We start from the raw sequence: 57,671 nt of genomic DNA on the forward strand, positions 1-57,671 counted from the left end.
GCAACTGCTGCCGCGCCTGGTCGAGCGCGCGCGGGCCGGGCGGCTGCGCTTCGTCGGCGACGGCGGGAACCGCATCGACACGACCTACATCGACAACGCCGCGCAGGCACACTTCGACGCGTTCGAGCATCTGGCGCCGGGAGCGGCCTGCGCGGGACGGGCCTATTTCATCAGCAACGGCGAGCCGATGGCGGTGCGCGAAATCGTCAACGCCTTGCTGGCCGCAGCCGGCGCGCCACAGGTGGAGAAGACGATTCCGTTCGCCGCGGCCTATGCGATCGGCGCGGTCTGCGAAGCCGCATGGCCGTTGCTCGGTCTGAAGGGCGAGCCGCCGATGACGCGCTTTCTCGCCGAGCAGCTGAGCACGACGCACTGGTACGACATGGCGCCGGCGACGCGCGACTTCGGCTACGTGCCGCGCGTGCGCACGGCAGACGGCCTGCGCCGTCTCGAGGCTGCACGCAAGGCAGCACGCGGCTGACGCGACGCGTGGATGCGCACGATCGTCGCAGCCGCTCGTCGGATCGCCCCGCACGTTTCCGCATTGGGTTCGCGTGCAGCGCGCCTAGTGATGCCGCAGGTGCGCGTGTGTACGGTCCATGCGTAGGCAGGTCGGGCGCTCTATTCACATGGAAATCACTCTGCTGAAAAGGGGGCTGACGGGTGATCTCGTCGTCACCTGATCGCGACCTGACTGCGCATACGGTGTGCCCACCGCCGTTCTCGGCCGCTTCCACGGAGACCGCACCATGCTCAGATACGCCGTCATTTTCCTCGTCATCGCGATCATCGCCGCCGTTCTCGGCTTCAGCGGTGTGGCCGGCGCTGCAACCAACATCGCCTGGATCCTGTTCGTGGTGTTCCTGATCCTGGCCGTGATCTCCATGCTGCGTGGCCGCGGACCGTAACGTTCCAGCGTCTGTGGCACGTTCGACGCCCGCCGTTTCGGCGGGCGTTTTTTTTTGCGCGCGGGTGGCTCCGGGCCTCGTGGCCTTCGACCCCACCCGGGATTTCGACATCCGCAGTCGCAATCGACGTGTCCGTTGCAGACCTCCCCGTATCCCGGTCGCGACGGCGACGCTGGTGTTCAACGGAGTGGCAGCGCCGCGACGAACATCGCGTGGATTCCGGTCCCGTGTCTGCTCGGCGGTGGTCGCCCGGCGCGGTGGCACTCGTGCCCTGCCTGTCGATGTGGCGGGCATGCGGGGCCGCTTCCCGGGAGACCTCACAGACCCAACGGTCTACGACCTACAATGCCGCCATGGCCGGATTTCCATCACCCTTCGCAGCGCTCAAGCCGATTGCCGGGCGCGCGCTCGAAACCGCGCTCAATCGCGCGCTGGCGCTCGACGCCGAAACGCGGTTCGCACTGGCCGGACTCGACGGCCAGCGCATCGCGCTGACCCTCGCCTCGCCGCCGCTGGCGCTGGAACTGCGTGTCGAAGGTGAGCGCCTGCGGGTGGGCCCGGTCGACGAGGCCAGCGAACCCGATCTCGCGGTCCGCACGACACTGGCAGGCATGCTGTCGCAGCTGCCGTTCCTGCGCCGCGACGACGCGCCTCCGATCGGCAAGGTGCGGGTGTCGGGTGACGCCGAACTCGCACGCCGCCTGCAGACGCTCGCCGCGCGGTTCGATCCCGACTGGCAGCTGCCGTTCGTGTCGGTCTTCGGCGAGGTCATCGGGGTGCAGGGGGCCAATGCCTTCGCCGCGGCGCTGCGCCAGGCGCAGGGGCTCGGGCGTACGGTCGTGGAGAGCGCGGTCGATTACGTCACCGAGGAGTCGCGCGACGTGGTGCCACGCGCCGAGCTCGACGCCTTCCACGACGACGTCGACACCCTGCGCGACGATGTCGAGCGTCTGTCCGTACGCGTCTCCCGGTTGACCCGCGGTCCGGCCGCATGAGGTCTGCCGGATGAAGGGCGTGGTCCGCGCCTCGCGCATCGGCCGGGTCCTGCTGCGCTATCGACTGGACGATCTGCTCGACGGGACGCCCGCCGAGCGCTGGCTGCGTCTGGCCCGCCCGTTCGTACCGCGCGCCTCGGCCGACATTGCCGCGCAGTCGCGGGGCGCCCGCCTGCGCCTGGCCCTGCAGGAGCTGGGCCCGATCTTCGTGAAGTTCGGGCAGATCCTGTCCACCCGCCGCGACCTGGTGCCACCCGACATCGTCGACGACCTGTCGCTGCTGCAGGACAGCGTGCAGCCCTTCGACGGCGCGGCGGCCCAGGCGATCGTCGAGCGCGAGCTCGGCATGCCGATCGACCAGGCGTTTCTCGCGTTCGATCCGGTCCCCCTGGCCTCGGCCTCGATCGCGCAGGTGCACGCCGCGACGCTCGCCGGCGCCGACGGGCAGCCGGCGCGCGAGGTCGTGGTGAAGGTGCTGCGGCCGACGATCGAGAAGCAGATCGCCGCCGATGTCGCGCTGCTCAACAATCTCGCCGCGCTGGTCGAGCGCACGCATCCGCGCGCCGACAAGATCCGCCCGCGCGAGGTGGTGGCCGAGATCGAGAACACGCTCGCGGCCGAACTCGACCTGCAGCGCGAAGGCGCCAATGCCTCGGTGCTGCGCCGGTTCTGGACCGGCTCGCAGGATCTCTACGTGCCCGCGCCGGTCTGGGAGCGCACCACCCAGCGCGTGCTCACGCTCGAGCGCGTGCACGGCATTCCCAGCGACGACATCTCGGCCCTCGACGCCGCCGGCATCGACCGCAAGGCGCTCGCGGCCAAGGGCGTGCGCGTGTTCTACACGCAGGTGTTCCGCGACAATTTCTTCCACGCCGACGCCCATGCCGGCAACATCTGGGTCGACCCGGACCGCACGACCAATCCGCGCTTCATCGCGCTGGATTTCGGCATCATGGGCCAGCTCTCGCGCGAGGATCAGTACTACCTCGCCGAGAATTTCATGGCGATCTTCCGCCAGGACTACCGGCGCATCGCCGAGCTGCACATCCAGGCGGGCTGGATGCCCGCGCACCTGCGCATCGACGAACTCGAAGCCGCCGTGCGTTCCGTGTGCGAGCCGTACTTCACCCGGCCGCTGTCGGAAATCTCGCTCGGCGAAGTGCTCGGCAAACTGTTCCGCACAGCCCAGCGTTATCAGCTGACGCTGCAGCCGCAGCTGATCCTGCTGCAGAAGACGCTGCTGAGCATCGAGGGCATCGGCCGCCTGCTCGATCCCAAGCTCGACATCTGGGCGGTCGCGCGGCCGGTGCTCGAACGCATCCTGGTCGAGCGCTACAGCCCGCAGCGTCTCGGCCGCGAGTTCCGCGACCGGCTGCCGGAGCTGATCACACAGGCCCCGGACATGCCGCGGCTGCTGCATGGCTGGCTCAGGCAGCAGGTCGAAGGCCGCCACGAACTGCGCATGCGCTCGGACGATCTGGCCGCGCTCACCGCGACGATGCAGGGCATGCAGAAGCGCGTGGTCGCCGCGATCCTGGGCGTCGGCCTGCTGATCGTCGCCGCGGTGCTGTATGCGCTCGAAGCCGGCGGGCCGACGCTGCTCGGGCTGCCGGTGGCGACCTGGGTGGCGGGCGTGGGTGGATTGTGGGCATTGCTGGCGGCGTGGCCGCGGCGCTAGCGGCGTTGTTCGCATAGGTTGGTGTTGAGCATCATTTCCCGGAGCAGCGGGCGAGCCTGCTGTCGCTGTCGCTGTCGCTGTCGCTGTCGCTGTTGTTGCTGTTGTCGTTGCCGTCGCCGAGAAATGACAGGTCTGCGCGCTCACCAGACCCGAAGGGCGGCGGGCATGGATGCCCGCCGTTTTCCGACCGAGGCAGGATGCCGAGTCGGAAAATCCCGGAACGACTGACGCGCCGGGTTCGCTTTGTCGGGGGATCGTTTTTCTTTGGTTCCGTTTCTTTTGTCGATTGACAAAAGAAATGAACTCGGCCGCGTCAGCGGACGAAAGCATTTGATTTCGCTTCGGAAGGCGCTGAAGACCAAATCGCCGGGGGTGCTGGCCTACTCGATACCTAAGAAGGGCCAGTACAGGGCTTCCACTCGCCTGTCGGCGAGCGGGTCACTTTTCTTTGCTGGCCCAAAGAAAAGTAACCAAAAGAAACGGCCTCCCCGACGAAGCTCACCCGGCCATTCGTTCGTTCCGGGATTTTCCGACTCGGCATCCTGCCTCGGTCGAAAAACGCCGCCCATCCATGGGCGGCGCCCTCCGGGTCTTGCCAGTGCGCGGGCACGTCATTTTTTGGCAACGGCAACGGCAACGGCAACGGTAACTGCAACTGCAACTGCCGCAGATAGAACGACTGCGCTCGGCGACGGTGCACAGCAACCGCAGGCCAAGCGACGCACTCCACGTCGCATCCGGCATCAGGCCGTTGGATCGAACGATCACTCCAGCCCGAAGAACGCCGTCGCCGTCGCCGTCGTCGTCGCTGCCGTCTTGGCCACGTCCTCACCACGATCCCGTGCCAGTTCTTCGACGATATGCGGCAGGAACGCCGGTTCGTTGCGCCGGTCCTTCGGGCTGGGCTTGAGCGTGCGCGGCAGCAGATAGGGCGCGTCGGTTTCGATCATCAGCCGGTGCGCGGGGATGTTGGGCACCAGCTCGCGCAGGTGCTGGCCGCGGCGTTCGTCGCACAGCCAGCCGGTGATGCCGATGTGCCAGTCGCGGTCGAGATAGTCGAACAGCTCGCGGCGCTCGCCCGTGAAGCAGTGCACCACGGCGGCGCCGATGCGGCCCTCGAAGTCCTTCATGATCGCGATGAAATCGTCGTGGGCGTCGCGCTGGTGCAGGAACAGTGGCTTGCCGGTGTCGACCGCGATCTGCAGCTGGCGCTCGAAGGCCTTGCGCTGCGCCGGGCGCGGTGAAAAATCGCGGAAATAATCGAGCCCGCATTCGCCGACCGCCACGACCTCCGGCTGCGCGAGTAGCGCGCGCATCTCGGCGTCGCATTCGGCGGTGTATTCGACCGCGTGATGCGGATGCACGCCGGCGGTCGCGTACAGGAAACCGGGATGCTGCTGCGCCAGTGCGAGCGCCTTGGGCGAATGCTCGCGGCTGGCGCCGGTGACGATCAGTTTCGCCACACCCGCGTCCCGTGCGCGCTGCAGCACGGCGTCGCGATCGCGGTCGAAGCTGTCGTGGGTGAGGTTGGCGCCGATGTCGATCAACTGCATGCCGGGAACCGCGTGTGGGGCAGTGCGCATTGTAAGGACGCCCGGCCGGCATCGACGCCTGCGCGGCGCACCGCTAGCCTGTGCGCCGTGAACACCGCCGCGCCCGCATCGCTTCCGTCCACCGCCATGCCGATCGCGGCCCTGCTGCCGGACATCCTCGCCAGCCTCTCCGCACATCCGCGGCTCGTCCTCGAAGCGCCGCCCGGCGCCGGCAAGACGACACAGGTGCCGCTGGCGCTGCTCGACGCCGCCTGGCTCGACGGCCGCCGGATTGTGATGCTGGAGCCGCGCCGCGTCGCAGCGCGTTCGGCCGCGGTGTTCATGGCCCGCCAGCTCGGCGAGGACGTCGGCGGCACGGTCGGCTACCGCATCCGGTTCGAGAGCCGGGTCTCGGCACGCACTCGCATCGAGGTCGTCACCGAGGGCATCCTCACCCGGATGCTGCAGGACGACCCCACGCTCGACGGCGTCGGCGCGCTGCTGTTCGACGAATTCCACGAACGCCATCTGGCCGCCGATCTCGGCCTCGCGCTCGCGCGCGACGTCCAGGCCGGCCTGCGCGAGGATCTGCGCCTGGTGGTGATGTCGGCCACGCTCGACGGCGCGCGCCTCGCCGACTGGCTGGACGCGCCGCGCCTGTCGAGCGCCGGCCGCAGCTTCCCGGTCGCGGTCTCGCATGTGCCGCCGCGGCGTGACGAGGCGCTCGAACACCAGATCCGCCGGGTCGTCGTCGAGGCGCTCGACACGCACGCGGGCGATGCGCTGGTGTTCCTGCCGGGGCAGCGCGAGATCGCGCGCTGCCGGGCGCAGCTCGAGGCCGCGTTGCCGGCGGACGTCGAACTGCTCGCGTTGCACGGCGAACTGCCGGTTGAGGCGCAGTCGCATGTGCTGCAACCGGCCGCCGATGGGCGACGGCGCGTGGTGCTGGCGACCAACGTGGCCGAAAGCAGCGTCACCCTGCCGGGCGTGCGCATCGTGGTCGACAGCGGCCTGGCGCGCGAGCCGCGCTTCGATCCCAACAGCGGCTTTTCGCGCCTGGAGGTGGGGACGATCAGCCAGGCCTCGGCCGACCAGCGTGCGGGCCGCGCCGGGCGGGTCGCGTCGGGCGTGGCCCTGCGGCTGTGGCCGGAATCGCAACGGCTCGAGCCGCAACGGCGACCCGAGATCGCCCAGGTGGACCTGGCGGCGCTCGCGCTGGAACTCGCGGCCTGGGGCGACGCCGCGTTGTCGTTTCCGGATCCGCCGCCGTCGGGCGCCATGGGCGCAGCGCGTGACCTGCTGCGCCGCCTCGGCGCCTTCGACGCGGGGGAGACCGTGACCCCGCTCGGTCGTCGCATGCTCGCACTGGGCACCCACCCGCGGCTCGCGGCGATGCTGCTGGCAGCCGGAACACCGGAAGCCGAGGCCTTGGCCTGCGACCTGTGTGCGCTGGTGGAAGCGCGCGATCCGCTGCGCGGCGGTGCGCGCTCGGATGCGCTCGTGATGCGTTGGCAGGCGCTCGCGGCGTTCCGTCGTGGTCGGGTCCGGACGGATGTCTCGCGCAGTGCGCTCGCCGCCGTCGATACGGCAGCCCGACAGTGGCGTCGGCGCCTGCGCATCGATGCCCAGCCGGCCGATGACGCGCCGGCGCATGCCCTCGGGGATCTGCTCGCGCATGCCTTCCCCGATCGCATCGGTTTTCGTCATTCCCGCGATCCGCAGCGCTACAGCCTAAGCAACGGACGCATGGCGTGCCTGTTCGACGACAGTGCCCTGCTCGGTGAGCCCTGGATCGTCGCGAGCGACCTGCGTTTCGACGCCCGCGACGCGCGCCTGCTGCTCGGCGCGCCGGTCGACGAGGCGTCCCTGCGCCGGACCTGGCCGGACCGCTTCACCGATGCCGACGAGACGCGCTGGGATGCGAGCCGGCGGGCGCTCGTGGGCGAGCGTGTCCGCCGCTTCGACGGCATCGTGCTCGACGCCCGCGCCAACGGCCGTGTGGACGCCGGGCAGGCCGCCCGCGCGCTGTCCGATGCGGTGGGTGAACTCGGCCTCGAGGTGCTGCCGTGGCGCGACGGCCTGCGCCAGTGGCAGGCGCGGGTGCTCGGTCTGCGCGCCTGGATGCCCGAGCTCGATCTGCCGGATGTGTCGGATGCGAGCCTGCTGGCCACGCGCGACAGCTGGCTGCGCCCGGCCTTCGCCGGGCTGACCCGACTCGATGCGCTGGACGCCGGGCGCCTGTCGGCCGCTCTCGAGGCGCAGCTGGACTGGAGCCAGCGATCCATTCTCGATCGGTTCGCACCGACACGCGTCGACGTGCCGTCCGGCATGGCCCGCGCCATCACCTATGCCGTCGAGGCCGACGGGACCCCCGCCGCGCCGGTATTGGCGGTCAAGCTGCAGGAGCTGTTCGGCCTCGCCCGCACGCCGGCCATCGCCGACGGGCGCATGCCGTTGACCTTGCACCTGCTGTCGCCGGCGGGACGGCCCTTGCAGGTCACCCGTGACCTCGAAGGCTTCTGGGCCCGCACCTACCCGGACGTGCGCAAGGAGATGAAGGGTCGATACCCGAAGCATCCCTGGCCGGAAGACCCCTGGAACGCGGTCCCCACTCATCGGGCCAAGCCACGCGGCACCTAGTGGCTCCACACTGTGCCGAGGCACGGGTCGGGCATGGCCACGGCCATGCCGACGGATCCGACGACAACCGCGGTTGAACGGATCCGCGCGCCCTCGACCCGCTCACGCCGGTTCGACAGGGCCACGACCAGACTGCGCCATCCCCCAACGCGCACGAGGAATTCCCATGAGCAAGTTCGAAGCGCTGTCCGACAAGGCACTCGCGTTGGTCGGGCAGGCAGGCGACAGCCTGCGTCACACTCTCCCGAGCACGGCCGAAACCTGGCTCAAGACCGGCGTCGCCGTCGGTGCGGCGCGTACCGGCGCCCGGGTCGCCGGCGGTTTCCTCCGTCGCAATCCTGCCATCGTCGCCGCCAGCGCCATCGGCGTGGGCCTGGCGCTGGTGGCTGCGCGCCAGTACCGCAAGAAGAAGGCCAGCGAAACGATCGACGGCAATTCGCGCCGCATCGAAGCCTCGAACACGGCGGCGCGCAAGCGTGCAGGGCGCAGTGCGCGCGGCACCGCGTCCACCGGCAAGACCGGCGACAACGACTGATCCATCCGGTGCGCCACGGGTCGGCATGACCGACGTTGCGTAGACGCCGCGCCCCGTGCGCGGCGTTCTGCTGTCCGCGTGCCGACTTCAGCTGCCGCCCGGGCAGGTCCCGGTATCCTCGGCGCTCCACCGTCGGTGACGTCCGCATGCCCCCTCCAACACGTTCCACCGCTTCCGCAGACCGCGCTGTCGCTCCGACAGCGCGACCGCGCTGGCGGGTCGCCGCCCTGTCCGCTCTGGTCGTGCTGTTCGCAGGATGCGGTCGCGACACGGTGCGCCCGGAGCCCGTGGCCGCGCCTGCTCCGGCGACGGTCGCGCCGACGCCGACGCCGAGACCGCCGCCGGTGCGTATCGGGCTGGCGCTCGGGGGCGGCGCGGCCAAGGGCTTCGCGCATATCGGTGTGATCAAGATGCTGGAAGCCAATGGCATCAAGGCCGACGTGGTCGCGGGCACCAGTGCCGGCAGCGTGGTCGGCGCGCTCTATGCGAGCGGCATGGATCCGTTCCGGATGCAGGAGCGCGCGGTGGCACTGGACGAGTCGAGCATCCGCGATGTGCGCCTGTTCTCCGGCGGCCTGGTCCAGGGCGTGGCCCTGCAGAATTACGTCAACCAGGAAGTGGGCAACCGCACGATCGACCGGATGCCCATTCCCTTCGCCGCGGTGGCCACGCGCCTGGATACCGGCGACCGCACGGTGTTCGTGCGTGGCAATACCGGCCAGGCCGTGCGCGCCTCGAGCAGCGTGCCGGGCGTCTTCGAACCGGTGCGCATCGGCGAGCGCAGCTATGTGGACGGCGGCGTCGTCAGCCCCGTCCCGGTGGACGCGGCCAGACAGCTCGGCGCCGATTTGGTGATCGCGGTCGACATCTCCAGCAAGGCCAGTGGCGCCACGCCGGGAAGCATGCTCGGCATCGTCAACCAGTCGATCGCGATCATGGGCCAGACCCTGGGCCGCCAGGAACTGGCGCGTGCAGACGTGGTGATCCGGCCACAGGTCAACGATATCGGCCCGGCCAGTTTCGAGCAGCGCAATGCCGCGATCCTGCAGGGCGAGCGGGCCGCGCTGGCCGCATTGCCGCAGATCCGCGCGAAGCTCGCCGAGATCGAACGCGCACGCAGTGCGGCCCGCGTCCCGGCCCGACCGGCGACGCCGGTCGAACCCGCTCCGGTCGACATCGACTGCGGTGACAGCTGGGTGCGCAGACTGAACCCGTTCGCGAAAGACCGCGCCTGCTGAGAACCGGCGCGACGCGCAGGCGCGAGGTCGCGTCGGGTGCAGGCGAGGCGAGGCGCGCGCACGCGCGCGGGTGACAGACGCCACCGCGACATCCGCCGTCCCGCATCGGGGCGGTCGCGCATGCCCGCCAGTACGGCGGTCGTGCCAATCTCCGCCGTTGCAGCGTGCATGCTCGGGACGCCGCGTCGAAGCGGGCCCCGGCGTCGAGGCCCGTGCCACCGGTGGCCCGACGGACGACGTGGACGCCGATCGCGTGTGGGCGCACCGACGACGGCGCGGGTGTCCAGCGCGACAACCCACGGACAACACCACCCTCCGCGCAGATCGCGTCCGCGTATCCGCCTGCAGTACGCAGTGGGTCCGCCGCGAATGCTCGGCGGCTCTCGTGCCAGCGGCTCATGAATGCCCGGATACAGGCGCCGTTGCTCCGATTGCCGGTGCTCAATTACGACACACAGCGCATCGCCAGGAGCGACCGACGGTGCATGTGACTGCGCACGGGCCCGGTAAGTCGCCCCTTGGCAGGACGCGAGGCGAGGCGCGCGCACGCCGGCTTCGTGCACGCGTGCAGGTGGCGTTCACTCCGGGGCGACACCGGGAGGGGCCACACTGCGACGGCACGCCTGATCCGGCTCCGGCCGACCCCGCTCCCGCAGGGCACCCGCCCACTGCATCTATCCATCGCGTGCACTCGCTGCAGCGCCGTGCGCTGTCCATCGTCGACCGGATGCGATGCCGCGTCCCCGCGAGGAGAGTCTCTCCCATGCAAACCAGTCCCCTGGTCCGCCAGCTCGAACTGAGCCTCGGCCACTATCTCCCGAGCGTGCTCGGCGCTGTCCTGATCCTGGTCATCGGAATCGTGGCCGCGCTGTTCGTGCGTGGTCTGATCCGCAGCGGCATGACCCGCATGCGCATCAACGAACGGGTCAATGCCGAGACCGCTTCGCGCATCGACATCGTCCGCGTCGCAGCCGCGGTGGGTTTCTGGTTCGTGATCATCCTGGCGCTGATCGGGGTGTTCAGCGTGCTGCGGGTCGACGGCCTGTACGGCCCGTTCTCCGCGCTGGTGACCGAGATCATGCTGTACCTGCCGCGCATCCTGCTCGCCGCGGCACTCGCGCTGGTGGCCTGGCTCGTGGCGACGGTCTTGCGCGCCGGGGTGAACCGGTTGATGGCGGCCGGGCGATGGGACGAGAAGCTCTCCGCATCGGCCGGGGTCCGCCCCCTGTCGGCGGTGCTCGGCGACGTCGTCTACTGGCTGGTGCTGCTGCTGTTCCTGCCGGCGATCGTCGGGGCGCTGCGGGTCGAGGGCCTGATGCTGCCGCTGTCGGAGATGACCCTGCAGGTCACGACCATGCTGCCCAACATCTTCGCCGCGGTGATCATCGGTGTGGTCGGCTGGCTCGTGGCCAAGGTGTTGCGCGGCCTCGCGACCAATCTGCTCGCGGCCAGCGGCGTCGACCGCTACAGCCAGCGCGACGGCCTCGCCGGAGGCGTGCGGCTCTCGCAGCTCGGGGGCACTGTCGTCTTCATCCTGGTCATCGTGCCGACGCTGATCGCCGCGCTCGACGCGCTGGCCATCCGCGCCATCTCCGATCCGGCCTCCGACATGCTCGGCATGTTCCTGACCGCCATTCCGAACATCCTGGCGGCTGCGCTGATCCTGGCGGTGGCCTGGTATCTGGGCCGCTTCGTCACCGGGCTGCTGACCCGCCTGCTGGAAAGCCTCGGCGTCGACCGGATCCCGGAGCATCTGGGTCTGGGCCATCTGTTCGAACCCACGCCAGCCGCCGCGACGCCTGCACCGGTGGACCAGGCGCTGGCCGCCGCCGATCCGGTGGCCGCCGCGGGCATGCCCGAGCCGGGGCCGCCGCTGGTCGATCCACAGGGCGCGCCCATGCGCACTGCAGGTTCGAGCGGGCTGTCCGCACTGGTCGGCCGGATCGCGCTGTTCTTCATCCTGTTGTTCGCCACGGTCGAGGCCGCGCATCGGCTCGGCTTCATCGGGGTACGCGACCTGCTGGCGACGTTCATCGCCTTCGGCGCCGATGTGCTGCTGGGTGCGGTGATCCTGGTCGTCGGCTACTGGCTGGCGGATCTGGCGGCGCGCGCGATCCAGCGCGCCAATCCCGGGCATGCCATCGGCCTGTCGCGCATCGCGCGGGTCGCGATTCTGGGCCTGGTCATCGCGATGGGCCTGCGCGCGATGGGCATCGCGGACGACATCGTGAATCTCGCCTTCGGCCTGGTGCTGGGCGCGGTGGCGATCGCCGTGGCGCTCGCCTTCGGTCTAGGCGGACGCGAAGCAGCGGGCCGGGTGACCGATCGCTGGGCCCGCGAGTATCTCGAGCGGCGCGAGCGCGGGGATCGGCTGCCCTGATCCGCGCGCATCCCCGTGCCCCGGCGAAGGGGCACGGGCGGGCGCGATGACTGCAGGACGCGAGGCCCGCTCGCCATCGCCGGGGACTCGCTTCGCGACGAATCAGTGCTTGCAGTGGGCACGCATCGCGCCTGCGGCGTCGGGGGGCGCTTCGGGCCAGGCCGCTGCCCGGTGCGCACTGCCGGTGATCGACATCGATGTCGATGTCGATTGAACCGCCCTGTTAAGAGAAGCGGCTCGGTGGAGGCTGGACGCTGCGACTGATCCGGGTCGAAGGGGCACACGTGCGCATGTGCGCTGAGCCATGCCTCGGCCCGTGCTGCGGTCTGCCGCCGGGACCGCTCACTGGTCGATCGTCGATGCGCTCACGCGGCCACGGCCGGCCGCCGTGGGCAGAATGGGGCTCGACGCCCGGCGCGCCGGCCCGGATAGCACGCTTGCGCGCCGCAACAGTGTTGCGCCAGTGGCGCCGGCCGCTTCGCGCGGAGCCTGTACCGGCAAGGCTCCGTGTCGCCGATGCCGAAGAACCCCTTGCGAGCGCGCACCGGCGACGGCCCTGGCGCGGCGCGCCCTTACTCCGGCGGCATCTCGTCGCGCACGCGAAGAAAGCGTGCGAAGCGCGGCAGGCCCGTGGACGTGGTGCCGGTGTAGCGGTAAGTGACCCAGCTCCCACGCGGCGGCGGATCGGCGCGCTGCGCGTCGCTGAACCCCGTCCCGATGCGGAATGTGCGCCCGTCGGAATGCTCCACCACCAGCGCGCCGAGCATGCCGGTGTACTTGCCCTTGCCCGGCGCGTGGTCGACCACCCGGGCCTCGGCATCGTCGTGCGGCTTGAGTTTCAGCAGTGCGTGGCTGCGGCCGGCGACGTAGCGCCCGTCACCGTGATGCAGCATCAGGCCTTCGCCGCCACGCGCGACCACGTCGGCCAGACGCGCATCGAGCGCGACGCGCGTGGCGACGCGGGTCTGCGGCACCATCTGCAGCTGCGCGTGGCCGGTGCGTGCGACCAGCGCGGTCATCGCCGCCACACGCTCGCCGAAGGTGCCCGGGTGCGCGGGTAGGTCGAACACCATGAAACGCACCGGCGCCCAGGCGGCCTCGTCGCGCGCGTGACCGCGCACCACGGCGCTGACCGCATCGAAACGCCCGCGCGCGATCCACAGCTCACCGTCCATCGGGGTCGCCGGCCAGCCGCGGGTGAATGCGGCCGGTGTCTGGATCCGGTTGCCGCCACGGGTCCACAGGGTCCGGCCGTCCCATCGGCCGCGAACGCCATCGAGTTTCTCGCTGACGAAGTACGCCGCCACATCGATGTCGGCGGTGCCCAGGTCGCGTGCCAGCATCAGCGCCGGTGGCGAGACCGCGTGCCCCGCCCGCGGCCACAGGACCAGCAGGCAGGCACACCAGAGCACGGCGAGGAACAGGACGCGGTCGCGGCGGCGGTGTCGGTTCGCCATGGTCGATGCACGGCAGCAGGGGCGACCAGCCTGCACCGACCGCATCCGCCGCGTCAGACGCCGGCGATGTCCGGCGGCGTGGGGGCCGGCCGCGATTCCGTGTCCGGCAACTCCCACACGCCGGAGCGCCGCCGGTCGCGGCGCTCCGTGACGTCAGAAGGGAAGTGCCAGCCCCGGGTCGAGCGCCAGCAGCTGCTCGCGGAACACCTGCTGGATCCGCGCCAGCGCCTCGCGGCTGTCGGCATCGAAGCGCAGCACCAGCACCGGCGTGGTGTTCGACGCGCGGACCAGGCCCCAGCCGTCGGGCCAGTCGGCGCGCACGCCGTCGATCGTCGACAGGCGCGCACCATCGAATGCGGCGGTCGCCTGCACGCGGGCCACGAAGGCATGCGGATCGCCGCCGGGCGCATCGATCTTCAGCTCGGGCGTCGACACGCCGCTCGGCAGCGCCTTCAGTACCGCCGACGGATCGTCGTCGATCGCCAGGATCTCGAGCAGGCGCGCCGCGGCGTAGATGCCGTCGTCGAAGCCGTACCAGCGCTCGGCGAAGAAGAAATGGCCGCTCATCTCGCCGGCCAGCTCGGCGCCCGTCTCGCGCATCTTGGCCTTGATCAGCGAATGCCCGGTCTTCCACATCAGCGGGCTGCCGCCGTGGCGCAGCACGTGGCCGGGCAGGCGGCCGGTGCACTTCACGTCGAACACGATCATCGCGCCGGGATTGCGCTCCAGCACGTCGGCGGCGAACAGCATCAGCAGACGGTCGGGGTAGATCGTCTCGCCGTCGCGGGTGACCACGCCCAGCCGGTCGCCGTCGCCGTCGAAGGCGAAGCCGAGGTCGGCATCGAAGCGCTGCACCGTGCGCACCAGATCTTCGAGATTCTTGGGTTCGCTGGGATCGGGATGATGGTTGGGGAAGGTGCCGTCGATGTCGCAGTACAGCGGCACCACCTCGGCTCCGATCGCCTCGAGCACCCGCGGACCCAGCTCGCCGGCCACGCCGTTGCCGGCGTCGACGACGATCTTCAGCGGCCGCGCGATCTGGATGTCGTCGGCGATGCGGCGGACGTAGTCCTCGCTGATGTCGCGCTCGCTGAGTCCACCGGGCTGCGACGCGGCATGGAGCCGGTCGTCGGCGACCCGCGCGTGCAGATCGGTGATCGCCTCGCCGGACAGGGTTTCGCCGCCGACCACGATCTTGAAGCCGTTGTAGTCGGGCGGATTGTGGCTGCCGGTCACCGAGATGCAGCAGCCCGTGCGCAGATGGAACGCGCCGAAGTACGTGAGCGGAGTCGGCGCCAGTCCGATGTCGATGACGTTTCGGCCGGCCCTGCGCAGGCCTGCGACGAGTCCGGCGACGAGGTCGGGCCCGGACAGGCGGCCGTCGCGGCCGACCACGATGTCGGTCAGGTCCTGCTCGCGCATCAGCGAACCGACCGCCTGGCCGATGAGCTCGGCCACGCCGGCGTCGAGCGTCTGGCCGACCACGCCACGGATGTCGTAGGCGCGGAAGATCGATGGATCCAGCACCACCGAGGGCGCGGCCTTTTTCGGTTCGCTGCGCGCGGGCGGCGGCGGGGGCACCGACGCGCCGTCTTCCGTCGCCGTCGGCTGTTGCAGCGACTCGGCCAGCGTCGGTGTCGCGTCCTCGCGCGCCGTCGCGGGTCGCAGATGGCGCGGCAGGCGCCACGCGGCCACGGCGAGCACCAGCAGCAGCAGCGCCGCGACCAGCAGCGGAATGGCGTCCAGGCCCAGTGGCGTGCGGCCGACATGGGGCACGGCGGCGGACACGCGCAGACCCGTGTCGGGCACCGGCCGGCCGAGCCGTTCGGCCACATTAGCCAGGTCCGTGTCCCCGCGGGCGTGCACGGTATAGCCGCCCTGGCGGATGGCGAGATACGTGGCGCCGTCCATGTCCACCGCGTCCAGCGCCGTGGTGATGCGGCTCAGCGGCAACTGGGCCACCGCCACGCCGACCACACGGTCGCCGGTGCGCGCCGGCGCGGCCACCAGTACCCGCGGACGGTCGTCCACCTGGGCCACGCCGATCACCGGCGCGTCGCCGCTGATCGCCGATTCCAGGATCGCCAGCCTGCCGAAACCGCCGTCGCCCAGCGCGGCGTAATCACTGCCCAGGTCGACCGGCAGCACCTGCGCGGTTTCCAGCTGCGGCCAGTCCGCGCCCATCGCGCGAGCGGCCGCGTCGAGATCGCCCTCGGCCAGCGCCCGCTGCACAGGCGCGGCATCGAGCTGCGCCTGCAGACGCTTGAGGTCGTTGCCAAGCGCCTGGCCCAGGGCCGAGACCGCGGCATCGCGGCCGCGTTCCACGCTGGTGGTGCGGTTGTCGCCCTGCAGCTTCTGCCAGCCACTCCATGCAAACCAGGCGGCCCCCAGTGCCAGCACCAGCGCCAGCAGCGGTGCGGCCGGACGCAGCTGCGCCAGCAGCGCGTGTGCCCGGTGCGGATCCTTCTCGCTCATCGTCTGTCCCCGTCAGCGCACGCCCGAATGCCCGAAGCCCCCGGCCCCGCGTGCGCTATCGACGAAAGTATCCACCACATTCAGCGTCGCCCGCACGATCGGCAGCAGGACCAGTTGCGCGATGCGATCCCCGGGCTCGATCGTGAACGCATCCTTGCCCCGATGCCAGAGGCTGATCAGCAGCGGCCCCTGGTAGTCGGCGTCGATCAGGCCGGTGCCGTTGCCGAGCACGATGCCGTGCGTGTGGCCGAGCCCCGAGCGCGGGAGTACCACCGCGCACAGGCCCGGGTCGCCGATGTGGATGGCCAGGCCCGACGGCACCAGTGCCGCGTCGCCGGGCAACAGGGTCAAGGGCTCGTCGAGCGCGGCGCGCAGGTCGAGACCCGCGCTGCCTTCGGTGGCGTAGGCGGGCAGCGGCCACTGCTGGCCGAAACGCGCGTCCAGCACGCGCACATCGAGGGTGTGGGTCATGGCGCCTCCGAGGCGAGCCGGGCGGTGATCATGGCGACGAGCGTAGTCGCGAGCCGGGTCTTGCTGTCGGGCCCGAGCGCGTGGCTGCCGGCGGCGTCGTGCACGACCAGCTGGTTGTCGTCGCTCTCGAAGCCGCTGCCGGGCACCCCGACCCGGTTGGCGGCGAGAAGGTCGACATCCTTGGCCGCGCGCTTGGCGCGGGCGTGGCTGTCCACGTCGTCGGTCTCGGCGGCGAATCCCATCACCACGCGCGGCCGCGGGCGGTGCGCGGCGACGTCGGCGAGGATGTCGCGCGTGCGGACCAGTTGCAGCTCGAGCCCCGTCTCGCCGCCGCGTTTCTTGATCTTCGAGGGTGCGACCTGCGCAGGCGTGAAATCCGCGACCGCCGCGGCGCCGACGTAAACGTCGGCCGGCAATGCGGCGAAGACGGCCGCATGCATCTGCGCGGCCGAGCGCACGTCGATGCGGTGCACGCCGGCCGGCGTCGGCAGATGCACCGGGCCGGCGATCAGGACGACCTCGGCGCCGGCGTCCGCGGCCGCGGCGGCGACCGCGAATCCCATCTTGCCGCTGCTGCGATTGCCGAGGAACCGCACCGGATCGAGATCCTCGAACGTCGGCCCGGCAGTGACCAGCACGCGGCGCCCGGCGAGCGGTGCACTCATGCCGGCAGCGCGGCCACGATCGCCTGCGGTTCGACGAGCCGCCCCGGCCCCGACTCGCCCTCGGCCAGCGGCCCGTCCTCGGGCCCGATGACCTGCACGCCGCGCTCGCGCAGCCGGGCGATGTTCGCCTGGGTCGCCGGATGCAGCCACATGCGGTGGTTCATCGCGGGGCACACGGTCAGCGGGGCGGTGGTCGCCAGGCACAGCGTGGTCACGAGCGTGTCGGCGAAGCCGCAGGCGAGTTTGGCCAGGGTATTCGCTGTCGCCGGCGCCACCACGACGCGCGTCGCCCAGCGCGCCAGCTCGATGTGGCCCATCGCGGCCTCCGCCCCCGCGTCCCACAGCGTCGTGCGGACCGGGGCGCCGGACACCGCCTGGAAGGTGGTGGCGGAGACGAAGTGCTGGGCGCTGTCGGTCATCGCCACGCGCACCTCGGCGCCCGCGTCGCGCAGGCGCCGGACCAGGTCGGCCGCCTTGTACGCGGCGATGCCTCCACAGACGCAGAGCAGCACGCGCTGGCCGTCCAACCGGGTCGAAACCGCTGCCATGTCCGGCGAAGTCCTACGTAAAAACCGGCGGACAGCTTACCCGAAGCAGTGCGGACGACCGGCTGCCGCGGTGCCTCCGGCGGGATGCAATGGTCCTCCGGTCGGCCCGGCGCGCACTGCCTTCCCCTGTCACTGCGCCCGGCGCCGACCGCTCCTCACACGAGGTCGCCATGCACATCCGCGATTGGCCTGCCGACGAACGCCCGCGCGAGAAACTGCTGGCCCGTGGGCCCGGTGCGCTGTCGGATGCCGAGCTGCTGGCGATCTTCCTCGGCTCGGGCCTGCGCGGCCAGGATGCCGTGGCCACCGCGCGCGGCCTGCTCGCCTCGCACGGCCCCTTGCGGCGTCTGCTCGAGCGCGGGCCCCGCGGCCTGGCCGAGCTCCCCGGCCTCGGCCCCGCGCGCGCCTGCCGGCTCGCCGCGGCTCTGGAGCTCGGCCACCGGGTGCTGGCGGCGGACCTGGAGCGCGGCGAGGCGATGACCGACCCGGCCGCCGCGGGCCGCTACTTCGCCCAGCGCCTGCGCAGCCTTGCCCACGAGGTGTTCGCGGTGCTGTTTCTCGACGTCCGCCATCGCGCCTTGGCGTTCGAAGAGCTCTTCCGGGGCACCATCGATGGCGCCGAGGTCCATCCACGGGAGATCGTGCGGCGCGCGCTGGCCCACAACGCCGCGGCGGTGATCGTGGGCCACAACCATCCCAGCGGAAGCCGCGACCCCAGCGACGCCGACCGCGCGGTGACCGCGCAGATCCGCCAGGCCCTGGCGCTCGTCGATATTCGCCTGCTCGATCACTTCGTCGTCGGCGACGGACCGCCGGTATCGCTGGCCGCACGCGGGTGGGTCTGACCCGACGCGCTGCTGCAGGCGCACGAGGCCGCTGCACGCGGGCGACGCCCGACACCCCGAGGACCCTCGCCCGTCGCGCTGCCGATGGCGAAGTGCATGCGTGCCGCCGCCAGCGACGGCCCGGCCCTGGTCGCGACTGCCTGTGGCGGCATGAGAAGCGTGTGGCAAGCCGCCGGGTGCCGCCATCCGATCCAGATGTCGAAGGCGTTGCAGACGAGGGGGTCATCGCAGGTGCAGGCCTGTGCGGCCTGCGCTTCGAGCGGGCAGGCGTGCGAACGCGGCTTGCAGTCCTTTGCCTCGTGTCGCGCGTTGCAGCCCTGTCCGAGGCTGACGCGCATCGCGCCCCTGAAACTCCGGCATCGGCGCGCCGCAGTGCTGCGCGTCCCACGGGAACGAACTGCGGTGCGGCGGTACTGCGGACCCGGCGCAGCGCAGCGCCACGACGGTCCGGGTCGCGTTGCAGGGACGCGACCGCCGCGCTCGTGTCGTGACCTCGCGCCCTGTGCCGCGTCGGGCATCGCACAGGTCCATCGCTTGGCCTCTACGTGTAGCGCAGCGCAGCGTCACCGGTCCTCATCGCGTTGCAGGATGCGCCCGCGGTCCTCGCATCGTGACGTGGCGCCCTGCGCCACGCCGTCGGGCATTGCACAGGTCCGTCGTCTGGCCTCCACGCGCAGCGCGGCGTCACCGTGGTCCGGCTGGCGTTGCAGAACGCGCCTGCCGCGCTCGTATCGTGACCTCGCGCCCTGTGGCGCGCCGTCGGGTATGGCACAGGTCCATCGCCTGGCCTCCACGCGCAGCGCGGGGCACACTGCGCCGATGTCCAGTACGTTTCGTCCTGCCGACGCCTGCCCCTGCGGGCGCGGGCGTGCCTATGCCGCCTGCTGTGGACCGCTGCACGCAGGCGCGCCGGCGCCGGATGCCGAAGCGCTGATGCGCTCGCGCTACACCGCCTACGTCATGCGTGATGCCGCCTATCTGCGTGCCAGCTGGCATCCGCGCACCTGCCCGCCGACGGTGGACCTGGACGCTCCGGTCTGGATGGGCCTGGAAGTGAAATCCGTGCACGCGCTCGACGACGACCACGCCGAAGTGGAGTTCGTCGCGCGCTATCGCATCGGCGGCGGGCGCGCCGTGCGCATGCGCGAGCGGAGCCGGTTCGAGCGGGAAGGCGGTCGATGGCGCTACGTCGACGGCGACGTGATCTGAGCGGTGCCGGGCGGCCGGGTGGACCGGCCGCACCGCAGCGGGTGGGGGCCTGTTCGATCGGGACGGAATCCTGCGCCGCGGCGGTCGGGCACGCGCGCAGGACCAGGCGCAGGATCGGGATTCGGCCTCCCGGGTTCGCGACCACGCATCACGGTCGATGTCCGTGTCCCGGACACCGCCGGCACGGGTCCGACTGAGCCTCCCATGAAACGCGTCGTCCCACCGCGCGCGCCGGGTGACCGACCTCAGGCACAGTGTCGGGCGAATTCCGCAGGAGACCCGGCATGACCACACGCATGCGCCTCGCCGCACTCGGCGTCCTCGTTGGCATTGCCGGCATCGCCGCGGCACAGACCGCACCGCCGCCTGCCGATCCGGCCGCGTTCGCGCGCTGCCTTTCCGGCATCCGCGCCGATGCAGCGAAGCAGGGGGTGCCGGCGGACGCCTTCCAGCGCCTCACCTCCGACCTGCAGCCCGACATGAGCGTGCTGCCCCTACTCGACGCGCAGCCGGAATTCACCACGCCGCTGTGGGATTACCTCGCCGGACTGGTCGACGACGAGCGGGTGGCCGATGGACGGGCGATGCTGGTGCAGCATCGCGACCTGTTGTCACGCGTCGCTGCGCAGTACGGTGTGGACGCCGAAACGGTGGTGGCGGTGTGGGGCGTCGAAAGCGACTTCGGCCGGATCTCGGGCAAGCGGCCACTGCGCGTGTCGCTGGCGACGCTGGCCTGCAACGGCCGTCGCCAGGCGTTCTTCCGCAGCGAGTTCGTCGCCTTGCTGAAACTGCTGCACGACGGCGACCTGCGCGATCCGGACACCACCGGATCCTGGGCGGGCGCGTTCGGGCATACCCAGTTCATGCCCAGCACCTATGCGCGCATCGCCGTGGACTTCGACGGCGACGGTCGCCGCGATCTGGTGGCCAGCATTCCGGATGCGCTCGCGTCCACGGCGAACTATCTCAAGCGCGCCGGTTGGCAGACCGGGCGGCCTTGGGGCCACGAAGTGACCTTGCCTGCCGGCTTCGACCTCGCCCAGGCCGGACGTGGCAACCGGCGTCCGGTGTCCGAATGGACCGCGCGGGGGATCGTGCGGCGCGACGGCGGCCCGTTGCCGGCGGGTGACACCCGTTCGGCGGTGATCGCGCCGACCGGCGCACGCGGACCGGTCTTCCTCGTGTTCCGCAACTACGACGCCATCTACTCCTACAACGCGGCCGAGAGCTACGCGCTGGCGATCGCCTCGCTGGCCGACCGACTGCGCGGCGGCGGCGGATTCGCCGCGCCCTGGCCCACCGACGATCCGGGCCTGTCACGCGCCCAGCGGCGCGAGCTGCAGACCCTGCTGCTCGCGCGCGGTCACGACATCGGCGAGGTCGACGGCATGGTCGGCACCGCGACGCGGCGCGCCATCCAGGCCGAGCAGCGTCGGCTCGGCCTGACCCCGCAGGACGGTCGCGCGGGCCTGCGCATCCTCACCGCGCTGCGCGGCGCGCGCTGACGTCGCCGCCTGCCGCGTCATCGCGTGGTGGACGGGCGGTGAGTGCCGCCGGGCTGTGGCCGGGCCGCGGGCGCACATGCAGCGTGTCCGGCGCAGCGACGCCCCGGGCCGCGCATCCGGGAGCCGGACGGCAACGGAGGCGAGAAAGGCCCATGCCGTGGCACCGGCACCGGCCGCGCTCGAGGCGCGACCGTAGTCCAGCGTCTGCGTGCGGCTGGAGGCGCGACGGCGATGCGCTTTGCGAGGCGGATGCGACGACCGCGGTGCGACGACGCCCGGCAGGCGCCGCGTGGAACGGCGCGTGCCGCCTCCGGCACTGTTTCCTTGCGCCCCGGGTTCGGGCTCCGACGCAGCCGGGGCGCCCGAGAGGGCGGAACCAGGCCTCCGATGACGCCGGGGCCGGCGCCTCGGCGTCACCGAGCACCTCTCGGCACGGCGCCGCAGTGTCTGACCACACCCGGTGCCGGTGTCGGCGTGAGCCGGCACGACGGAAACGCCCAGCGGACGCGTGCAGGGCGGCCGGCATACGTCGGGCACGAAGCGGGATGCCTGGCCGATCCGGGTCTACCGCCCGGGAGGAGCTCGCGGCGTCATCCGGCGCGAAGGAACAGCGAGCCGGTCGCACCGCCGCCGCGCCAGGCGCCGGGTCCTGCACTCGACGCCTGCGGCGCCCTGGAGGTCCATGACACCGATGCAGCGGTCGATGCCGACCCGCGCTGCGCCAGCCGCCTGGCCTGCCGGGCGAGCCCGCTTCGCGCGACTGCGCGCGCACGGCGGAGACCACGCGGTCTCCGCGTCGCGGGTCGAGCCCGGTGACGTTCGAAAACGCGGCGAGGACTGATCACCCCGCCGCACCGAGGACCCGCCCCGGCGAGCCTCCTCAGCCGCAGCGGAATCCGCTGATCGCACCGCCCGCGTCGAGATCGATGTTCAGGCGATCCTCGCGGAAGTCCATCGTCGCGGCGTCGGTGGGACCGAGCGCGCGGTACTGGCGCGCGCCCGCTTCGCGCATGGCGCGCTCGTAGAGCGCCTCGCTGCCGGCCTGGCCGATCAGCGCCTGCACGGCTTCGGTATCGCAGGGCGTGGCCGCGGCTGCGCCCGGCGTCGCGGGGCCGTCGACCGGATCGGCCGGCGCGGCCTCGGTCTCGATCGGGCTGCCGGCGCCGGTATCGGCATCGGCCACGCCCGCAGCAGGCGGTTCTTCTTCGAAGGCCTCGTCCTGCGCAGGCGCGCACGCCGCGAGGAGCAGGACGGGGACCAGGAACGCGGCGTGCAGGGCGCGCGGCAGCGGCAGGCGGGGACGAGGGGACATCGGACTGCTCCAGGTGACGAACCGCGGCCACTGTAGCGGCGAACCGTGGGGCGGACCAGTTGCGGCATGATGAAGACCCCTGCGCATCCGGAGCCCACCATGCCGTGTCGTTCGATGCCGATGGCTGCATTCGCCCTGCTGCTCGTGGCCTGCGCCTCGTCGCCGGGTGCCGCCGACCCGGTCGGCACCCCGGCGGCGTCGGTCCCCGGTGGCGGCATCGACGCAGACCGCCTCGCCCGCGACATCGCGACGCTCGCCTCCGACGGGTTCGAGGGGCGCGCGCCCGCCACTCCGGGCGAGGCGCGCACCATCGCCTACATCGCGTCGCGCTTCGCCGAAGCCGGTCTGGCGCCCGGCGGTGAGGCGGGCGGGTGGACCCAGGCGGTCACGCTGGAGCGCAGCCGGATCGACGGGCCGGTCGCCGCGCGGGTCCACGCGGGCGGACGCACGCGGGCGCTGGCCAACGGCGAGGACATCGCGGTCGAGTCGCTGCGGCCCGGGTCGGGCGTTGCCCTGGCCGGGGTCCCTCTGGTCTTCGCCGGCTACGGCATCACCGCGCCCGAGCTCGACTGGGACGACTACGCCGGGCTCGACGTCACCGGCAAGGTCGTCGTCGTGCTGATCAACGATCCGGATTTCGAGGCGGATGCCCCCGGCCGGTTCGGCGGCCGCGCCCTCACCTGGTACGGCCGCTGGACCTACAAGTACGAGGAGGCCGCGCGACGCGGCGCGGCCGGTGTGCTGATCGTGCATGAAACCGAGCCAGCGTCGTATCCATGGGCCACCGTGCGCAACGGCCGCGCCGGCCCGCAATACGACATCGTGCGCGAGAACGCCGAACGGCATCACCTGCCGATGCGCGGCTGGATGCAGCGCCCGGTGGCCGAGCGTCTGTTCGCGGATGCGGGGCTCGATTTCGAACGCGAGAAGCGCCGCGCCCAGGCGGCCGGATTCCGCGGCGGCGCCCTGGGCGACGCGACGCTCGACATCGCCTTCCGCCTGTCACGCGACCGCGTGCGCAGCCACAACGTGGTCGGCGTGCTGGAAGGCGCGAGCCGGCCCGACGAAACAGTGGTGCTGTCGGGCCACTGGGACAGCTTCGGAATCGGCCGGCCCGACGCCAGCGGCGACGCGATCATCAACGGCGCGGTCGACAACGCCACCGCGATCGCATCGCTGATCGAGCTCGCGCGCGTGTTCGCCGCCGGCCCGCGGCCCGCGCGCACGCTGCAGTTCATCGCTCTGACCGCCGAAGAAAGCGGCCTGCTCGGCGCGACGTTCTACGCCGCGAATCCGCTGCGCCCGCTGGAGACGACCGCGGCGGTGCTCAACATGGAGATGTGGAGTCCGGATGGCGAGACGCGCGACATCTCGTCGTGGGGGCGCGGCCGGGTCTCGCTCGAGCGCGATCTCGCGACCGCGGCCGCGGTGGATGGCCGGGTCTGGTCGGCCGATCCCAATCTGGAGGCGGGACTGTTCTACCGCGCCGACCATTTCGCGTTCGCACAGGCCGGCGTGCCGGCGATCACCATCGGTCCCGGCATGGACCAGCTCGACGGCGGCGTGGCCGGAGGCATGGCTGCACGGGCCGACTATTTCGCGAACCGCTACCACCAGCCGGGCGACACCTTCGACGCGAGCTGGGACATGGCCGGGCCGGTGGCGGACACGCGCACGGTCTACCGCCTGGCGCAGGCGCTGGCCGACGCCACGGCGTGGCCGGCATGGGACGTCGAGAGCGAGTTCCACCAGCGTCGCGCGGTCAGTGACGGTGCACGGGGGAGCGGCGCGGCCGGAGCGCGCTGAGACGGCACGTCGGCGTGGCGCCGTCGCGGACACGAGCGGCGGGCGATCGGGTCGTATCCGTCAGGCACACGGTTCCGGAGCGTACGGGCCGGAGCTGCATCGCGCGCAGGGTGCAGCCTGGCGGCCCGAGCCGATTCGTGTAACCGCGTTGCCGGAAAACGCATGCGGCAGTGCCTCGATCGATCTGGCGCAAAAAAACCGCCCCGGGCGGGGCGGCAATTGCCGGTCTGGAGAGAGAGAAGATGCCCGACCGGGGGAGCGCGTGCGCGCGGACGTGGATCAGGTGCGGGCCGGCGGCGTCGTCGTCGGATCGGTGGGCGGCTGCGTGGCCGGATCCGTCGGATCGGTGGGCGGCATGGTCGAGTCCACCGGCGGGGTCATCGGATCCGTTGTCGGCGGCGCCATGGGGTCGGTCGTCGGCGGTGCCATCGGATCCGTCATGGGCGGCGCGTTGGGATCGGTCGGCGGCGGCATCATCGGGTCTGCCGGTGGCGGCGTTGTCGCCGGATCGGTCATCGGCGCCGGGTCGGTCACCGAGGTGTCCTGAGGCGGGGTGTTGTTGCTGCAGGCGCTCATGGCCAACGCGGTCGCGGCCAGCAGCGGAAGGGTGATCTGTCGCATGGGTTCACTCCTAGCGGGATTCGGATCCCACCTTGCGGTGCGGCTCGTGGTCCCGGCGTCATGGTGAGCGTGGAGATTTCGTTACGTCGCGACGTCGACCGGGGTCGGACTTCGTGTTCAGGCGACTGTGCCGACGGCGTGCTGCGGGCACCGGCTAACGGGTCCGTCACGTCGTCCGTCTAACCTGTCGCCATGGCGACGCACGCACCCGGCCCGGCCGATTCCAGTTCCGTGGCGGCCCCGGACCGGGTCGCCGCACTCGCTGCGCGCTTCGCTGCGGTGCGTGCCCACAGTGCCCTGCTCTCGGCGCCGCTCAGCGCCGAGGACGCGATGGTCCAGAGCATGGAGGACGCGAGCCCGGCCAAATGGCATCTGGCGCACACGACGTGGTTCTTCGAGCGTTTCGTGCTCGGTCGCGACGCCGGATACCGTCCGGTGGATCCGGCCTGGGATTACCTGTTCAACAGCTACTACCAGAGCGTGGGGCCGATGCACGCCCGACCGCGCCGCGGCCTGATCTCGCGCCCCGACCTCGCCCAGGTGCGCGACTACCGCGCGCAGATCGACGAACGCATGCGGGCGCTGTTGCGGTCCGGTGACCTGGACAGCGCACGGCTCGATATCCTGGAGCTGGGCCTGCACCACGAGCAGCAGCACCAGGAACTGCTGCTCACCGATATCAAGCACGCATTCTGGAGCAATCCACTCGCGCCGGCCTACCACGACGTCGCACCCGATCCGGCGGGTGCATCGGCGCCGTTGCGCTGGGTGACGCGCGACGAGTCGATCTGCACGATCGGACATCCCGCATGGCCGGGGACCGGTGCGTTCGCCTACGACAACGAGTCGCCACCCCACCGGGTGCTGGTTCCAGCGCATGCGCTCGCGAGCCGGCCGGTCACCAACGCCGAATACCGCGCCTTCATCGACGACGGCGGCTACCGGAGCGCCGCGCTGTGGCTCAGCGCGGGCTGGACGCGCGTGCAGGCCGAGGACTGGCGCCACCCGCTGTACTGGGATGACGCATGCGACCGTGAGTTCACGCTCGCCGGCTGGCGCGACATCGATCTGCATGCGCCGGTCTGTCATCTGAGCTACTACGAGGCGGACGCCTGTGCGCGGTGGGCCGGCGCACGCCTGCCCACCGAGTTCGAGTGGGAGCAGGCTGCAGCCGGGCTCGCCGTCGACGGACGTTTCTCCGATGACGGCGCGCTCCATCCGCGCGCCGCGCCGACCGGCGCAGGCCTGCAGCAGATGTTCGGTGATGTCTGGGAATGGACATCGAGCGCGTATACCGCCTATCCGGGGTACCGGCCGCTGGCGGGTGCTCTGGGCGAATACAACGGCAAGTTCATGGATGCGCAATGGGTGCTGCGCGGTGGCAGCTGCGCGACCCCGCGCGGCCACGTGCGCGCGACGTACCGCAATTTCTTTCCCTCCGATGCGCGCTGGCAGTTCGCCGGTCTGCGCCTTGCCAAGGATTCCGCATGAATGCCGTCACCGCCCGCGCCCGTGCGCAGGCCGCCCTCACCGACCTGCGCCCTCGGCCGGACGACGTCGCCGCCGACACCATCGCAGGGCTGGCACGCACGCCCAAACGGCTGCCGTCGAAATATTTTTACGATGCCGAGGGATCACGGCTGTTCGAGGCGATCACCCGGCAGCCGGAGTACTACCTCACGCGGGTGGAACTGGCGCTGATGGAAACCGCTCTGGGTCCGATCGCACAGGCGGCCGGGCCCGATGTGCACGTGGTCGAGTTCGGCAGCGGCAGCGGCCGCAAGACCGAGCTGCTGCTGGCGGGGCTCGACCATCCGGTGGCCTATACCCCGATCGAGATCTCGCGCACCGCACTGATGGACAGCGTCACCCGACTCGGCCAGTCGTTCCCGGACGTGCAGATGCTGCCGGTGTGCGCCGACTTCACCCGCCCGGTGCCGCTGCCGGCGGCGCAGCACCGTTCGCGACGGACGCTCGTGTTCTTTCCCGGCTCCACCCTAGGCAATTTCCGCGAGGCGGAATCGGTGCAGCTGCTGGCCTCGATGCGCGACACCATGGGCGAGGCGGGCTGCGCCCTGGTCGGCATCGACCTCGACAAGGACCCCGCCGTACTGGAGGCGGCGTACAACGATCTCGCCGGGGTCACGGCGGCGTTCACGCTCAATCTGCTCGCGCGCCTCAACCGCGAGATCGGCAGTGATTTCGCCCTCGACGCCTTTCACCACCGCGCGGTCTACGCCCGCGAACGCATGCGGATCGAAACCGCACTGGTCAGCGATCGCGCGCAGACGGTGCACGTCGGCGAGCACGCGTTCGCGTTCGAGGCCGGCGAGGCGATGCAGGTGGAAATCAGCCAGAAGTACACCGATGCCTCGTTCGCCGCGCTCGCCGCGCGCGCCGGCCTGCGGGTGACCCACGGCTGGAACGATCCCACCGGCGCGTTCGGCCTGCGTCTGGTGCAGCCCGCCTGAGTGCGGACGATGCCGACGCGCGCATCGCCCAAGCCATCGTCGAGCTGCTGACGCAGCGCGACCCGGCCGCGTCGATCTGCCCGTCGGAAGCCGCACGGTGCCTGTGGCCGGCTCCTGCGTGGCGCGACCATATGGTCGAGGTGCGCCGGGTGGCGCTGGACCTGGCGGCGCGTCACTTCATCCTCGTGACCCGCGGGACGACGGTGGTGGCGGATGCCGCCGGATTGCGCGGTCCGGTGCGCCTGCGCAGGGGGCCTCGATTTCCAGGCTGAAAGCGGGGTGCGTGTGGCTGCCGTATCGTGTCGTCCGATGACGCCCCAGCCCGCCGAACACAACGCCGATCCCGCGTTTCCAAGCTCGCCCGCGTGCGAGCGCAACCGTGAGCCGATTCTGGCCGTATTGCGCGAGGTGCTTGCGCGGCGTCACAGCGTGCTCGAGATCGGCAGCGGCACTGGCCAGCACGCGGTCCATTTCGCCGGCGCCATGCCCTGGCTGCGCTCGCAGTGCTCGGACCGACCCGAAGCGCTGGGCGGGCTGCTGCCGCGGCTCCATGCGGCGGCGCTGGCGAACACGCCGCCGCCGCTCGCACTGGATGTCGCGGTGGGCCCGTGGCCGACCGGGGGTGGCGCGCGCTTCGATGCCGCGTTCACCGCGAACACGCTGCACATCATGGATTGGCCCGCCGTCGAGGCCTGCTTCGACGGACTCGACCGGACGCTCGCGGACGACGCGACGTTCGTCGTCTACGGCCCCTTCAAGTTCGCCGGCACCTGTACGAACGACAGCAATCGTGCGTTCGACGCGATGCTGCGTGCGCGTGACCCGCGCTCGGGCATTCGCGATTTCGAAGCCGTGGACGCATTGGCGGCTGACATCGGCCTGCGCCTGCAGGACGACATCGCCATGCCGGCCCACAACCGCTGTCTGATCTGGCGACGCGGGCGCGCCGAGGCCGGCGCGGACACGCCGGCCTCCGGTCACCCGGGACCGGCAGATGCCAGCCGCGGCGGATCGCCAGGTAACGCAGCGCGAAACAGCCGGTCGCACCCGTGACCGCGACCGGCGTCGCCGGCCAGCCGAACGCATCGCCCAGCACCACGCATGCCGCACCGAGCAGCGCGGCCACCGCATAGAGTTCGCGGCGCAGCACGTTGGGAATCTCGGTGACCAACAGGTCGCGAGCGATACCACCGCCGATGCCCGACAGCATGCCCAGCAGGACCGCACCCGTGGGTCCCAGGCCCGTCGCGAGCGCCTTGTCCGCGCCGAGCACGGCGAACAGGCCCAGACCGACGGCATCGAACACCTGCACCGGATTGCGCAACCGGTCGACCCGGGCGCCGAAGTAGAAGGTCGACAGACCGGCCAGAATCGTGACCGCAAGATAGCGCCAGTCCGCCAGCGCCGTCGGAACGAGGCCGAGCAGCGCATCACGCGCGATGCCGCCGGCGGTGGCGGCCGCGAACGACAGCACCAGCACGCCGAACAGGTCGAGCCGCTTGCGCACGCCCAGCGTCGCGCCGCTGATCGCGAACGCGAAGGTGCCGACCAGGTCCAGCACCAGCAGCGGCCAGGCGGTCAGCACGGGCCCCGGCCGTCGGCGACGTCTACGCGGCTCAGGCGGCGACCTGGACCACGCGCAGCGGATTCGCCCACTCGCGCAGCAGCTCCGCCTCGCGCGCCTTGGCGGTGTGCAGGTGCGCCTCCTTGACGTGGCCGTAGCCGCGGATGTGTTCCGGCACGCTGGCGATCTCGGCGGCCAGGTCGACATTGCCGCCATCGAGCGTCTCGAGCAGACCACCGACGGTGGCTTCGTACTCCTTGATGAGACGACGCTCCATCTTCCGTTCTTCGGTGTAGCCGAAGACATCGAACGCGCCGCCACGCAGGAAGCGCAGCTTCGCCAGCACGCCGAAGGCCTTGAACATCCACGGGCCGTACTCGCGCTTGATCAGCTCGCCCTTGTCATTTTTCTTGGCGAGCAGCGGCGGAGCGAGGTGGAAGCGCACGGTGTAGTCGCCCTCGAACTGCTGCTCGAGCTTTCGCCTGAAATCACCGCTGGTATAGAGCCGCGCGACCTCGTACTCGTCCTTGTAGGCCATCAGCTTGAACAGGTAACGCGCGGCGGCTTCCGACAGCGCGCTCGAACCCGATGCGCGCGCGTGCTCGGCGTCGCGCACGCGCTGCACGAAATCGGTGTAGCGCTTCGCGTAGGCGGCATCCTGATAGTCGGTGAGGAAGGCCGCGCGACGCGTGACCAGTTCGTCGAGCGAGCGCGACAGGCGTGCATCGTCGAGTGGCAGGAAGGCGACGTTGTCGGCGCCGCCGTGTTCCGGCACGTGGCGCAGGTCGGCTTCGTTGCGGGTCACGCGCGGCGCGGAGGTCGCGCCCCATTCGCTGGTCTCCCACTCGCCCGGCGGCAGCACCGGCAGCTCGTGGACCACGCGCTCGGCAGCGGTCGGCGCATTGCGCACCAGGCCGGCCGCGGCACTGACCGCATCGAAATCGACGACCGCCAGACGCCCCCAGGCGAACGCGGTCTTGTTCATCTCGACCGCCGCGCCGTTGAGCTCGACCGCGCGCATGATCGCGTCGAACGAGATCGGCACCAGGCCGCGCTGCCAGGCATAGCCGAGGATGAAGAGATTCGCCGCGATCGCATCGCCCATCAGTGCGGTCGCGAGCTGGGTCGCGTCGATCTGCAGCGGTGCCTTGCCGCCGAGCGCGTGCTGGATCGCGGCGACGATGTCGGCCGCCGGGAACTGCATGTCCGGGCGCGTGGTGAACGTGCCGGGCATCGCCTCGTAGGTGTTGAGCACGACCTGGGTGCGATCGCCGCGGATCTTCGACAGCGTCCAGTAGTCGTTGACGACGACCATGTCGCAGCCGAGCACCAGGTCCGCTTCGCCGGCGGCGATGCGCACGGCGTGGATGTCGGCCGGCGTCTTCGCGAAGCGGATGTGCGTGGTCACCGCGCCGCCCTTCTGGGCGAGGCCGGTCTGGTCGAGCACGCTGGAGCCACGACCTTCGAGATGCCCGGCCATGCCGAGCAGCGCGCCGATCGTGACCACGCCGGTGCCGCCGACGCCGGTGATGAGGATGTTCCAGGGCTGCGAGAGATCGCTGGCGAACGTGGGCTGCGGCAGGTTGGCGAGCTTCTCGGCCGCCGAGACCTTCTTGCCCTTGCGCGGCGTGCCGCCGTGCACGGTGACGAAGCTCGGGCAGAAGCCCTCGACGCAGGAATAGTCCTTGTTGCAGTTGCTCTGGTCGATCTCGCGCTTGCGTCCGAATTCCGTCTCCTTCGGCAGCACCGACACGCAGAACGACTTCTTGCCGCAATCGCCGCAGCCTTCGCAGACCAGCGAATTGACCACCACGCGCTTCTGCGGATCGGCGATCTTGCCGCGCTTGCGGCGGCGGCGTTTTTCGGTGGCGCAGGTCTGGTCGAAGATCAGCACGCTGGTGCCCTTGACCTCGCGCAGGCGCTTCTGCACCGCGTCGAGATCGCGGCGGTCATGGAACTCGACGCCGGACGGGAAGATCTCCGGCTTGGACCACTTGCCGATGTCGTCGCTGACCAGCGCGATCACATCGACGCCTTCGCTGCGCACCTGGTGCGCGATCTGCGGCACGGTCAACGTGCCGTCGACCGGCTGGCCGCCGGTCATCGCGACCGCGTCGTTGTAGAGGATCTTGTAGGTGATGTTGACGCCGGCGGCGACCGACTGGCGGATCGCCAGCGAGCCGCTGTGGAAGTAGGTGCCGTCGCCGAGGTTCTGGAACACGTGAGGCGTATCGGTGAACGCGGCCTGCCCGCACCAGGTGACGCCTTCGCCGCCCATCTGGGTGAAGGTGTCGGTGTCGCGGTCCATCCACGTGACCATGTAATGGCAGCCGATGCCGGCCAGCGCGCGCGAGCCTTCCGGCACCTTGGTGCTGGTGTTGTGCGGGCAGCCCGAGCAGTAGTGCGGCACGCGCGGGAACTGCGCGCGGGGCAGTGCCAGTTCGCCTTCCTTCGCCTCCATCCACTGCAGCACGTCGTGCATCTTCTGCCGCGCGCTGCCCTCGTCGGGCAGGTAGCGCAGGATGCGGCGCGCGATCACGCCGGCGATCGTCGCGGGCGTGAGTTCGCCGGTGCTCGGCAGGATCCACGCGCCGCTCTCGTCGTACTTGCCGACGATGCTCGGGCGCTCGCCTTCGAAGTTGTAGAACAGCTCCTTCATCTGGCCTTCGATGAAGCCGTGCTTCTCCTCGACGACCAGGATGTCCTGCAGCCCGCGCGCGAAGCTGCGGATGCCGACCGGCTCCAGCGGCCAGGTCATGCCGACCTTGTAGACGCGGATGCCGAGCGCGCGGCACGCGGCTTCGTCGAGGCCGAGATACTCGAGCGCGGTCAGCACGTCGAGATAGCTCTTGCCGGTGGTGACGATGCCGAAGCGCGCATCCGGGGTGTCCAGCACCATGCGGTCGATGCGGTTCGCACGCGCGAACGCCTGCGCGGCCTTGACCGCATAGCGGTGCAGGCGCATTTCCTGGTCCATCGGCGGATCGGGCCAGCGGATGTTGAGACCGCCGGACGGCATCTCGAAATCGTCCGGGGTGACGATCTCCAGCGCGAACGGGTTCACATCGACCGACATCGACGATTCCACCGTCTCGGCGATGGTCTTGAAGCCGACCCAGCGCCCGGTGTAGCGAGACATCGCCCAGCCGACCAGGCCCATGTCGAGGATGTCCTGCACGCCGGCCGGATTGAGGATCGGCATCATCGCGCTGGTGAACTCACCCTCGCTGCCGTGCGGCAGGGTCGAACTGCGGCAGGCATGGTCGTCGGCGGCCAGCGCCAGCACGCCGCCATGCTTGCCGGTGCCCGCGGCGTTGCCGTGCTTGAACACGTCGCCGCACCGGTCCACGCCCGGGCCCTTGCCGTACCACATGGCGTAGACGCCATCGACGTTCGCACCTGGGAACAGGTTGGTCTGCTGGGTCCCCCAGACCATCGTCGCGCCGAGGTCCTCGTTGAGGCCGGGCTGGAACTTCACGTTGGCCTCGGCGAGATACTTCTTCGCGCGCCACAGTTCCAGGTCAAAGCCGCCGAGCGGTGAGCCGCGGTAGCCGGAGATGAAGCCACCCGTATTCAGGCCCGCGGCCGCGTCGCGCAGGCGCTGCATCAGCGGCAACCGCACCAGGGCCTGCACGCCGGACAGGTAGATCCGGCCCTCGGTGCGCGTGTATTTGTGTTCGAGCGTGTAGTCGGTATCAAGCACGCCGTTGGTCAGGCCGATATCGGCGGAGGCGGGCGAGGAGAGTTCGGCGGTGCTGGTCATGACGGAAGCTCTGGCAGGCGCACGGGCGCTGGCGGGCCGCCACGGGCGGGGGCGCGCGGCGGGTGTGGCTGGGGGAAGCGGCGCGGATTGTAACAGCGAGGGTCCGGGGAGGGCCCGATGAACGCGGCGCCGGGGGCGCCGCGCGGCTACAATGCAAGGGGGATACGACGGTGGATTCAGGGGGAAAACGAGTGAACACACATCTGCGACCGGGCCTGTGCCTGCTGTTGCTGCTGGCGGCGTCGGCGGTGCACGCCCAGCGTGCGCCGGCACCGGCGGAGTTCTATTTCGACGACGATGCGCGCGTGGCGGTGCCGCTCGTGGCGATTCCGGGCGAGGGCGACGAAGTCCACGGCCGGTTGCTGCAGCTGATCGACCGCAACGGGCGCAATGTCGATGTGGCCCGTGCCCAGCTGGCCCGGGCGCTGATGCGCAGCGGGCGCGAGGAAACCGGACGGGCGATGTACGCCCAGGTGCTCGCCGCGCTCCCGGCGCGTGCGCCGCTGCGCAGTTCGGTGCACTGGAACTACGGCTGGGATCTGTCTCGCGCCGGCCATGCCGACGAGGCCGTGGCCCAGTGGGTGCTGGCCCTCGAAGGCCGTCTGGTCAAGCCCGCGTGGGCGCCGCCCACGCTGGCCCTGGGCCTGTGGCGGATGGGGCGCCGCGACGAGGCGGTGCAGTGGTACGCAGCCGCCGTGCGCACCGAACCCCAGCGCTGGAGCGATCCCGCGCAATTCCAGGCGCTGCTGCCCGACTGGACCGACGCCGAACGCGCCACGCTGCGCGATGTGCACGCGGCCTGGTTCGCCAACCAGCCCGCCTGGCCCTGAGCGCCCGCGCGGTCAGTCCCTGGCTTCGACCGGGATGCCGCGCGCCACCAGCCACGCGCGCACGGTCTCCCGATCGCGCCGCGCGTCGGCCGACAGCACCTCGTCGCGGGCCCGGAAAAACGAGGGCTGGAACGTGTTTCCGGTCCGGTCCCGCGCGGTCGGATCCGCCCCGCTCTCGAGCAGGCGTACGACCCAGCCTGTGGCATTGATGCGTGCGGCCTTGTGCAACAGGGTCGCGCCGAAGGAATCGGTGGCGTCGACCCGCGCACCGGCGTCGAGCAGCATGCGGATCGTGCGCTCGTTGCGCGCTTCCAGCGCATTGAACAGCGGGGTTTCCCCGTTCCTGCCGTTCGGGGCGTCCGGAGGGGCGCCGCGAGCGAGCAGCGTCTCGAGGTAGGCCGGGTCATCCTGCATCGCCGCGACGTGGACAGCGGTGTTGCCGTTGGATGCACCGGCGGTGGCGTCGGCGCCCGCATCCAGCAGAGTCTGGAACGCGCGGCGGTCGCCACGCAGGATCGCGGCCTGGAGCAGGGGCGAGCCGTTGGCATCGGTCGCATTCGGGTTGGCCCCGTCCGCGACCAGGCGCCGGACATCGGCCGCATCCCCCGCGCTGGCGGCGCGCGACAGGGCCTCGGTGGCCGGATTCGAAGACGCATCGTGATTCATGCTGGTTCCTTGTCTGGCACAGGCCCCGCCGGCGACGAGGGCCAGCGCGATGCAGGCGATCGCTGGCCATCGCACCGCGACAGCGGACGTTCCGGCAACTCCCATCATGGCGAGGGCCCTCAGGCGGTACAAGGCGTCAGGCTAGTCCGCACACTGCTCAGCCCACGTGAGGCCGGGTGAACGTACGGGCCGCTCGCGGCTCAACGGAACCAGTTCACCGGATTGAGATTCTCGCCGGCCCAGCGCGCGCCGTCGGCGATGCGATCCCCGGTCCAGCTCGCCGCCTCGCCGACCGCGCGGGCGCCGTCGGCAATGCGCTCGCCGGTCCAGGTGGCGCCCTCGACGATGCGCTCTCCGGTCCAGTTCGCACCTTCGATGAGACGCTCTCCGGTCCAGGCCGCACCTTCGACCAGGCGATCGCCGGCCCACTGGGCGCCGTCACCCGCGCGGTCGAGCACCCACTCCGCCCCGTCCCCCAGCGTGTCGAGCCCCCATTGCGTGCCGCCGCCGACCGCATCGGCGACATTGTCGACGGCGCGGCCGGTCCACTCGACACCGCTGGCCACCGCGTCGAAGGGTGCATCGAGCCCGGTGCGGTCGCCGAGGTCACGCAGCACGCTGCCGCCCAGGTTGGCCACGTTCTCCACCACGTCGCCGGCGGTATCCAGCGTGTTGGCGACCACGTCGCCGGCGAGGCCGGTCACGCCGTCCACCACGTCACCGGCGATGCCGAAGCTGCCGTCGACATAGCGGCCGTTCGCGAAGTCGCCCTGCACCACGTCGCGGATCCCACTGTAGGCGTCGCCCAGGGTCGCCCGGCCGTCGCTGTAGAGGCCGCCGATGCCGTTGGCGAGCGAACCGAGCTGGTTGAGGTTGTGCTCGCCGATGTTCTCGAGCGTGCCGAGCACGAGGCCGAGATCGGTCCCACCGCGATCGGCAGGCGACCGGGCGGTGTTCTCGCGCAGCGCCTGGACATACGACGTGTCGTCGCCGCCACCACCATGCAGGCCCAGCATGTCGAAGCGGCCCATGCCGGCCGGCGGATCAATCCGCAGCTCATGGCCCACCGCGTTGGGTGGCGACAGCGGCAGCGGCACGTCCTGCTGGGCCAGGGTGAGCGGATCGCCGTCGACCACGTAGCGGCGGATCTGGCCGCTGTCGGCCAGTTCGCCACGTGCGGCGTTGGGATTGAAGCCGAGCGAGGCCAGGGTGTTGTTGCTCAGGCCGCTCGAATTGAAGGTCACGCCCGGCACGTCCGCCGCGAGCATCGAAGCCGATGCAAGGCCGCCGCCCAGGGAGTGGCCGGTGATCGCGACATTGCCCGCGCCGAAGGTGTCGACCGCGAGATTGGCGAGCTCCATCGCCTGCGAATACTGCGCGGTCTCCATTCCGAGACCCTGGCCACCATTGGCGCGCGAATCGCCGCCTGCGCCCAGACCCCAGTTGTCCGTGCCGCGATAGGCCACGACGTACTGGCCCTCCGCGTTCTGGTAGATCGCCGCGTCGAAGCCGGTCTGCGGGTCGCGCAAGGCCCCCGGTGCGATCGGGATCTGGTTGCCCTGCGCGTCGACCAGATGGCTGCCGTCCTCGCTGGGCGTGAGCCGGTTCCAGCCGGCCGCCTGCAGATCCGCCTCCGCCGCGGTGCCGGTGGCGCCGTCGGGTCCGGTCAGCATGTAGCTGTCGTTGGCCATCAGCGCGAAGTGCAGATCGCGCTCGGGCTGCGGATCCAGGCCGCGCACCGCATCGGCGAAGCTGCCGTCGCCGCGCGGGTAGCCGGCGCTGGTATCGACGCGGACGGGCAGCGAGGCCGGCGTGGCCGGGCCCACGTACTGTGCGGGATCCAGCGCGAAGTCGCGGTAGGACTCGATGGAATTGCCGTTGCCGGAGAGCGGGGACAGGCTCATGGCGTGCACCTGGACGGAGACGATGGTCCGACCATAGGACGAACCGCTGCCGGCGACAGCTGGTGCGCACCCTAGGTCCGCAGTGGGCTCGTCGGCAGCCCATGCCTCAGACGGGGCGCCGCGTGCGGACCGCGATGGCGGGCGAATCCCCGGCCTGTCCGTCCACTCGCCTCCGCGAGGTCCTCAGCGTCTTGAATGGCGTCCGGGTCCACATCCGTGCGGACACGCGCCCGTGGCACTGGCCGCTTGCCGGCATCCCCGCTCGTCCCACCGGATGCATGCGACAGGCGGAGGGCCGGCCGGACACGGATCCGGCGCCTGATCGAAGCCGGCCAAGCGTCGGGCGGGCAGCCGGATCGGCCGCGCTCGCGGTCGCAGTTCCGGTTCACGTCCCGCCGACCGGCCTGCCGGACTCCCGCAATCTGTGGTGCACGCGTCCAGCCGACCGGCGCGTCACAACTGCGCGGCGTCCTGCTCGTGCCGTGGTCTGCTCCAGCGGGCTGGGCGCGGCAGCATGGCCGGTGAGCGTCGCGGAAGCCGCAACCGAACGGTGTGTCGGTGAAGTCCTTCAGCGCAACGCGCCACCTCGCCAGCCCGTCGCCTCGGGCGGCGGCGACCTAGGCGATCGAGAGAGGGGGGCCTGGCTGCTTCCGCAGCCACGCCCGGCTGCGCGGGCACACCGGGTGCCACACGCGACGCGGCCATGAGCGCGCCGCGGGTTTCAACCCCGACGATGCCGTCGACGTCGGGTCCGTGGGCCTGCCGGAAACGCAGGGACCGCCTCGTCTGTCGGGCACCCGACACTTCGTCGACCTCCGGGGGTGCAGGTGGAGTTCGGTTCGCGCGGCGTCGGTTGTCAGAGGGCTACCGTGTCCGGCGCTCGGCCATCCGCGACCCTGCGGACCGTGCGTTCGGACCCCCGGCCATGCCGCGCAGGCGGCCGGTCAGCTGACTCGCCGGTCGGTCGCGCGCTACTGTGTGCGGCCCGCAGTCCCGGATCCACGCCATGCCCCGTCTGCTTCCGTCTCTGCTCGCCCTCGCCATGGTCGGCATCACGATGCCGACCACCGTGGCCGCGGCCGACCGCATCACCGGGCAGCCGTTCGCGACCCGCAGCGAGGTCTACGCGCCCCATGCGATGGCCGCGACCTCGCATCCGCTGGCGACCCAGATCGCGCTCGACACGATGAAGGCCGGCGGCAGCGCAGTCGATGCGGCGATCGCCGCCAACGCCGCGCTCGGGCTGATGGAGCCGACTGGCAACGGCATCGGCGGTGATCTGTTCGCGATCGTCTGGGACCCGAAGACGAAGCGTCTCTACGGCTACGACGGCTCCGGGCGTTCGCCGCGCTCGCTCACGCTGGCCGAGTTCCAGCGTCGCGGGCTCACCGATATTCCGTCGCACGGCCCGCTGCCGGTGACCGTGCCGGGCACGGTGGACGGCTGGTTCGCGCTGCACGCGCGCTTCGGCACGCTCACGATGGCCGAGAACCTCGCGCCGACGATCCGCTACGCGCGCGAAGGCCATCCGGTGCACGAGGTCATCGCGTATTACTGGGACCGTTCGGTGCCGCGTCTGGGCAAGTGGCCGGGCTTCACCGAGCAGTTCACGATCGACGGCCGCGCGCCGCGCACCGGCGAAACCTGGCGCAACCCGAATCTCGCCGACACGCTGCAGGCGATCGCCGACGGTGGCCGCGACGCCTTCTACAAGGGCGACATCGCGCGTGTGATCGGCGACTACTTCGCCGCCAACGACGGCTTCCTGTCCTACGACGACATGGCCGCGCACACCGGCAACTGGGTCGAACCGGTGTCGACGAACTACCGCGGTGTCGACGTGTGGGAACTGCCGCCCAGCGGGCAGGGCATCGCCGCACTGCAGATCCTCAATCTGCTCGAGCCCTACGACCTGAAGTCCTACGGCTTCGGCAGCCCCGAGCACGTGCATCTGTTCGTCGAGGCCAAGAAGCTGGCCTTCGCCGATCGCGCGCGCTGGTATGCCGATCCGGAATTCCACCCGGCGCCGGTCGCGCGGCTGATCTCGAAGGAGTACGCCCGCGAGCGCGGCGCGCTGATCTCGATGGACACCGCGCTGCGCGAAGTGCAGCCGGGCACGCCGAAGCAGCTCGACGAGGGCGACACGATCTATCTGACGACCGCCGACGCCGACGGCATGATGGTTTCGCTGATCCAGTCCAACTACCGCGGCATGGGCAGTGGCATGGCGCCGCCGGGCCTGGGCTTCATCCTGCAGGACCGCGGCGAGCAGTTCGTGCTGCGCGAGGATCATCCCAACGCCTACGCACCGGGCAAGCGGCCGTTCCACACCATCATCCCCGGCTTCGCCACCAGGGACGGCGAGCCCTGGCTGAGCTTCGGCGTCATGGGCGGCGCGATGCAGCCGCAGGGGCATGCGCAGATCATCATCAACATGGTCGACTTCGGCATGAACCTGCAGGAAGCCGGCGACGCGCCGCGCATCCAGCACGACGGCTCGACCGATCCCGCCGGCCAGGCCACGCCGATGACCGACGGCGGCGAGGTCGATCTCGAATCCGGATTCGCCTACGGAACCGTGCGCGCGCTGATGATGAAGGGCCATTCGGTGCGCTTCGCGCATGGGCCGTATGGCGGGTACCAGGCGATCATGAAGAACCCGCACGGCGGCTGGATCGGCGCCAGCGAATCGCGCAAGGACGGTCACGCGGCGGGCTACTGACAGAGAGCCGCAGCCGAGGCTAAGCTCGTCCGACACGGATGTGGAGAGGCGGAATGCGCGGTTGGATCCTTTCGGGACTCGCGGTACTGGCCGTCGCCTGCTCGCACCCTGGCGCCGGCGATGCGGATGCGCGTGTCGGCACTGGCAGCAGCCCACCTCCGTCGATCGGCAGGGCGGAATCGGACGGCCCTGCAGATGGCGCCGTCGGCAGGCAGGACTATCTGCTTCGTACCGCGCATGCGCTCGCCCAGCTCGACAGTCCCCGCGAACTGGCGCTGGCGGCGTTGCTCCGGCAGGCGGCCAGCCGTTCCTCGCCGCCGCAGCCGGGCGATGTCATCGACGCGAACCGGACCCGGGTGCAGTTCGATGGTCTTGCGCGCGAATGGCGCCAGCGCGCTGCAACGCGCGCCGGCGACGACGTCATCGCCAACGTTCTCTTGATCATGGGCGCCAGCAAGGGCGATGCCGTCTCGCAAGCCGCAGCCCGGCGCTGGGCCGATGCGCAACCCGACAACAGTGCGCCGCTGCTGCTGAGCACCGATCTGCCGGTCGACGGCATGCTGCAAGCCGCTGCCGCACGGCACTACGACAGCGCCTATCTCCCGACATTGAGATGGATACGCGATGCCTTAAGTGCTTATCCGGCCGAGGCGCAGATCCGTCCATCGGCAGGAGACGCGGAGCCAATGACGGAGCACGTCCACGCCACGATGCTGGCGCTCGAGCTGTCGACCGGCAACGCCATTTCCGCGTATTCGCGCATCGTGGGCAGCTGCCGCGCCGATGCGCCAGAGGTCCAGACAGCCTGCAGATCGGTGGCCACGCAGTTGCTCGACGCCGACACAGTGCTCGCCCGCGACTGGGGGCGAGCACTCATGACGCAGCTCGTCGGTCCTGATGGGGAGGCCGCTCGGAAAAGCGCCTGGACGATCCTTGTGATGCAGCGCGCAACCGCGGAGCACGAGGAGCTCCAGTACACGCGCCTGCTCGATGACGCGTCGATCCGTACCGAGATCGACCTGCAGGCTCGCATACTGTCGGATGCCGGCCTTGCATCCGCGCCGCCTTCCGACTGGATGCCGGCGACGCCGTGAACGGCGTCACGAACCACCATGAGGGCTGTTGTGCTGACTCTGCTCCGATCCGGGACCTTCCAATGATCCGTCCACTGCTCGCGGTCGCGTGTGCGTTCGTATTTGCGGTATCTGCCGCGTATGCGCAATCGGCCTACGATCGCGTCGACGCTGAGGATGAGCAGCAGGAAGATGGGGCGGCGGGGAACGCATGGCGCAGCTGGTCGCAGCGCAGCGCCACTGCGCTCGCCGCAGCCGGCGGGCCGCGCGAGCTCGCATTGGCCGCCGTGCTGCGCCCGCACGATGCGGGGGCGGATGCGCAACGCCTCGCCTGGCAGCGCCGGGCGGCCGGGCGTGCCGGTGCCGACGTCCTGACCAATGCCTGGCTCGCAGCGAGCGGAGAACCGGACATCCGCGTGCGCGCGGCCCAGCGCTGGCTCGGTGAGGAGCCGACGAACCTCGCGCCGTTGCTCGCGCGCGGCGGCAGCGTGGACGCCCTGCTGGCCGACGCACGTGGCGCCGGCCGGTTCGATCTGCACATGCTCGACCAGGTGCGCTGGGCGCAGTCGGCGCTGCTGCGGACGTCGCCCACCGCGGACGAGCGCGCCGCCCTGGCCGGCGCCGGCACATCAGATCCGGTCGAACTGGCCACGCTGTCGGCGTCGTCGCTCTGGGCCGGCACGGCCCTGCCCGATCCCGCGCCGTTGCTGCGGGCCTGCGCGCCGACGGCCGTGCGCGGCGATGCGGTCCGCCTCGGCCGTTGCCGGCATGTCGGCACGGTGATGGCGGATGCGTCCGATACGCAGTTCGGCCGGAGCGTCGGACTGCGGATGCTCGAGCAATTGGCGGCCACGCCCGCAGAACGGGCGGCTGCACAGGCGCGCCGGCGCACGCTCGACTGGCGGATGCTCGAATGGGGCCGGGCGAGCGCCGCATTGCCGCACGGTGGCGCCGGGCAGTTCGTCCGCTTCCTGGCGGATCCGTCGCTGCGGACGGAAGCCGATCTCGTAGACCGCGCGTTGCGGGAAGCCGGCGTCGCGGGCGAGCCCTCGCCCGGCTGGCAGGTGCCGCGCTAGCGCCGCTCAGCGGTCGATCGGGTACACGCTGGCGACGCGGCAGCGCGTCTCGCCACCGGCGGAGATGCGACGCAGGATCTCGCCCTCCAGTCCGCCGGCGGTCGCCGCGCGCGAGAACAGGACGTGATCGCCGGCGTGGCCGCAGACCATCCCCGTCCCTGTCCCCGAGACCAGGGTCAGCACCTCTGCGCCGTCGTCGTCGCACGCCCCGGTGGTCTCGATCCGGTAGCGCCGGTGACCCGACGCCTGGCGCGGAGAGACGTCCACCTCGATGCCCGAGGGGCCCTGGTGCCAGCTGCGCAGCCAGCGGTTGGCGACGCAGTAATCGGGCGTGCCACGGAATCCACGGACACGCTCGCCGCGGACGACCAGGGCGCCGAGCGTCGTGGGCGCCGCCTGTGCCTCGCGCACCAGCGCGGCGTAAGCGCGCGCATCCACTGGCGTGACCAACGCGACCGGGCAGGCATGGCGTGCGGACTGCACCGCCTCGCCGGGCGCGCCGCATATCCATCCGTCCCGGCCGACCAGACGGGCATCCTCGTCGGCGAGCACGCCGGCGCAATCACCGGCCAGTCCCAGCCGGTGCCTGCCGCCGTTATCGTCCCGCAGCACCAGGGTGAACGGATCGGCCTGGTGGATCTCGGCGATCGCGCGCGCATCGACGCAGTGCGGCGCGGGCGGCTCACGCCCTGCAGCGGGCAGGGCCAGCACGGCCAGCAGGCCGAGCATCCAGGTGGGTCGCATCGTGAACCTCCATGTCACGCCCTCGCCGGGCGCGCCGAGACTAGCACCGGCGATCGCACATCGACCACCTCGCCCGCGGCTCTTGGCCTTGAAGCCCTGCCGGCGCACACTTCGCGCCAGCGGCGACAGGGCGTCGGCGCACGGGGAACGGGGACAACTGATGTCAGTAACACGCACCGTCTGCGGCCTGTGCGCCGCACTCGTATTGGTCGGCGGCAGTATGCCGGCCGGGGCCCAGTCGGGCGGGCGCTTCGTGCTGGGCGCGGGCTTCACGCCCGACCCGCAGACCGCGCAGGGCCGCACCGGTGGCGACACCCAGGCGAGTCGCTTCGGACCGCAGTGCACCGGGGTGGTCGCCAGCACGCCGCACCACACCATCAGGGTCACGTCGGCGCTCGACCTGCAGCTCGCGCTGGACAGCACCACCGACTCCACGCTGGTGGTGGTCGGTCCGGCCGGGGTGTTCTGCGACGACGACAGCGGCGGGCAGCTCGATGCCCGTGTCCAGGCCCGCCTGACGCCGGGCGACTACGCGGTCTACGTGGGCCACATCGACACCCCCGGCAGCTACACCCTGAGCCTGACCGAACGCGCCGGCGTCACCGCCGGAACATCGAACCAGTACGCCGACTTCCGGCTCGGCGCCGGCTTCACTCCCGATCCGCAGGTCGGCACCGGCACCACCGGTGGCCCGGTGCAGGCCAGCACCTACGGTGCGCATTGCACCGGCATGGTCGATTCCACGCCCGACCACCGCCTGACCATCACCTCCACGGTGACCCTGCGTCTCGCCGTCACCAGCACCACGGACTCGAGCCTGGTCGTCCGCGGTGCAGGCAAGGTGCTGTGCGACGACGACAGCGGCGGCGCACTCGATGCGGCCATCGTCGACAGCTTCCGTCCCGGCGAGTACGAGATCTACGTCGGCCAGCTCGGCGAGCCCGGCGAATACCGGCTGACGCTCAGCGAAACCCGCTGACGCTCGGCGCAGCCCGGCCGCACGGGTGACCGGTCCGCGGCCGGCGCTCACGGTGGAAGCCGAATCCGTCGCGCCGGCGCACCGGCACCGGATCCACGCCGCGCCGCGGCGCGCCACGGCGGTCCGGATCGGCGTCGATGTCGGCCTCGGCTGCGACGCGCAGGTCGTCGCGGCGAAGTAGCGCCGACGCTGGCCGAGACCGGCGGCACCCGGGCATCCGCGGTCGGCGACGGCCGGTACGCGCACTCGACCCGGGTTCACGCCCGATCCGCGAGACGGTGCGGGCGAGACCGGTGGCACGGTCGAGTCCAGCCGCGACGGCGCGGACTGCACGGCATGACGACACCATCCCCGACCAGCGCCTGACGCTCCCCGGCACCATCGCGCTGCAGCTCGAGGTCAGCGGCGCCAGCGGCTCCGGCGTCATGGTCGCCGGTCCGGGCAAGGTGCTGTGCGACGACGTCGAAGGTGCCCGGGCGCTCGACGCCCAGGTGGCCGACATCTTCCGGCTCGGCGAAGACGCGGTCGATGTCGGCCATCCCGGTCAGGCGGCGACGTACCGGTTGGCGATCAGCGAGGCCAACCGAGCGGACGACGCGCAGGCATCACTTCACGGGTGACGCCTGCGCCCGCGAGACGCGCCCGCCCCGTTCCGACGAGAACGTGAAGACGTAGCGCATCCGGATCGGCACCGGATCGACGCGCACGTCCGGACCATCACAGCGCGGATCCGAATCGGGATCGATCCCGTCGGGAAAGGTGCAGACGGCGGCGCCGAAGTAACGCCAGCGTTCGAGTGCGGCGCGAACCGCGCGTTCGAACGACGCGACAGCAGCCGAACCGGGCTCCGCGCAAGCCGACGATTCGCGATCGAACGCGATGTCTTCGACCTCGCCTTCAGTGGTGACGACGAACGTCGTGCACAGGTGCAGAACGCCGTCCAACTGCGCGCGCTGCGAAAAGACGGGATCGGGGTCCTCGATCGGCACCGCCATCATGAAGCGCTGGTGCGTCCCGATGACATGCGTCTGTGCCGATGGCGGCAGCACCAGCGCGCGTTCGACACGCTGCATGCGGTGTGCACAGCCGATGGCGAGTGTCATCGCGATGACGACGGCGAGTGCGGGGAATCCCGAGCTTGCGGGTGTGCGCATGGCGTGTCCTTGCGACTCCGTGTGGGCGTCGCTGACCGCGGGCTGCCTCGTCGTCCGTTTCGGAGCGCCTTCAGCGTCTGCAGCGCGGCAGCATGTTCGGCAGCGCCTCAGTCCGCGGGTACAGTCCGTTCGCGCGCCCAGCTGCGCAGGCCCTCGACCTGCTCGCGCATCATCACCGACAGCGGGCGGGTGTCCTGCAGCGCCTCGCGCAGCATCGGTTGCGCCAGCGGCACACCGCCAGCATGCGCGGCATAGAGCGCGGCGACGATGGCCTGCTCGATCTCCGCGCCGGAAAACCCGGCCGCATCCGCTGCGAGCACCGGCAGGTCGAAGGCCTCCACCGCGAAGCCGCGCCGTGCCAGGTGCACCGCGAAGACATGCGCGCGGGTGTCCGCGTCCGGCAGGTCGACGAAGAAGATCTCGTCGAAACGGCCCTTGCGCAGCAGCTCCGGCGGCAGGTCGTGGACCTGGTTGGCGGTGGCCACCAGAAACACCTTGGACTTGCGCTCGGCCATCCAGGTCAGCAGAAACCCGAGCACGCGTCTCGAGACGCCGCCGTCGCTGTCGCCGCTGGACGCCAGGCCCTTCTCGATCTCGTCGATCCACAGCACGACCGGCGCGAGCTGCTCGGTGGAGGCGATCGCCTCGCGCAGGTTGCGCTCGGTTTCGCCGTGGTACTTGTCGTAGAGCGTGCCGAAATCCAGGCGCACCAGCGGCACGCCGAAGCCGCCGGCGATGGCTTTCGCCAGCAGCGACTTGCCGCAGCCCTGCACGCCGAGCAGCAGCACACCCTTGGGCGGATCGAGACCCGGCGGGGCGTCGCCTTCGACGAACACGCGACGCCGCTGTTCGACCCAGCGCTTGAGCCGGCGCGCACCGGCGACATCGGCGAAGCCGGCCGTGTCGTACTCGTAATGCAGATGTCCGCTCTTGTTGAGCAGCTCGAACTTGAGCCTGGCCAGTGCGGGCAGGTCGTTGTGGCCCAGCGCCCCGTCGACATGGATCAGCTGGCGCGTGATCCGTCGCGCATCGCCCAGCGACAGACCCTGCAGGTTGCGCACGATCTGGCGCACCGCGTCCGCATCGGCTTCGACCCGCCGCCCGCCGTGCTCCTGCTGGTAGGCCACGGCTTCCTCGCGCACCAGCTTGAGCAGCGCGTCGGCGTCGGGCAGGCGCGGGCGGAGGCGCACCGCCATCGTTTCCAGATCCGCCGGCAGTTCCACGGTGTGACCCACTAGGACGATGACGTGCGGCAGGCAGTTGCGGCGCTGCACGAGGTCGCGCAGCTGGCGCTGTGTGCCGGCGTAGCCCAGGTAGGGATGGAAATCGAGCAGCAGATAGATGCCGCGCTGCTCGGCCTCGCGGATCGCGGCCAGGGTATTGCTCGCATCGGGCGCGGTGTCGGTCTCCGATTCGCCGTCGAGATCGAGCCGGCGCAGGCCCTCGGTGATCGTCCAGCGGTAGAGCGCCCGCCAGACCTGCTGCAGAGACTGCCGGAACAGCTCGACCGCGCGCGGCTCGTCGGGCGTCTCCACGACGATCAACGGCGTGTTGGCCCGGATCAGCGCGGCCAGGTCCTGCAGTTCGCTCATGGGGTGCGGTGATGACGGCGGAAGAGCGGCGATGGTAGCGGGCCGGGGCCTGCGCCGTAACGCGCGCGACGCGGTCGCGGCGTCCACGCCAGCGGTGTACGCTCGGGCGCTGGTGGATTGCGGAGGCTGCGATGAAGACCGTGCTGGTGGCCAGTTCCAAGGGCGGGGTCGGCAAGACGACGATCGCGACCCATCTCGCCGCGCAGGCCGCCCTGGGCGGCGAGCCTACGGTGCTGGTCGACGCCGACCCGCAGCAGTCGTCCACGCGCTGGGCCGAACGTCGGGCCGGTCTGGAAAGCGCGGTGCTGCCGATCGACGGCAGCGTCCGCCACCGCAAGGTGCTCGCGGCGATTCCCGACGGCACACGTCGTGTGGTCGTCGACGCCGCGGCGGGCGCCATGGCCGACGATCTTGACGCCTATCTCGAGCAGGCCGATGCGGTGGTGGTGCCGGTACTGCCGTCGGCCCTCGACATCGACGCCACCGTAGGCTTCCTCAACTCCCTCGCCAAACACCCGGCCGTGCGCCGCGGCCAGACCCGCGTGGGCCTGGTCGCCAACCGCATGCGGCCCTGGACCAACGCCTCGCAGCAGGCCCTGGCGCTGCTGGAACAATGGCCCTATCCGGTGGTCGCCCAGCTGCGCGACAGCCAGGCCTACGTGATGCTGGTCGGACTGGGGCGCAGCCTGTTCGACTACCATTCGGCCCAGGTTCGCGACCACCAGGCCGACTGGGCGCCGCTGCTGAAATGGCTGAAGAAGTGACCGAGTCCGCCCCGCCCAGTCCCCGACAAGAGCACCTTGGCCCATGCGCGAACTGATCCTGCTCCGCCACGCCCATGCCGACCCCGCCGTGCCCGGCCAGGCCGACATCGATCGCCCCCTGTCGGCCGAGGGCCTGGCCGAAGCCGAGGCCGCCGGCCGCTGGCTGCGCGAGAACGGCCTGATTCCCGACTGCGTGCTGTGTTCGCCGGCGCGCCGCACCCGCGAGACGCTGGAGGCGGTGCTGGGCATCATCGGCTACGTCGACCAGCGCCTGGAGCCGGGCATCTACGAGGCGACCTCCGGCACGCTGGCCGCGCTCGCCGACGAGCACGCGGAGGTCGGTCGCCTGCTGATGGTCGGCCACAACCCCGGGCTCGAACGTCTCGCCGCGCTGCTCCACAGCGGCCAGACGGGGGAATACCGCGGCATGCCGCCGGGGGGCATCGCCGTGCTCGACCTGCGCGACGCGGCCCAGATCGAGCCCGGCGCAGCCGAACTGTCGGCGTTCTGGTGGCCCTAGCGCGCACAGCCGGGCCCGTGTCGATCGCTTCCTGCCGCTCCGTCGCCGGTGTCGCGGCGAGGCACTGGCGCCGCCGTGCCCGGCACGTGCTCGGCGTGGCGCTGGGTCTGTGCCTGTCGGGCGCGCTGGGCCAGGCCGCGGCCCAGCCCGGGCCGCCCGAGCGGACGCTCGATACCGCACGCTCGAAGATCGGCTTCAGCCTGCGCACGCGCTGGGGCCAGCAGCTCGAGGGCCGGTTTCCCGAATGGTCGGGGACGATCGTCACCCTGCCGGGCGGTGATCACCAGGTCCGCCTGGTGCTGGTGACGGGCGGGGTCGAGATCGAGGAAAGCCGCAGCTACACGCGGATCACCCGGGGCCCCGGCTTCTTCGACGTCGAGCGCCATCCCGAGGCGCGTTTCGTGTCCGATCCCTATCCGGTGGCCCTGTTGCGCGACGGTGGCGAGATGACCGGGGTGCTCAGCATCCGTGGCGTGCGCCAGCGCGAGTCCTTCCGCATCGCGCCCGCCGGCTGCGCACGGCCGGCAGTGGACTGCGACGTCACGGGCGAAGGTGACATCCGACGCAGCCGCTACGCGATGGACCGCTGGGGCTACGCACTGTCGGACCAGGTCCGCTTCACGCTGCGGATCCGGGCATCGGGGCCCGATTGATGCGCGGGTGGCGACGTTCGATCGTGCTGGCGCTCGCGCTGGCCACGACCGCCTGCACCACGCTCTCGCCCGCGCGGCGCGACGCGGCGGCGCATATCGCGGTCGCCGCGCGCGAGACCGCCGTGGTCTGCGAACGTGCCGACGCCTGCGCGACCCCGTCGCCGCTGCGCGCGCTGGGCATCGACGCGCTGGCGCGCAGCACGCCCGAGTCTCCGCGCCACCACGCGGTCCTGCTCGAGTACGGCCAGGACGCGCTGCTCGCGCGGCTGGACCTGATCCGCGGCGCCCAGCGCACGATCGATCTGCAGACCTACATCTTCGACGAGGACGACGCCGGACATCTGGTGCTCGAGGAACTGCTGGCCGCCGCGCGGCGCGGCGTCCAGGTGCGCCTGCTCATCGACCAGCTCTCGGCGATGCGCACCGTCGAAACCCTGTCGGCGCTGGCGGGCAGTCACACCAATTTCGAGTTGCGCATCTACAACCCCGTCCTCGGCCGCGCGCGGATCAGCTATCCGCGCTACGTGATCGCGGCCGCGTGCTGCTGGCGCCGGCTCAACCAGCGCATGCACAGCAAGTCGCTGGTCGTCGACGGCCTGGTCGGCATCACCGGCGGGCGGAACTACCAGGACAGCTATTTCGACTGGAGCGACAGCTTCAATTTCCGCGACCGCGACGTGCTGGTGGCCGGTCCCGTGGTCGCGGCGATGGCCGAGAACTTCCTCGCGTTCTGGCATGCGCCGCTGAGCACCCCGGCCGAGCAGCTCACCGACGTCGGCCGACAGCTGCTGCGCGCGGGGGTGCCCGAGGTGTCGTTCCGCGACTACGCGCGACCCGGACGGGTCGAGGCGATCTCGGCAGACGCTGCCGACACCGCCCTGGTCGAGCGCCGCCTGGCCGCCGCCGCCATCGAGGTGGGGCCGGTGGAGTTCATCGGCGACCTGCCGGCCAAGCATCGGCGCGACCGCGAAGCCGCGCAGGCGGCCATCACCGCGACGCCGCGGTTGCGCGCGCTGATCGAGTCGGCCGACGACGAAGTGTTGCTGCAGACGCCCTACCTCGTGCTGTCACGGCCGGCCGAACAGACCTTCGCCGGCCTGCGCGACCGGCCCGCACCGCCGCGGGTCGTGGTCTCGACCAACAGCCTGGCCGCCACCGACTCCTTCATCACCTACGCCCTGTCGTACAAGTACAAGCGCCGCCACCTGCGCGACCTCGGGTTCCAGATCTACGAGTACAAACCGTTTCCGGAGAACGCACCGATCGATCTCGACGCGACCGGCGCCGTCGGCATCTCGTGGAACGCCGACGGCAGCGTCGATCTCGACGCCCCTCGCGCCACACGCGCGGGCCGTGGGGGCGAGGCCGCGGAAGCCGAAGCGCGCAGCCCGCTGCCCTCGCCGCTGACCCGCGAGTACGCCGCGCTGCGCTATGCGGGCATCGGGGTGAACCGGCGCGTACCGCTCAACCGCGCCGGCGTGCGCATGGGCCTGCACGCCAAATCCCTGGTGATCGACGAACGTGTCGGCGTCGTGGGGACCCACAACTTCGACCCGCGCGGGGACAATCTCAACACCGAGAACGCGATCGTCATCGAGCATCCAGCCTTCGCGCGCACGCTCGCAGCGAGCATCCGCCGCGACATCTCGCCGGCCAATGCCTGGACTATCGCGCCGCGCGACCGGCCGGCCGTGCTTCCGGGCGTGGACTATTCGATGGCCAAGGTGTCCGAGCGTCTGCCGCTGTTCGATCTGTGGCCGACGCGCTACGCCACCAGCTACGAGTTCCAGCCCGGACCGGACTGTCCCGAGCCGCTGCCGCCTGACGCGCCGGGGTTCCGCGAGTGCTACGCGCCGGTGGGCGATTTTCCCGAGGTCAGCCTGGGATTCCGCAGCGTGCTGACCCGCATCTTCACCGCGTTCGGCGCGGGGCTCGTGCCGATCCTCTAGGCCACGCGCGTCGTCGTCGCCCGGGTCCGGCGCGGATCGCCGCGTCCGGGACACGGCGCAGGCGACGGGACACATGACCCCGCAACCGCAGGCCGATCGCCCGCGCGGCCTCCAGCTGCTGACGCATGCGACGGACCCGATCCCGCGCGACCGCCTCCCCACCCGCGCGAGCGGATGCTCCACGTCGTCGGCAAGCGGGTGCGCGAAGCTTCGTTTCCGGGGCCCGGCGCGTCGGGTGCGCCCATCGGGACGCCAGGCGACATGGGCCGGCCGTGCGCGACCAGCCACCGCCCCGCACCGCTCAACCGGGCGACGGCGTCTCGTCGTCGAGCGTTTCGCCCAGCAGCGCCTGCGCGTCCGGGGCCGGCAGGGACTCCACCCCGCGCAGCTGGCGTTCGATCGCACGGGTGCGCACGCCTGCGGATTTCAGGCTGTTCTGCACGGTGTCGAGCTGGCCGGTGGCCTTTTCGAGCACGGTGGCGAACTTGCCGAACTCGGTCTTCACCGCACCCAGCACCTGCCAGACCTCACTCGAGCGCTTCTCGATGGCCAGCGTGCGGAATCCCATCTGCAGACTGTTGAGCAGCGCGGTGATCGTGGTCGGACCGGCGACCACGATGCGGTGCTCGCGTTGCAGCAGATCGATCAGGCCGGCGCGGCGGATGACCTCCGCATACAGGCCTTCGGTCGGCAGGAACATCACCGCGAAGTCGGTGGTGTGCGGCGGGCACACGTACTTCTCGCAGATCGACCTGGCCTGGACGCGGATCGCCCGTTCGAGCTGCGCGGTGGTGCTGCGCACGGCCTCGACATCGCCCTGCTCCTGGGCGTCGAGCAGGCGCTCGTAGTCCTCGCGGGGAAATTTGGCGTCGACCGGCAGCCAGACCACGCTGCCGTCGTCGGCGCGGCCGGGCAGGCGGATCGCGAAGTCCACGGCCTCGCCGCTGTCGGGCTTGACCCGCACGCTGCGCGCGTACTGCTCGGACGTGAGGGTCTGCTCGAGGATATTGTCCAGCTGCACCTCGCCCCATCCGCCCCGGTTCTTGACATTGCTCAGCACGCGCTTGAGATCGCCCACGCCGGTGGCCAGCTGCTGCATTTCGCCGAGCCCGCGCTGCACCTGTTCGAGACGCTCGGAGACGAGCTTGAAGGACGCGCCGAGGCGGGCCTCCAGCGTGGACTGGAGTTTCTCGTCCACGGTCTCGCGCATCTGTTCGAGCTTGGCCGCATTGTCGGTCTGCAGCCGCTGCAGCTGCTGCTCGAGCGTCGCGCGCATCTCGCCGATGCGCTGCTCGTTGCGCTGGGTCAGTTCGGTCAGGCGCGCACCCAGCGCATCGGCGAAGCGCTGCTGCTGGTCCGCACCTTCCATGCGCGCCTTGCGCGCGTCCTCGCCCAATGCGGCACGCAACACGTCGAGGCGCTCGTCGGTGGTGCGGGTGAAGCTGTCGAGCCGCTGGTCCGTGCGCAGCGTGAATTCGTCCAGACGCTGGTCGGTGCGCGCCGCCACGCTCTGCAGCTGGGCGCCGAAGGCATCGGTGCGCTGCGCCTGCGCCAGGGCGAAGGCATCGAGCTGCGCACGCAGTTCGCCGCGGCCCTCGCGCTGTTCGTCGCGCAACGCACGCTCGAGCACGTCGCCGCCGTGGTCGGTGCGCCGCAGTACGAGGACGACGAGCAGCCCGGTCGCGACGGCCGACAGCAACAGGATCAGGGCGAGCAGGACGAGCGTGGTGTTCATCCGGTGATTCTAGCGGGCGCCGTCTCAGCGGCTGCGCCTGATGCGAAACTCGAACGGCGGATCGAACCCGGGGCGCCTGCGATGCAACGCATCGGCCCGGTCGACCGGGTGAGACAGCGGTGCATCCGGGCGATGACGGCGACGGGTCGCGGACTGGGGCTGGTCGGAGCGGGCGTACCCGGCACGATCCATCCCTTCGCCACCGATGCGTGGCGCCCGCGCCGGGCGTATCGGTGTCGTGGTGGCGGTCTGCCCGTCCGCGGCATCGGCCTGCCGGTGCCGATGAACCCATCGCGCCGCGCACAAACTGACCCGCGCCCCTCCACTGGAGACTCCGATGTCCGATCTGCCCGTATTGCCCGCACTCGCGCCCGGCCGCTACCGCCACTACAAGGGCCGCGATTACGACGTCATCGGCGTGGCGCGGCACAGCGAGACGCTGGAACCGGTGGTGGTCTACCGGCCGCTGTACGGCGAGGGCGCGCTGTGGGTGCGGCCCTATGCGATGTTCGTCGAGACCGTCGACGTCGATGGCGTGGAGGTGCTGCGCTTCGCACCGGTCTCCGCGTCCACGGCGCGCATGTAATGCACGGCACGCCGTCGATCACGCTGCGCCAGGTCGCCGTGACCGTGTCCGACGTCGATACCGCGCTCGGCTTCTATCGGGACGTGCTCGGTCTGACGTTCCTGTTCCGTGCCGGGCCCGGACTCGCATTTCTCGACGCCGCCGGCGTCCGCGTGATGCTGAGCACGCCGCAGGGCGCGGATGAACCCGGGCGCAACTCGGTGCTGTACTTCGGCGTGCGCGACATCGTCGCCACGTTCGAGGCGTGCGTGACCCGCGGTGCGACCGCGGAACGCGCCCCCGCACTCGCTGCACAGATGCCCGACCACGCGCTGTGGATCGGTTTCCTGCGTGATCCCGATGGCAACCTGGTCGGGTTGATGGAAGAGGTGGGCGGGGAGGCGAGCGACGCCGGTTGAGCTCACCCGGCCGGCGTGCAATATTCGCGCGCAGGCCAGGGAGAGGTTGGACGATGCGGAGCATTCTGTTGCGCGGCGCCGCGCTCGCGGTTTCCTTCACTCTGCTGGCGGCTTGCCGCAGCGAACCGCGGCAGTCTGCGCCGCCGGCAACGTTGCCTGCTGTCCCGCAATCGACGGCCCCGCGCGTCGATTCCGGCACGTTCGCCGGCGCGCCCTGGCGTTTCGAGATTCCCACCGACTGGAATGGCGAACTTGTCGTGCTGCTGCACGGCTATGAGCCACGCGGCGTGCCGCGTGCCGACCCGTGGCCGGCGAACGAGGCGACGCCGCTGTTCCTCGCGCGCGGCTATGCGGTGGCCGAAAGCGGCTATGCATCCCAAGGCTGGGCAGTCGTCGAGGCGATCGCGGACAACGAGCGCCTCCGGGCATATGTCGTGAACCGTCACGCACCGCGACGCACGTGGCTGGTCGGCTTCTCGATGGGCGGGCAGATCGCGGTCGCGAGCCTGGAGCGGCACGGTGCGTCCTACGACGGCGCCCTGTCGCTGTGCGGCGCGAACGTACCGGCCACGCAGGTATTTGAAGACGCGCTGCGCTCGCTGGTGGCGTTCGATTATTTCTTCCCCGACGCGGGCCTTCCCGGCGCCGGCCTGTCCGATCCCAAGGCGGCACCGCTCGACGACCTGCCGGCCGACCAGATCGCATTGATGCAGACCGTCGGCACGGCGCTGGCGACCAACCCCGCGGCCGCGGCTACGCTGGCACAGGCACTGGAGGTATCTACCGACGGTCTGGTCGGCGCACTCAGCCTGCACGCACTGCTGCTGCGCGAGATGACCGTGCGCGCAGGCGGTCTGCCGGTCGACAATCGCGAGACCGTCTACAGCGGGTTCGGTGACGATGCAGCGTTCAACGCCGGCGTGCGCCGGTATCCCGCGGATGCGCAGGCCGCGTCGTACCTCGCAGGTGTTGCAGATCTGCGCGGGACGATCGGCAAGCCGCTCGTCCTGCGCTACAACAGCGACGACCCGACGATCCCGCCGCGTTATCACGGCGTCTACCCCGCGCTGGCCGCCGAAGCTGGCCGTGCAGACCGGATTACCGTCATGCCGCCTGCAGGTGAGGGGCACTGCGCGTTCGCCCCGGAACAGATGCTCGAAGCGTTCGACCTGCTGGTCCGGACTGCGGGCTGAGCGCAGACGGGGAAGCGCGCGCTTCCTGGCCGCGATCGATCAGTTCGCCACCGATGTTCGGTCTGTTCACTCGTGGCGTCGGCCTGCTGGCGACGATGACCGACCACGCTGCAGACCGCCTTCCTGCGCGTTCCGGAAGGCAGTCTGGTCGGACTGATGGAAGACATACGCGGGCATGCGCCGTGGGTCGGACCACCGCGCCCGCCCTGCCAGCGCACGATGCGCGCTGGCAGGACGTCGACATCAGAAATCCCAGCGCGCCGACAGCGTCAGCGGCACCGAGAAGCGGCTGCCGGTGTCGTTGATCGACGCCAAGCCGAGGCCACCGATCGCGCTGTCGTCGTCCTTGAGGTCGCCGATGTAGCGCACGCCGCTGGCCAGGGTCACGCTGAAGCGCTCGCTCACCGGCATGAGCACGCCCACGTCCAACCCACCGGTGGGGACCCAGCCCGACGCGTAGAAGGGGGCGTCGGCGATGGTGATGCCTGCATCCGGAATCGAGAACGTCGCGCGGATCTCGTCGACGCGCACGGCGCCGGCGCGCGCGCCGACGAAGGGGCGTGCGTAGCCGGGCGTGCCGAAGTAGTAGCGGTAGCCGAGCTCGGCCGAAAGCGCCATGTAGTCGCCGAACGTGCCGAAGACCGGGAGCTCGGTGGCCAGCGCGGGCACGAAGGCCCCGCCCACCTGCACCGTGCCTTCGTCGGCCTCGGTCCGGCGCACCTGACCGAACAGCTCGGAGCGGTCGTCGAACGCATAGGCGAACTCCACGCCCACCGTGCCGGCCACGTCGTAGATGCGATCGTGGCCGCGGTCCCCGATGCGAAGCTCGGCGTTGATGCCGGTCAGCGCGGGGTTGAGCGGGCCGAGGTCGGGCACGGCGGCGATCGCGCCGTCGTGCACGTCGCCGCTGAGCGGGACGTCGATGCCGCCGACCAGCGACATCGAGAAACGGCCCGCCTCGGGGCCGGCGGCATGTGCGGTGGAGGCGGCGGCAAGGGCGACAACGGGGACGATCAGCCATGTACGCATCGGGGACTCTCCGGACAGGGAACGAAAAGGGGGATGGCCGCGTCGTTCGTCGGCGGCGGTGTCCTGTACGCGCCCCGGGCCGGTTCGGATCCCGGGCGTGCCGGGGATCCATCCCGCCCCGCGGCACGTAGAGATGTCCATCAGCGCCCCCGCGGCCGCCTCACGTCACTCTCACCACTGCCATGACTAGCCTGCCGCGCCTGTCTCCCTCTTTCCCTCAAAAGGTCACGCCCTTGCGCGAGACTGTGCGAATGCCATCCACGGGCGAGCCGCAGCGCGATCTCAAATACTGGTCCGAGCAGATGGCGCACGTCGCCGCGCGCGAGGACCAGGAGAGCTTCCTGCGCATCTACGACCATTTCGCGCCGCGTCTGCACCGCTACCTGCTGGGCCTGGGCGCGCCGTCGTCCAAGGCCGAGGATCTGGTGCAGGACGCGATGCTGCGGGCGTGGCGCGGCGCGAAACAGTTCGACGCGTCGCGGGCCAGCCTGGCGACGTGGCTGTTCCGCATCACGCGCAACCTCTACATCGACAGCGTGCGCCGCAAGGCCACCGTGGCCTACGGCGACGGGCTGCCGGAGGAATTCGAGTCGGGTCTGGAGATGGACGCGCCCGATGCCAGTGCGCCCGAGAGCTACGCCGACCAGGTGCGTCTGGGCCGCGCGATCGAAGCCCTGCCCGCGACCCAGGCGCGGCTGGTGCGCATGTCGTTTCTCGAGGCGCGCAGCCACAGCGAGATCGCGAGCGAGCTCGGCATGCCCCTGGGTTCGGTGAAATCGACCCTGCGCCGGGCATTCGCCCGGCTGCGCAACCGGCTGCTGGAGGCCGACGCATGAGGCCGCTGCAGCACCATCCCGATCCGACCACCCTGCTGGGCTACGCGGCCGGCGCCATTCCGACCGCGTTCGCGGTGGTGGTCGCAGCCCATCTCGAGGTCTGCCCGACCTGCCGCGCCGCGGTGCGCGATGCCGAGCACACCGGCGCGCGCCTGGTCGAACAGCAGGAAGGCGCGCCGCTGTCGGCCGGCGCCCGCGAGGCCCTGCGGGCCCGGCTCGGGATCGAAGCGATGCTGCCGCGACCGGCGCATCGTGACGTGGCGCCGGTGCGTGACCCGGATCTGCTGCCGGCCTCGCTGCAGCCGTTCTTCGGCGCGCGTTACAGCACGCTGCGCTGGCGCCGCGTGGTGCCGGGCGTGCACTACCTCCGGGCCGAGGCGCCCGGCGACGGCGGCGGCCTGATGCTGCTGCGCACGGCGCCGGGGCAGGGCATTCCGATGCACAGCCATGCCGGGCACGAAGTCACGATGATCCTGCGCGGCGCCTACGAGGATGCGCTGGGCCGGTTCGGTGCCGGCGACGTCGCCGATCTCGACGAGGACGTGGAGCACCAGCCGGTGACGACCGCCGGCGAGGCCTGCATCTGCGTGGCTGCCACGGAAGCGCCGATGCGTTTCCACGGCTGGATGGCGCGCGCGCTGCAGTCCGTCCTGCGCCTCTGAGGGCGGCGGCCGTCAGGCCGCTGCGGGCACCGGCGCGTCGGATGCGATGATGCCGGCCTCGCGCAGGTCGGCCCAGAAGGCAGCCGGGATCGCCACCGACATCGAGGCGATGTTTTCGCGCACCTGGGCCGCGTTGCGCGCGCCCGGCACGATCGCCGAGACCACGGCCGGCGCATTGGCGAACTGCAGCGCGGCGGTGCGCAGGTCGATGCCGTGCGCCGCGGCGATGCGCTGCGCGGTGGTGCGCTTCTCGTTCGCGTCCGACGGCACCGGCTGCGCGCCGTAGAGATAGCGGTCGCGTCCGGCGAGGAACCCCGCCAGCAGGGGCGAGCCCACGATCACCGAGATGTCGCGTGCGGCGAGCTTTGGGAACGTCTCGTCGAGCGCGCGCTGATGGTCGAGCAGGGCGTACTGGCAGGCCAGCAGGAAGATGTCCGGATCCGCCACCTCGATCGCGCGCAGCGCCGGCTCGGGTGTGTTGACGCCCATGCCCCAGGCCTTGATCAGGCCTTCCTCGCGCATCCTGGTCAGCTCGGGGAAGGCGCCGGTGCGCGCCTGCTCGAAATACTCGACCCAGCGTTCGCCCATGTCGCCGTTGTCGGGGGACAGGTCGTGCACCAGCACGATGTCCAGGGAATCGATGCCGAGACGCTGCAGACTGTCCTCGACCGACCGGCGGGTGCCGGCGGCGCTGTAGTCGTAGCGGTAGTCGAACGGCGGCGGATCCTTCCAGCTGACCTCCGGCGGCTGCGTGGTCGCACTCAGCAACCGGCCGACCTTGCTGGAGATCACGTAATCGCCCCGCGGCTTCCGGCCCAGCACCTGCCCCAGGCGGCGCTCCGAGCGGCCGAGGCCGTACCAGGGCGAGGTGTCGAAGAGCCGCATGCCGCCGTCCCACGCCGCTTCGATCGTCGCCGCGGCGTCCTCCTCGCTGACCACGGCCCAGTTGTTGCCGATCGGCGCGCAGCCCAGGCCGACGCGCGCGTACGGGCGATAGCGCCGCCCGCCGGGTGGATTGGTCGGCAGGGCGGTCCGCCGGACGGTGCCACGCGTGGGCAACACATCGCCCGGCGTGGTCTGGGCCCCGACGATCACCGGGGCGGCGGCGAGCGCGGCCGCGCCGAGCGCAGCAGTGGACAGGAAGCGGCGGCGTGTGGCCATGGCGGTCTCCGGAACGTGGGTGCACGGCGGACGCGGAAAGCGTGGGGCCGGTGCCGGTGGGCACCACCGTGCCAGCGTCGCCGCGTGCAGGCCGTGAACCGCTCGCGCCGCGTCAGCGCAGCCGCACCCCGAGCTCGCGGTTCGTCGTGGCGGCATTGCCCGCGGCATCGAGCGCGGTGATGCGCACGCGGTAGTTGCCCGGCGGCAGCGCATCCACGGCCCACACGCCGGTGCCGATGTGCCCGTCGCGCACGGTGTTGGTGACCACGTAGCGGAACCGCGTGCGCGCCGCGCCGTGGACCGTGATTCCGCTGTCGCCGGCATAGGCCACACGCACCGCCTCGCGATGGGGCGGCATGCGGTCGAAATCGAGGGTCATGCGCGGCACCTCGAACCCGGCCAGCGGCGTGCCGTCGTCGTGAAGGATCTGCCAGCCGAGTGCGTGCAGGCCGAGCCGACGCCTCGGCAGGTTGCCGTCGACCTGGTCCCAGGCCTCCACCACGATCTGCACGCCGCCGACGTCGCGCGGCACCACGACGCGCCCGTCCTCGCGGGTCGTGAGCGGTACGTCCAGCGGATCGCGCAGCTCGACTGCATCGATCCGCGGCGCCACCCGGTCCACGAAATTGGCGAAGCCCAGGCCCACCGCGTTGCGCTGGTAGCCCGACGGCCCGACGATGAGGTGCACGTGCGCCTGCGGATTGATCGTACCGACGACGTCCCCCGCCGCGAGCCGTGTGCCGCGTGCGATGCGCACACGTGCCGGTCGGCCGGCGTTGTCCCGCAACAGCGTGAACCGGGGGTCCAGTGCACGGCCCTGCGCACTG

The 57,671-nt window shown here is 71.0% G+C and carries 46 protein-coding genes and 3 pseudogenes (2 of these 49 cut by a window edge); 31 read left to right on the forward strand and 18 right to left on the reverse strand.

Annotation, left to right across the window (positions count from 1 at the left end; translation table 11 throughout):
- The 4 genes from oleD to ubiB all read left to right on the forward strand — a co-directional run.
- Positions 1-481 carry the end of a 2-alkyl-3-oxoalkanoate reductase gene (gene oleD / locus H0E82_RS01170; RefSeq protein ID WP_180543145.1) on the forward strand. 521 nt of this gene lie to the left of the window's left edge, so only the last 481 of its 1,002 coding nucleotides appear in the window; the start codon falls outside the window, past its left edge; its stop codon occupies positions 479-481.
- A gap of 268 nt (positions 482-749) precedes the next feature.
- A complete protein-coding gene (locus tag H0E82_RS01175) occupies positions 750-908 on the forward strand; it encodes a DUF1328 domain-containing protein (RefSeq protein WP_180543146.1) in 159 nt (52 codons plus the stop codon).
- A gap of 353 nt (positions 909-1,261) precedes the next feature.
- A complete protein-coding gene (locus H0E82_RS01180) occupies positions 1,262-1,903 on the forward strand; it encodes a ubiquinone biosynthesis accessory factor UbiJ (RefSeq protein WP_180543147.1) in 642 nt (213 codons plus the stop codon).
- 10 nt (positions 1,904-1,913) lie between these two features.
- On the forward strand, positions 1,914-3,581 hold the full coding sequence (gene ubiB / locus H0E82_RS01185; protein ID WP_180543148.1) for a ubiquinone biosynthesis regulatory protein kinase UbiB: 1,668 nt from the start codon (positions 1,914-1,916) through the stop codon (positions 3,579-3,581).
- 764 nt (positions 3,582-4,345) lie between these two features.
- Here the strand turns inward: ubiB and H0E82_RS01190 are convergent.
- Positions 4,346-5,134, reverse strand: coding sequence for a TatD family hydrolase (locus tag H0E82_RS01190; protein ID WP_180543149.1), 789 nt, complete (start codon positions 5,132-5,134; stop codon positions 4,346-4,348).
- A 126-nt stretch (positions 5,135-5,260) separates the two neighbouring features.
- On the opposite strand from H0E82_RS01190, the gene hrpB reads away from it, so the two are divergent.
- The 4 genes from hrpB to H0E82_RS01210 all read left to right on the forward strand — a co-directional run bounded on the left by hrpB (position 5,261) and on the right by H0E82_RS01210 (position 11,906).
- On the forward strand, positions 5,261-7,753 hold the full coding sequence (hrpB, locus tag H0E82_RS01195) for an ATP-dependent helicase HrpB (RefSeq protein ID WP_180543150.1): 2,493 nt from the start codon (positions 5,261-5,263) through the stop codon (positions 7,751-7,753).
- Positions 7,754-7,919: 166 nt separating this feature from the next.
- Positions 7,920-8,288 carry a hypothetical protein gene (locus H0E82_RS01200; RefSeq protein ID WP_180543151.1) on the forward strand — a complete coding sequence of 123 codons (369 nt, stop codon included), beginning with the start codon at positions 7,920-7,922 and terminating at the stop codon, positions 8,286-8,288.
- Between the two features lie 146 nt (positions 8,289-8,434).
- Positions 8,435-9,526, forward strand: coding sequence for a patatin-like phospholipase family protein (locus H0E82_RS01205; protein WP_180543152.1), 1,092 nt, complete (start codon positions 8,435-8,437; stop codon positions 9,524-9,526).
- Between the two features lie 763 nt (positions 9,527-10,289).
- A complete protein-coding gene (locus H0E82_RS01210) occupies positions 10,290-11,906 on the forward strand; it encodes a mechanosensitive ion channel (RefSeq protein ID WP_180543153.1) in 1,617 nt (538 codons plus the stop codon).
- 572 nt (positions 11,907-12,478) lie between these two features.
- On the opposite strand, the gene H0E82_RS01215 is transcribed toward H0E82_RS01210, so the two are convergent.
- The 4 genes and pseudogenes from H0E82_RS01215 to coaBC all read right to left on the reverse strand — a co-directional run bounded on the left by H0E82_RS01215 (position 12,479) and on the right by coaBC (position 17,522).
- Entirely contained in the window at positions 12,479-13,363 is an 885-nt protein-coding gene (locus H0E82_RS01215) for a DNA ligase (protein ID WP_180543154.1), read from the reverse strand.
- 153 nt (positions 13,364-13,516) lie between these two features.
- Positions 13,517-15,838: a phosphomannomutase/phosphoglucomutase gene (locus H0E82_RS01220; protein WP_180543155.1), complete on the reverse strand. Its 2,322-nt coding sequence runs from the start codon at positions 15,836-15,838 to the stop codon at positions 13,517-13,519.
- 12 nt (positions 15,839-15,850) lie between these two features.
- A complete protein-coding gene (gene dut, locus H0E82_RS01225) occupies positions 15,851-16,309 on the reverse strand; it encodes a dUTP diphosphatase (RefSeq protein WP_180543156.1) in 459 nt (152 codons plus the stop codon).
- Positions 16,306-17,522 (reverse strand): annotated as a pseudogene (coaBC, locus tag H0E82_RS01230) (bifunctional phosphopantothenoylcysteine decarboxylase/phosphopantothenate--cysteine ligase CoaBC). The gene dut and the pseudogene coaBC overlap by 4 nt, the downstream one beginning before the upstream one ends.
- A 170-nt stretch (positions 17,523-17,692) precedes the next feature.
- Here coaBC and radC point away from each other — a divergent pair.
- The 3 genes from radC (at position 17,693) to H0E82_RS01245 (ending at position 21,081) form a co-directional block, all read left to right on the forward strand.
- Positions 17,693-18,367 carry a RadC family protein gene (radC, locus tag H0E82_RS01235; protein ID WP_180543157.1) on the forward strand — a complete coding sequence of 225 codons (675 nt, stop codon included), beginning with the start codon at positions 17,693-17,695 and terminating at the stop codon, positions 18,365-18,367.
- A gap of 819 nt (positions 18,368-19,186) precedes the next feature.
- Positions 19,187-19,576 (forward strand): YchJ family protein, encoded by a 390-nt coding sequence (locus H0E82_RS01240; RefSeq protein WP_180543158.1) that lies wholly within the window; start codon positions 19,187-19,189, stop codon positions 19,574-19,576.
- A 284-nt stretch (positions 19,577-19,860) separates the two neighbouring features.
- A complete protein-coding gene (locus tag H0E82_RS01245) occupies positions 19,861-21,081 on the forward strand; it encodes a lytic murein transglycosylase (protein WP_235974119.1) in 1,221 nt (406 codons plus the stop codon).
- 880 nt (positions 21,082-21,961) lie between these two features.
- Here H0E82_RS01245 and H0E82_RS01250 read toward each other — a convergent pair.
- Positions 21,962-22,393, reverse strand: a complete 432-nt coding sequence (locus tag H0E82_RS01250) for an I78 family peptidase inhibitor (protein WP_180543159.1) — start codon at positions 22,391-22,393, stop codon at positions 21,962-21,964.
- A 99-nt stretch (positions 22,394-22,492) separates the two neighbouring features.
- Here H0E82_RS01250 and H0E82_RS01255 point away from each other — a divergent pair, with 99 nt between their 5' ends.
- On the forward strand, positions 22,493-24,199 hold the full coding sequence (locus H0E82_RS01255) for a M28 family metallopeptidase (protein ID WP_180543160.1): 1,707 nt from the start codon (positions 22,493-22,495) through the stop codon (positions 24,197-24,199).
- A gap of 279 nt (positions 24,200-24,478) precedes the next feature.
- Here the strand turns inward: H0E82_RS01255 and H0E82_RS01260 are convergent, their stop codons facing one another.
- Positions 24,479-24,820, reverse strand: a complete 342-nt coding sequence (locus tag H0E82_RS01260; RefSeq protein ID WP_180543161.1) for a hypothetical protein — start codon at positions 24,818-24,820, stop codon at positions 24,479-24,481.
- Positions 24,821-25,012: 192 nt separating this feature from the next.
- Here H0E82_RS01260 and egtB point away from each other — a divergent pair, with 192 nt between their 5' ends.
- The 4 genes and pseudogenes from egtB to H0E82_RS01275 all read left to right on the forward strand — a co-directional run.
- Positions 25,013-26,311, forward strand: coding sequence for an ergothioneine biosynthesis protein EgtB (egtB, locus tag H0E82_RS16725; protein WP_235974120.1), 1,299 nt, complete (start codon positions 25,013-25,015; stop codon positions 26,309-26,311).
- The gene (gene egtD, locus H0E82_RS01265; RefSeq protein WP_235974121.1) at positions 26,308-27,291 is read left to right on the forward strand and encodes an L-histidine N(alpha)-methyltransferase; all 984 of its coding nucleotides are present in this window, start codon (positions 26,308-26,310) and stop codon (positions 27,289-27,291) included. Before egtB ends, egtD begins: the two co-directional genes overlap by 4 nt.
- Before the next feature lie 23 nt (positions 27,292-27,314).
- Positions 27,315-27,563, forward strand: a complete 249-nt coding sequence (locus H0E82_RS01270; RefSeq protein WP_328796935.1) for a DUF3253 domain-containing protein — start codon at positions 27,315-27,317, stop codon at positions 27,561-27,563.
- A 37-nt stretch (positions 27,564-27,600) separates the two neighbouring features.
- Positions 27,601-28,233, forward strand: a pseudogene (locus H0E82_RS01275) (DUF938 domain-containing protein); the annotation flags it as partial.
- Positions 28,234-28,276: 43 nt separating this feature from the next.
- Here H0E82_RS01275 and H0E82_RS01280 read toward each other — a convergent pair.
- Both H0E82_RS01280 and H0E82_RS01285 read right to left on the reverse strand, forming a co-directional pair.
- Positions 28,277-28,858: pseudogene (locus tag H0E82_RS01280) on the reverse strand (trimeric intracellular cation channel family protein); the annotation flags it as partial.
- 49 nt (positions 28,859-28,907) lie between these two features.
- A complete protein-coding gene (locus tag H0E82_RS01285; protein WP_180543164.1) occupies positions 28,908-32,618 on the reverse strand; it encodes an indolepyruvate ferredoxin oxidoreductase family protein in 3,711 nt (1,236 codons plus the stop codon).
- A 191-nt stretch (positions 32,619-32,809) separates the two neighbouring features.
- Here H0E82_RS01285 and H0E82_RS01290 point away from each other — a divergent pair, with 191 nt between their 5' ends.
- Positions 32,810-33,448 (forward strand): tetratricopeptide repeat protein, encoded by a 639-nt coding sequence (locus H0E82_RS01290; protein ID WP_328796923.1) that lies wholly within the window; start codon positions 32,810-32,812, stop codon positions 33,446-33,448.
- 12 nt (positions 33,449-33,460) lie between these two features.
- On the opposite strand, the gene H0E82_RS01295 is transcribed toward H0E82_RS01290, so the two are convergent.
- Together H0E82_RS01295 and H0E82_RS01300 are read right to left on the reverse strand one after the other, a co-directional pair.
- Positions 33,461-34,114, reverse strand: a complete 654-nt coding sequence (locus H0E82_RS01295) for an ankyrin repeat domain-containing protein (protein ID WP_180543165.1) — start codon at positions 34,112-34,114, stop codon at positions 33,461-33,463.
- A 200-nt stretch (positions 34,115-34,314) separates the two neighbouring features.
- Complete coding sequence (locus H0E82_RS01300; RefSeq protein ID WP_180543166.1) at positions 34,315-36,018, reverse strand: Tle-like phospholipase domain-containing protein; 1,704 nt, start codon at positions 36,016-36,018, stop codon at positions 34,315-34,317.
- A gap of 1,006 nt (positions 36,019-37,024) precedes the next feature.
- On the opposite strand from H0E82_RS01300, the gene ggt reads away from it, so the two are divergent.
- From ggt to H0E82_RS01315, 3 genes are all read left to right on the forward strand, one after another.
- Positions 37,025-38,740 carry a gamma-glutamyltransferase gene (ggt, locus tag H0E82_RS01305; protein ID WP_180543167.1) on the forward strand — a complete coding sequence of 572 codons (1,716 nt, stop codon included), beginning with the start codon at positions 37,025-37,027 and terminating at the stop codon, positions 38,738-38,740.
- Between the two features lie 284 nt (positions 38,741-39,024).
- Positions 39,025-39,834, forward strand: a complete 810-nt coding sequence (locus tag H0E82_RS01310) for a hypothetical protein (protein ID WP_180543168.1) — start codon at positions 39,025-39,027, stop codon at positions 39,832-39,834.
- 62 nt (positions 39,835-39,896) lie between these two features.
- Complete coding sequence (locus tag H0E82_RS01315; protein WP_180543169.1) at positions 39,897-40,889, forward strand: hypothetical protein; 993 nt, start codon at positions 39,897-39,899, stop codon at positions 40,887-40,889.
- A 6-nt stretch (positions 40,890-40,895) separates the two neighbouring features.
- On the opposite strand, the gene H0E82_RS01320 is transcribed toward H0E82_RS01315, so the two are convergent.
- Complete coding sequence (locus tag H0E82_RS01320) at positions 40,896-41,633, reverse strand: hypothetical protein (RefSeq protein WP_180543170.1); 738 nt, start codon at positions 41,631-41,633, stop codon at positions 40,896-40,898.
- 160 nt (positions 41,634-41,793) lie between these two features.
- On the opposite strand from H0E82_RS01320, the gene H0E82_RS01325 reads away from it, so the two are divergent.
- Complete coding sequence (locus H0E82_RS01325) at positions 41,794-42,612, forward strand: hypothetical protein (RefSeq protein ID WP_180543171.1); 819 nt, start codon at positions 41,794-41,796, stop codon at positions 42,610-42,612.
- A 293-nt stretch (positions 42,613-42,905) separates the two neighbouring features.
- Entirely contained in the window at positions 42,906-43,232 is a 327-nt protein-coding gene (locus H0E82_RS01330) for a hypothetical protein (protein WP_180543172.1), read from the forward strand.
- Here H0E82_RS01330 and H0E82_RS01335 read toward each other — a convergent pair.
- A complete protein-coding gene (locus H0E82_RS01335; protein WP_180543173.1) occupies positions 43,218-43,607 on the reverse strand; it encodes an energy transducer TonB in 390 nt (129 codons plus the stop codon). The genes H0E82_RS01330 and H0E82_RS01335 overlap by 15 nt on opposite strands.
- A 266-nt stretch (positions 43,608-43,873) precedes the next feature.
- A complete protein-coding gene (locus H0E82_RS01340; protein ID WP_180543174.1) occupies positions 43,874-45,358 on the reverse strand; it encodes an AAA family ATPase in 1,485 nt (494 codons plus the stop codon).
- A 131-nt stretch (positions 45,359-45,489) separates the two neighbouring features.
- On the opposite strand from H0E82_RS01340, the gene H0E82_RS01345 reads away from it, so the two are divergent.
- Genes H0E82_RS01345 through H0E82_RS01360 form a run of 4 tightly spaced genes read left to right on the forward strand, consistent with a single transcriptional unit; the run spans position 45,490 to position 49,244 of the window.
- On the forward strand, positions 45,490-46,122 hold the full coding sequence (locus tag H0E82_RS01345; RefSeq protein ID WP_180543175.1) for a ParA family protein: 633 nt from the start codon (positions 45,490-45,492) through the stop codon (positions 46,120-46,122).
- Positions 46,123-46,165: 43 nt separating this feature from the next.
- The gene (locus H0E82_RS01350) at positions 46,166-46,642 is read left to right on the forward strand and encodes a SixA phosphatase family protein (protein ID WP_180543176.1); all 477 of its coding nucleotides are present in this window, start codon (positions 46,166-46,168) and stop codon (positions 46,640-46,642) included.
- Positions 46,643-46,659: 17 nt separating this feature from the next.
- Entirely contained in the window at positions 46,660-47,295 is a 636-nt protein-coding gene (locus tag H0E82_RS01355) for a YceI family protein (RefSeq protein ID WP_180543177.1), read from the forward strand.
- The gene (locus H0E82_RS01360) at positions 47,295-49,244 is read left to right on the forward strand and encodes a phospholipase D family protein (protein WP_180543178.1); all 1,950 of its coding nucleotides are present in this window, start codon (positions 47,295-47,297) and stop codon (positions 49,242-49,244) included. The genes H0E82_RS01355 and H0E82_RS01360 overlap by 1 nt, the downstream gene beginning before the upstream one ends.
- A 301-nt stretch (positions 49,245-49,545) precedes the next feature.
- Here H0E82_RS01360 and H0E82_RS01365 read toward each other — a convergent pair whose 3' ends face one another.
- Complete coding sequence (locus H0E82_RS01365) at positions 49,546-50,979, reverse strand: DNA recombination protein RmuC (RefSeq protein WP_180543179.1); 1,434 nt, start codon at positions 50,977-50,979, stop codon at positions 49,546-49,548.
- A 337-nt stretch (positions 50,980-51,316) separates the two neighbouring features.
- On the opposite strand from H0E82_RS01365, the gene H0E82_RS01370 reads away from it, so the two are divergent.
- Genes H0E82_RS01370 through H0E82_RS01380 form a run of 3 tightly spaced genes read left to right on the forward strand, consistent with a single transcriptional unit; the run spans position 51,317 to position 53,156 of the window.
- Positions 51,317-51,565: a DUF1653 domain-containing protein gene (locus H0E82_RS01370; protein ID WP_180543180.1), complete on the forward strand. Its 249-nt coding sequence runs from the start codon at positions 51,317-51,319 to the stop codon at positions 51,563-51,565.
- Positions 51,565-51,963 carry a VOC family protein gene (locus H0E82_RS01375; protein ID WP_180543181.1) on the forward strand — a complete coding sequence of 133 codons (399 nt, stop codon included), beginning with the start codon at positions 51,565-51,567 and terminating at the stop codon, positions 51,961-51,963. The genes H0E82_RS01370 and H0E82_RS01375 overlap by 1 nt, the downstream gene beginning before the upstream one ends.
- Positions 51,964-52,016: 53 nt before the next feature.
- Positions 52,017-53,156 carry an alpha/beta hydrolase family protein gene (locus H0E82_RS01380; RefSeq protein ID WP_180543182.1) on the forward strand — a complete coding sequence of 380 codons (1,140 nt, stop codon included), beginning with the start codon at positions 52,017-52,019 and terminating at the stop codon, positions 53,154-53,156.
- Between the two features lie 243 nt (positions 53,157-53,399).
- On the opposite strand, the gene H0E82_RS01385 is transcribed toward H0E82_RS01380, so the two are convergent.
- Positions 53,400-54,185: a hypothetical protein gene (locus H0E82_RS01385; protein WP_180543183.1), complete on the reverse strand. Its 786-nt coding sequence runs from the start codon at positions 54,183-54,185 to the stop codon at positions 53,400-53,402.
- Between the two features lie 251 nt (positions 54,186-54,436).
- Between H0E82_RS01385 and H0E82_RS01390 the strand changes: the two genes are divergently transcribed.
- Positions 54,437-55,021, forward strand: a complete 585-nt coding sequence (locus H0E82_RS01390) for a sigma-70 family RNA polymerase sigma factor (protein ID WP_180543184.1) — start codon at positions 54,437-54,439, stop codon at positions 55,019-55,021.
- Positions 55,018-55,683 (forward strand): ChrR family anti-sigma-E factor, encoded by a 666-nt coding sequence (locus H0E82_RS01395; RefSeq protein WP_180543185.1) that lies wholly within the window; start codon positions 55,018-55,020, stop codon positions 55,681-55,683. The genes H0E82_RS01390 and H0E82_RS01395 overlap by 4 nt, the downstream gene beginning before the upstream one ends.
- Before the next feature lie 12 nt (positions 55,684-55,695).
- On the opposite strand, the gene H0E82_RS01400 is transcribed toward H0E82_RS01395, so the two are convergent.
- Positions 55,696-56,844 carry an aldo/keto reductase gene (locus tag H0E82_RS01400; RefSeq protein ID WP_180543186.1) on the reverse strand — a complete coding sequence of 383 codons (1,149 nt, stop codon included), beginning with the start codon at positions 56,842-56,844 and terminating at the stop codon, positions 55,696-55,698.
- A 112-nt stretch (positions 56,845-56,956) separates the two neighbouring features.
- Positions 56,957-57,671, reverse strand: partial view of an NHL repeat-containing protein gene (locus tag H0E82_RS01405; protein WP_180543187.1) — the final stretch only. The gene runs 1,397 nt beyond the window's last position; 715 of the gene's 2,112 nt are visible here — the last part of the coding sequence; the start codon falls outside the window, past its right edge — the gene reads right to left on this strand; it ends in the stop codon at positions 56,957-56,959.

This window comes from Luteimonas deserti, from assembly GCF_013425765.1.
GTDB lineage: Bacteria > Pseudomonadota > Gammaproteobacteria > Xanthomonadales > Xanthomonadaceae > Luteimonas > Luteimonas deserti.

Coding starts and splice junctions, on each gene's coding strand:
- H0E82_RS01325 (WP_180543171.1), top strand. CDS start 41,794: ATGTCAGTAACACGCACCGTCTGCGGCCTGTGCGCCGCACTCGTATTG.
- H0E82_RS01285 (WP_180543164.1), bottom strand. CDS start 32,618: ATGACCAGCACCGCCGAACTCTCCTCGCCCGCCTCCGCCGATATCGGC.
- ubiB (WP_180543148.1), top strand. CDS start 1,914: ATGAAGGGCGTGGTCCGCGCCTCGCGCATCGGCCGGGTCCTGCTGCGC.
- H0E82_RS01360 (WP_180543178.1), top strand. CDS start 47,295: ATGCGCGGGTGGCGACGTTCGATCGTGCTGGCGCTCGCGCTGGCCACG.
- H0E82_RS01220 (WP_180543155.1), bottom strand. CDS start 15,838: ATGAGCGAGAAGGATCCGCACCGGGCACACGCGCTGCTGGCGCAGCTG.
- H0E82_RS01175 (WP_180543146.1), top strand. CDS start 750: ATGCTCAGATACGCCGTCATTTTCCTCGTCATCGCGATCATCGCCGCC.
- H0E82_RS01190 (WP_180543149.1), bottom strand. CDS start 5,134: ATGCAGTTGATCGACATCGGCGCCAACCTCACCCACGACAGCTTCGAC.
- hrpB (WP_180543150.1), top strand. CDS start 5,261: ATGCCGATCGCGGCCCTGCTGCCGGACATCCTCGCCAGCCTCTCCGCA.
- H0E82_RS01395 (WP_180543185.1), top strand. CDS start 55,018: ATGAGGCCGCTGCAGCACCATCCCGATCCGACCACCCTGCTGGGCTAC.
- H0E82_RS01365 (WP_180543179.1), bottom strand. CDS start 50,979: ATGAACACCACGCTCGTCCTGCTCGCCCTGATCCTGTTGCTGTCGGCC.
- egtD (WP_235974121.1), top strand. CDS start 26,308: ATGAATGCCGTCACCGCCCGCGCCCGTGCGCAGGCCGCCCTCACCGAC.
- dut (WP_180543156.1), bottom strand. CDS start 16,309: ATGACCCACACCCTCGATGTGCGCGTGCTGGACGCGCGTTTCGGCCAG.
- H0E82_RS01320 (WP_180543170.1), bottom strand. CDS start 41,633: ATGCGACCCACCTGGATGCTCGGCCTGCTGGCCGTGCTGGCCCTGCCC.
- H0E82_RS01200 (WP_180543151.1), top strand. CDS start 7,920: ATGAGCAAGTTCGAAGCGCTGTCCGACAAGGCACTCGCGTTGGTCGGG.
- H0E82_RS01180 (WP_180543147.1), top strand. CDS start 1,262: ATGGCCGGATTTCCATCACCCTTCGCAGCGCTCAAGCCGATTGCCGGG.
- ggt (WP_180543167.1), top strand. CDS start 37,025: ATGCCCCGTCTGCTTCCGTCTCTGCTCGCCCTCGCCATGGTCGGCATC.
- H0E82_RS01340 (WP_180543174.1), bottom strand. CDS start 45,358: ATGAGCGAACTGCAGGACCTGGCCGCGCTGATCCGGGCCAACACGCCG.
- H0E82_RS01210 (WP_180543153.1), top strand. CDS start 10,290: ATGCAAACCAGTCCCCTGGTCCGCCAGCTCGAACTGAGCCTCGGCCAC.
- H0E82_RS01255 (WP_180543160.1), top strand. CDS start 22,493: ATGCCGTGTCGTTCGATGCCGATGGCTGCATTCGCCCTGCTGCTCGTG.
- H0E82_RS01245 (WP_235974119.1), top strand. CDS start 19,861: ATGACCACACGCATGCGCCTCGCCGCACTCGGCGTCCTCGTTGGCATT.
- H0E82_RS01345 (WP_180543175.1), top strand. CDS start 45,490: ATGAAGACCGTGCTGGTGGCCAGTTCCAAGGGCGGGGTCGGCAAGACG.
- H0E82_RS01385 (WP_180543183.1), bottom strand. CDS start 54,185: ATGCGTACATGGCTGATCGTCCCCGTTGTCGCCCTTGCCGCCGCCTCC.
- H0E82_RS01250 (WP_180543159.1), bottom strand. CDS start 22,393: ATGTCCCCTCGTCCCCGCCTGCCGCTGCCGCGCGCCCTGCACGCCGCG.
- H0E82_RS01295 (WP_180543165.1), bottom strand. CDS start 34,114: ATGAATCACGATGCGTCTTCGAATCCGGCCACCGAGGCCCTGTCGCGC.
- egtB (WP_235974120.1), top strand. CDS start 25,013: ATGGCGACGCACGCACCCGGCCCGGCCGATTCCAGTTCCGTGGCGGCC.
- H0E82_RS01370 (WP_180543180.1), top strand. CDS start 51,317: ATGTCCGATCTGCCCGTATTGCCCGCACTCGCGCCCGGCCGCTACCGC.
- H0E82_RS01335 (WP_180543173.1), bottom strand. CDS start 43,607: ATGGCGGTGCCGATCGAGGACCCCGATCCCGTCTTTTCGCAGCGCGCG.
- radC (WP_180543157.1), top strand. CDS start 17,693: ATGCACATCCGCGATTGGCCTGCCGACGAACGCCCGCGCGAGAAACTG.
- H0E82_RS01240 (WP_180543158.1), top strand. CDS start 19,187: ATGTCCAGTACGTTTCGTCCTGCCGACGCCTGCCCCTGCGGGCGCGGG.
- H0E82_RS01260 (WP_180543161.1), bottom strand. CDS start 24,820: ATGCGACAGATCACCCTTCCGCTGCTGGCCGCGACCGCGTTGGCCATG.
- H0E82_RS01215 (WP_180543154.1), bottom strand. CDS start 13,363: ATGGCGAACCGACACCGCCGCCGCGACCGCGTCCTGTTCCTCGCCGTG.
- H0E82_RS01375 (WP_180543181.1), top strand. CDS start 51,565: ATGCACGGCACGCCGTCGATCACGCTGCGCCAGGTCGCCGTGACCGTG.
- H0E82_RS01315 (WP_180543169.1), top strand. CDS start 39,897: ATGATCCGTCCACTGCTCGCGGTCGCGTGTGCGTTCGTATTTGCGGTA.
- H0E82_RS01300 (WP_180543166.1), bottom strand. CDS start 36,018: ATGAGCCTGTCCCCGCTCTCCGGCAACGGCAATTCCATCGAGTCCTAC.
- H0E82_RS01350 (WP_180543176.1), top strand. CDS start 46,166: ATGCGCGAACTGATCCTGCTCCGCCACGCCCATGCCGACCCCGCCGTG.
- H0E82_RS01205 (WP_180543152.1), top strand. CDS start 8,435: ATGCCCCCTCCAACACGTTCCACCGCTTCCGCAGACCGCGCTGTCGCT.
- H0E82_RS01400 (WP_180543186.1), bottom strand. CDS start 56,844: ATGGCCACACGCCGCCGCTTCCTGTCCACTGCTGCGCTCGGCGCGGCC.
- H0E82_RS01380 (WP_180543182.1), top strand. CDS start 52,017: ATGCGGAGCATTCTGTTGCGCGGCGCCGCGCTCGCGGTTTCCTTCACT.
- H0E82_RS01390 (WP_180543184.1), top strand. CDS start 54,437: ATGCCATCCACGGGCGAGCCGCAGCGCGATCTCAAATACTGGTCCGAG.